At 50.1% G+C, this 53,557-nt stretch carries 39 protein-coding genes, 1 tRNA gene and 1 pseudogene (1 of these 41 running past the window's edge); 26 read left to right on the top strand and 15 right to left on the bottom strand.

The window, feature by feature from the left end; translation table 11 throughout:
• Positions 1 to 135 precede the first annotated feature (135 nt).
• Positions 136 to 1,614, bottom strand: coding sequence for a MocR-like pyridoxine biosynthesis transcription factor PdxR (gene pdxR, locus C1752_RS19095; protein ID WP_110987647.1), 1,479 nt, complete (start codon positions 1,612 to 1,614; stop codon positions 136 to 138).
• Between the two features lie 109 nt (positions 1,615 to 1,723).
• On the opposite strand from pdxR, the gene C1752_RS19090 reads away from it, so the two are divergent.
• On the top strand, positions 1,724 to 2,395 hold the full coding sequence (locus C1752_RS19090; protein ID WP_110987646.1) for a pyridoxamine 5'-phosphate oxidase family protein: 672 nt from the start codon (positions 1,724 to 1,726) through the stop codon (positions 2,393 to 2,395).
• A gap of 245 nt (positions 2,396 to 2,640) precedes the next feature.
• Here C1752_RS19090 and C1752_RS19085 read toward each other — a convergent pair whose 3' ends face one another.
• Positions 2,641 to 3,288: a DUF4241 domain-containing protein gene (locus tag C1752_RS19085; RefSeq protein WP_110987645.1), complete on the bottom strand. Its 648-nt coding sequence runs from the start codon at positions 3,286 to 3,288 to the stop codon at positions 2,641 to 2,643.
• Between the two features lie 223 nt (positions 3,289 to 3,511).
• Between C1752_RS19085 and C1752_RS19080 the strand changes: the two genes are divergently transcribed.
• The 8 genes from C1752_RS19080 (at position 3,512) to C1752_RS19045 (ending at position 10,763) form a co-directional block, all read left to right on the top strand.
• Complete coding sequence (locus C1752_RS19080; RefSeq protein ID WP_110987644.1) at positions 3,512 to 3,850, top strand: transposase; 339 nt, start codon at positions 3,512 to 3,514, stop codon at positions 3,848 to 3,850.
• Positions 3,851 to 4,007: 157 nt separating this feature from the next.
• Positions 4,008 to 4,595, top strand: coding sequence for a TetR/AcrR family transcriptional regulator (locus C1752_RS19075; protein ID WP_110987643.1), 588 nt, complete (start codon positions 4,008 to 4,010; stop codon positions 4,593 to 4,595).
• Complete coding sequence (locus tag C1752_RS19070) at positions 4,570 to 5,871, top strand: HlyD family efflux transporter periplasmic adaptor subunit (RefSeq protein ID WP_110987642.1); 1,302 nt, start codon at positions 4,570 to 4,572, stop codon at positions 5,869 to 5,871. Before C1752_RS19075 ends, C1752_RS19070 begins: the two co-directional genes overlap by 26 nt.
• A gap of 78 nt (positions 5,872 to 5,949) precedes the next feature.
• Entirely contained in the window at positions 5,950 to 7,119 is a 1,170-nt protein-coding gene (devC, locus tag C1752_RS19065; RefSeq protein ID WP_110987641.1) for an ABC transporter permease DevC, read from the top strand.
• A gap of 43 nt (positions 7,120 to 7,162) precedes the next feature.
• Positions 7,163 to 7,885 carry a DUF4336 domain-containing protein gene (locus C1752_RS19060; RefSeq protein WP_110987640.1) on the top strand — a complete coding sequence of 241 codons (723 nt, stop codon included), beginning with the start codon at positions 7,163 to 7,165 and terminating at the stop codon, positions 7,883 to 7,885.
• A 220-nt stretch (positions 7,886 to 8,105) separates the two neighbouring features.
• On the top strand, positions 8,106 to 8,807 hold the full coding sequence (locus C1752_RS19055) for an ATP-binding cassette domain-containing protein (protein ID WP_110987639.1): 702 nt from the start codon (positions 8,106 to 8,108) through the stop codon (positions 8,805 to 8,807).
• Positions 8,808 to 8,907: 100 nt separating this feature from the next.
• Positions 8,908 to 10,131, top strand: coding sequence for a sensor histidine kinase (locus C1752_RS19050; RefSeq protein ID WP_110987638.1), 1,224 nt, complete (start codon positions 8,908 to 8,910; stop codon positions 10,129 to 10,131).
• On the top strand, positions 10,128 to 10,763 hold the full coding sequence (locus C1752_RS19045) for a response regulator transcription factor (RefSeq protein WP_110987637.1): 636 nt from the start codon (positions 10,128 to 10,130) through the stop codon (positions 10,761 to 10,763). The genes C1752_RS19050 and C1752_RS19045 overlap by 4 nt, the downstream gene beginning before the upstream one ends.
• Before the next feature lie 45 nt (positions 10,764 to 10,808).
• On the opposite strand, the gene C1752_RS19040 is transcribed toward C1752_RS19045, so the two are convergent.
• Positions 10,809 to 11,267 (bottom strand): GNAT family N-acetyltransferase, encoded by a 459-nt coding sequence (locus tag C1752_RS19040; RefSeq protein WP_110987636.1) that lies wholly within the window; start codon positions 11,265 to 11,267, stop codon positions 10,809 to 10,811.
• A gap of 283 nt (positions 11,268 to 11,550) precedes the next feature.
• Here C1752_RS19040 and blaOXA point away from each other — a divergent pair, with 283 nt between their 5' ends.
• Both blaOXA and C1752_RS19030 read left to right on the top strand, forming a co-directional pair.
• Entirely contained in the window at positions 11,551 to 12,390 is an 840-nt protein-coding gene (blaOXA, locus tag C1752_RS19035; RefSeq protein ID WP_110987659.1) for a class D beta-lactamase, read from the top strand.
• A gap of 490 nt (positions 12,391 to 12,880) precedes the next feature.
• Positions 12,881 to 13,264, top strand: a pseudogene (locus C1752_RS19030) (transposase); the annotation flags it as partial.
• 66 nt (positions 13,265 to 13,330) lie between these two features.
• On the opposite strand, the gene C1752_RS19025 reads toward C1752_RS19030, so the two are convergent.
• The 4 genes from C1752_RS19025 to C1752_RS19010 all read right to left on the bottom strand — a co-directional run bounded on the left by C1752_RS19025 (position 13,331) and on the right by C1752_RS19010 (position 17,241).
• Positions 13,331 to 13,765, bottom strand: a complete 435-nt coding sequence (locus tag C1752_RS19025; RefSeq protein WP_233501726.1) for a hypothetical protein — start codon at positions 13,763 to 13,765, stop codon at positions 13,331 to 13,333.
• 9 nt (positions 13,766 to 13,774) lie between these two features.
• On the bottom strand, positions 13,775 to 14,740 hold the full coding sequence (gene secF, locus C1752_RS19020; RefSeq protein WP_110987634.1) for a protein translocase subunit SecF: 966 nt from the start codon (positions 14,738 to 14,740) through the stop codon (positions 13,775 to 13,777).
• Positions 14,737 to 16,089 carry a protein translocase subunit SecD gene (gene secD, locus C1752_RS19015; RefSeq protein WP_110987658.1) on the bottom strand — a complete coding sequence of 451 codons (1,353 nt, stop codon included), beginning with the start codon at positions 16,087 to 16,089 and terminating at the stop codon, positions 14,737 to 14,739. Before secD ends, secF begins: the two co-directional genes overlap by 4 nt.
• Positions 16,090 to 16,257: 168 nt before the next feature.
• Complete coding sequence (locus tag C1752_RS19010; RefSeq protein ID WP_110987633.1) at positions 16,258 to 17,241, bottom strand: alpha-ketoacid dehydrogenase subunit beta; 984 nt, start codon at positions 17,239 to 17,241, stop codon at positions 16,258 to 16,260.
• Between the two features lie 247 nt (positions 17,242 to 17,488).
• Here C1752_RS19010 and C1752_RS19005 point away from each other — a divergent pair, with 247 nt between their 5' ends.
• Entirely contained in the window at positions 17,489 to 17,836 is a 348-nt protein-coding gene (locus tag C1752_RS19005) for a hypothetical protein (protein WP_146242379.1), read from the top strand.
• Here C1752_RS19005 and C1752_RS19000 read toward each other — a convergent pair.
• Together C1752_RS19000 and C1752_RS29045 are read right to left on the bottom strand one after the other, a co-directional pair.
• The gene (locus C1752_RS19000; RefSeq protein ID WP_110987631.1) at positions 17,833 to 18,246 is read right to left on the bottom strand and encodes a hypothetical protein; all 414 of its coding nucleotides are present in this window, start codon (positions 18,244 to 18,246) and stop codon (positions 17,833 to 17,835) included. The two genes, C1752_RS19005 and C1752_RS19000, sit on opposite strands and share 4 nt — an antisense overlap.
• A gap of 166 nt (positions 18,247 to 18,412) precedes the next feature.
• Positions 18,413 to 18,559: a hypothetical protein gene (locus tag C1752_RS29045; protein ID WP_199464450.1), complete on the bottom strand. Its 147-nt coding sequence runs from the start codon at positions 18,557 to 18,559 to the stop codon at positions 18,413 to 18,415.
• A 209-nt stretch (positions 18,560 to 18,768) separates the two neighbouring features.
• On the opposite strand from C1752_RS29045, the gene C1752_RS18995 reads away from it, so the two are divergent.
• From C1752_RS18995 to C1752_RS29380, 3 genes are all read left to right on the top strand, one after another.
• Positions 18,769 to 18,841 (top strand) — tRNA-Ala (locus C1752_RS18995).
• Between the two features lie 640 nt (positions 18,842 to 19,481).
• Complete coding sequence (locus tag C1752_RS18990; RefSeq protein ID WP_110987630.1) at positions 19,482 to 26,801, top strand: choice-of-anchor I family protein; 7,320 nt, start codon at positions 19,482 to 19,484, stop codon at positions 26,799 to 26,801.
• A 991-nt stretch (positions 26,802 to 27,792) separates the two neighbouring features.
• Complete coding sequence (locus tag C1752_RS29380) at positions 27,793 to 33,417, top strand: alkaline phosphatase (protein ID WP_110987629.1); 5,625 nt, start codon at positions 27,793 to 27,795, stop codon at positions 33,415 to 33,417.
• Positions 33,418 to 33,736: 319 nt separating this feature from the next.
• Here the strand turns inward: C1752_RS29380 and C1752_RS18980 are convergent, their stop codons facing one another.
• Positions 33,737 to 34,780 carry a hypothetical protein gene (locus tag C1752_RS18980; RefSeq protein ID WP_110987628.1) on the bottom strand — a complete coding sequence of 348 codons (1,044 nt, stop codon included), beginning with the start codon at positions 34,778 to 34,780 and terminating at the stop codon, positions 33,737 to 33,739.
• A gap of 289 nt (positions 34,781 to 35,069) precedes the next feature.
• Complete coding sequence (locus tag C1752_RS18975; RefSeq protein WP_110987627.1) at positions 35,070 to 36,101, bottom strand: chlorophyll a/b binding light-harvesting protein; 1,032 nt, start codon at positions 36,099 to 36,101, stop codon at positions 35,070 to 35,072.
• Positions 36,102 to 36,842: 741 nt separating this feature from the next.
• Between C1752_RS18975 and bioB the strand changes: the two genes are divergently transcribed.
• From bioB to guaA, 4 genes are all read left to right on the top strand, one after another.
• Positions 36,843 to 37,871: a biotin synthase BioB gene (gene bioB, locus C1752_RS18970; protein ID WP_370664158.1), complete on the top strand. Its 1,029-nt coding sequence runs from the start codon at positions 36,843 to 36,845 to the stop codon at positions 37,869 to 37,871.
• Positions 37,852 to 38,460 carry a biotin transporter BioY gene (locus C1752_RS18965; protein WP_233501725.1) on the top strand — a complete coding sequence of 203 codons (609 nt, stop codon included), beginning with the start codon at positions 37,852 to 37,854 and terminating at the stop codon, positions 38,458 to 38,460. The genes bioB and C1752_RS18965 overlap by 20 nt, the downstream gene beginning before the upstream one ends.
• Positions 38,461 to 38,952, top strand: a complete 492-nt coding sequence (gene lspA, locus C1752_RS18960) for a signal peptidase II (protein WP_110987625.1) — start codon at positions 38,461 to 38,463, stop codon at positions 38,950 to 38,952. It abuts the gene before it with no gap.
• Between the two features lie 354 nt (positions 38,953 to 39,306).
• Complete coding sequence (gene guaA / locus C1752_RS18955; protein ID WP_110987624.1) at positions 39,307 to 40,944, top strand: glutamine-hydrolyzing GMP synthase; 1,638 nt, start codon at positions 39,307 to 39,309, stop codon at positions 40,942 to 40,944.
• A gap of 30 nt (positions 40,945 to 40,974) precedes the next feature.
• Here the strand turns inward: guaA and C1752_RS29375 are convergent, their stop codons facing one another.
• Positions 40,975 to 41,244, bottom strand: coding sequence for a thioredoxin domain-containing protein (locus C1752_RS29375; RefSeq protein WP_233501724.1), 270 nt, complete (start codon positions 41,242 to 41,244; stop codon positions 40,975 to 40,977).
• Positions 41,245 to 41,711: 467 nt separating this feature from the next.
• Here C1752_RS29375 and C1752_RS18945 point away from each other — a divergent pair, with 467 nt between their 5' ends.
• The 3 genes from C1752_RS18945 (at position 41,712) to C1752_RS18935 (ending at position 44,843) form a co-directional block, all read left to right on the top strand.
• Positions 41,712 to 43,025 (top strand): aminopeptidase P N-terminal domain-containing protein, encoded by a 1,314-nt coding sequence (locus C1752_RS18945; protein WP_110987656.1) that lies wholly within the window; start codon positions 41,712 to 41,714, stop codon positions 43,023 to 43,025.
• A 113-nt stretch (positions 43,026 to 43,138) separates the two neighbouring features.
• Positions 43,139 to 43,918 (top strand): HpsJ family protein, encoded by a 780-nt coding sequence (locus tag C1752_RS18940; RefSeq protein ID WP_110987623.1) that lies wholly within the window; start codon positions 43,139 to 43,141, stop codon positions 43,916 to 43,918.
• A gap of 145 nt (positions 43,919 to 44,063) precedes the next feature.
• Positions 44,064 to 44,843 carry a DUF502 domain-containing protein gene (locus C1752_RS18935; RefSeq protein WP_199464449.1) on the top strand — a complete coding sequence of 260 codons (780 nt, stop codon included), beginning with the start codon at positions 44,064 to 44,066 and terminating at the stop codon, positions 44,841 to 44,843.
• A 94-nt stretch (positions 44,844 to 44,937) separates the two neighbouring features.
• Here the strand turns inward: C1752_RS18935 and glmM are convergent, their stop codons facing one another.
• Entirely contained in the window at positions 44,938 to 46,365 is a 1,428-nt protein-coding gene (gene glmM, locus C1752_RS18930; RefSeq protein WP_110987621.1) for a phosphoglucosamine mutase, read from the bottom strand.
• Positions 46,366 to 46,637: 272 nt separating this feature from the next.
• Between glmM and mrdA the strand changes: the two genes are divergently transcribed.
• Entirely contained in the window at positions 46,638 to 48,407 is a 1,770-nt protein-coding gene (gene mrdA, locus C1752_RS18925) for a penicillin-binding protein 2 (RefSeq protein WP_110987620.1), read from the top strand.
• An 11-nt stretch (positions 48,408 to 48,418) separates the two neighbouring features.
• Here mrdA and C1752_RS18920 read toward each other — a convergent pair whose 3' ends face one another.
• Positions 48,419 to 49,042 (bottom strand): tetratricopeptide repeat protein, encoded by a 624-nt coding sequence (locus C1752_RS18920; protein WP_110987619.1) that lies wholly within the window; start codon positions 49,040 to 49,042, stop codon positions 48,419 to 48,421.
• A gap of 137 nt (positions 49,043 to 49,179) precedes the next feature.
• Here C1752_RS18920 and C1752_RS18915 point away from each other — a divergent pair, with 137 nt between their 5' ends.
• From C1752_RS18915 to C1752_RS18905, 3 genes are all read left to right on the top strand, one after another.
• Entirely contained in the window at positions 49,180 to 49,725 is a 546-nt protein-coding gene (locus C1752_RS18915; protein ID WP_110987655.1) for a TRAP transporter small permease subunit, read from the top strand.
• 181 nt (positions 49,726 to 49,906) lie between these two features.
• Positions 49,907 to 51,265 carry a TRAP transporter large permease gene (locus C1752_RS18910; RefSeq protein ID WP_199464452.1) on the top strand — a complete coding sequence of 453 codons (1,359 nt, stop codon included), beginning with the start codon at positions 49,907 to 49,909 and terminating at the stop codon, positions 51,263 to 51,265.
• 267 nt (positions 51,266 to 51,532) lie between these two features.
• The gene (locus C1752_RS18905; protein ID WP_233501721.1) at positions 51,533 to 53,065 is read left to right on the top strand and encodes a hypothetical protein; all 1,533 of its coding nucleotides are present in this window, start codon (positions 51,533 to 51,535) and stop codon (positions 53,063 to 53,065) included.
• 45 nt (positions 53,066 to 53,110) lie between these two features.
• Here C1752_RS18905 and C1752_RS18900 read toward each other — a convergent pair whose 3' ends face one another.
• Positions 53,111 to 53,557: the final stretch of a pyridoxal phosphate-dependent decarboxylase family protein gene (locus C1752_RS18900; protein ID WP_110987618.1), read on the bottom strand. The gene runs 768 nt beyond the window's last position; only the last 447 of its 1,215 coding nucleotides appear in the window; its start codon lies off the right edge, out of view; it ends in the stop codon at positions 53,111 to 53,113.

Below are 53,557 nucleotides of genomic sequence, written 5' to 3'. Positions count from 1 at the left end.
TTCTCAGAGGCACAGTTGGGACACGCTGGTAGAGCAGAAGACACGGAAAACGATGGATGACGACGAGTCAACACTCGCATAAGCATAGGAGAACATACATCCCCTTATCGATAGAATATCCTTACCCATTTAGGACTACCCAGACGGTAAATCATTTCCTCTCAAAGTCAAAACCTGAGCCAATCGGCGAATGCCCACCTTAATATCCTCTGCGGACAGTTCTGCATAACCAAAAATAAATTCTCCAGTGTGGTGTGGGTTGAGGTAGTGGCTCTGAGCTGACATTAGGCCTACGCCCACTTGCGCTCCCCGCTCGACCACAGCTTGGTCAGAAAGCGAGGTCTGAAGTTTGATCATCACATGAATACCGGCTTGCTCCCCCATGATCAAAACCCGCTTGCCGAAGTGGTGGTTAAGTGCAGAAACAATCGTCTGTCGTCGCTGATCGTAGAGCGATCGCATCCGCCGAATATGCTGCTCTAGATGGCCACCTTGTATAAAATCTGTGAGAACTTGTTGTTCTAAGAGAGGGAGCTGGCGATCGCAAAGCCACTTGGCCTTTCCAAACAAGGCCACCAAACGCTGGGGCAACACTAAGTAACCGATCCGAAGCGACGGAAACAGCACCTTAGAAAAGGTACCGATGTATAAAACGGACCCGCTATGATCGAGGCCCTGAAGGGCCGGAATCGGACGCTCGCCGTAGCGATATTCACTGTCGTAATCATCTTCAATGATCAGCGCTCCCCGCTGCTGCACCCAGGCCAACAGCTCCAATCGACGCGGCAGCGATAGAATTGCCCCAGTCGGAAACTGATGGGAGGGCGTCACATGCACCAGCTTGATTGCAAGCCCCTGGGGCAGGTCACAAACCCGCAGTCCAGCTTCATCAACAGTAACAGGGATAATCGTTGCGCCCTGAGTCAAGAATAACTGGCGGGCACTTGGGTAGCCTGGATCTTCCATTGCGATCGCATCCCCCGGATCGATCAACAACCGTAGAATCAAATCCAGCGCCTGCTGGGAGCCATTTGTGATCACGATTTGCTCTGGTATGCACTGCACCGCTCGCGCTCGGGCGAGGTACTGGGCAATCTGCTCACGCAGCGGATAGTAGCCCAGTGGATCAATCGTATAATCCAACCAATCTGCTGCTGTACAGCGCTGAGACAGTAACTTCCGCCACAGCTTTCGTGGAAACTGATCAAGCGCAGGCCTACCATAGCGAAAGCTGAAGGGAACTTCTGGCTCGGGTGGGCGCGACAGATCTGTCTCCTCCAGCACTGCGCCATATTGCGAGAGCTGGAGCGGCAGAGCTGGATGTGAGTCTGCTGCAACGGCAGCCTCCGACTGCAGCAAATCGTCAGGAATCTGGGCACAGACGTAGGTCCCAGAACCCACCACAGCTTCCAGGTATCCTTCGCTTAGAAGCTGTTCATAACAGAGGGTGACAGTGGTCCGCGAGATGCCAAGGGATTGGGCTAGAGATCGCGTTGAGGGAATTTTCTGCTTCGGCAATAGCCGGCCGCCCAAGATTGCCCGCCGCAGTTCTCGGTAAAGCTGCTGCTGCAGTGGCTGATCGCCGTCAAGGTGAATAGCTAAATCACTGTACACAACGCTAAATCTCAAAGTGGACTTATATACAATAATAAAATTGGCTCTTGAATCAGTCCAGTTATGCCCTTAGATTGGCAGCAGTTACCCCAAAGTAGAGATCACAACAATGCAGCCAACCTCTCGAACCCAGGTCCGCCGTACTCCCCAGCGGGGTGAATACGATCTTGATGTGATCTATCAGATTTTAGATGAAGCTTTGGTTTGCCATGTCGGATTTGTCTCTGACGGTCAGCCTATTGTGATTCCGACGGCCTACGGTCGAGTGGGCGACCGGCTTTACATACACGGTTCACCAGCGAGTCGAATGTTGCGATCGCTCCAAACCAACCTAGAGATCTGTGTCACTATTACCCTCTTAGACGGCCTCGTTCTCGCACGCTCTGCCTATCACCATTCCATGAACTATCGCTCAGTCGTCATCTTTGGTGCCGCGACCACCGTCACTGATCCTGAAGAAAAGTGGCAGGCCCTCAAAGCCTTCACGGATCATGTCGTCCCCCAACGCTGGTCTGACGTGAGACCCCCCACATCCCAAGAGCTGAAAGGAACGCTCGTCCTTACATTGCCACTAACAGAAGCCTCCGCTAAAATTCGCACTGGCCCACCCCTTGATGATGAAGCCGATTATCAACTTCCGGTATGGGCAGGGGTATTGCCTTTACAGCTCACCACCACTGCACCAAAGCCCGATCCGCGCTTACCGTCCGAAATTACCATCCCCAACGCCATCGAGAATTACACGCGTACTACATCCTGCATTTCTCTCAAACACCTTTAAAAAATAGCTTAAAAAGATTTGCCTGAATAGGTTTCAATGACACAGAAAATACAATAGTGTGTATGATTAGCCTATTAATTTAGAATCAGTCTGTACAGTGCTCTCGACAAAGACTCCCATCGTTGTGATGCATCCAGGATTAGTGCTAGAGGCTTTGAAAGAGCTAGAAAATCATAATATTCAATCAGGAAAATTGGATGTTATTCAGTAGATCAATTATAGAAATATTGACATATGTTGATATCTTAAAATACACAAAAATCAGTGACAATTCTAGATACTTCACCATCCACACTGTATCCGAAATAGCTAGTATAGCTACCATCTCCCCAGCCCGAAGTAAATGCTATTACATTCCCTTGGTGGTCTTCATCTACACAAAGATTTGCCCAACTTGCTGGAGATCTTTTCCAATTCTCTTCTAGTAGTTCTATGAGTTTATACCAAGGAGTCTCTTCCTCTGGTTGAATTAGTTCTTTGTCCAGTAAAATCTGCTCAACCTCAGTATCCATAAAACTTCCAGTAGCTGAGTCAACAGCATAACCCTCATCTTTATGACTGATGGGGACACCGTCAACTAAGCGACTACATTTTGCAATTTCCCATTTAACTGGATAAGTTTCCTGAATAGTTAACATTGCATAAGCAACGCGCTCCTCCTTATATGAACGACTGCAGAAATTAGCAAGACTTAATGTAACTGGGTAATGCCCTGGCTCTACTGATAATTCAAAGGGGGCTTCAGCAAATCGTACTAGGGGATCTGCTGCCATTATTTCTCCTGAGACGACGACCAGATCGCCAACAAAAAAAGGAGAAAAAACAACTTCTTCAGTATCAAGAGCAAGCTTATGCCCTTCTTGAAAGGCAAGCATAAGATCTGGAATCAGCATGATGAATACTACTTCTTGAGACGACTAAATTTTAGGGATAGCAAAGTATCTTCTTCTGCTTTTCGTTGGTGATTAGGCAACATCAGTGAGAGAACATCCCAACACCACTCTATCGTGAAAAGCAATTGAATTAAGGTAAGCCTGGATAGATAAATCCGATTGAAAAGGTGAATCAAAAACAGCGAGAATGCAGTGAAGACATAACATCTAGCAACTTGATCTCATGCCTTTAATCCCAACTGAGTGTTCTTCGCAGCTACACCTTTTTGGCAAGCTAGACAACCGCGAGATCATGGCTGATTTCAATGGAGGTAGCCTTACCAGTGGTGGAGGGCTTCTTCTGATTAAGCAAGTCGATGAACACTTTCAACTGACCCAGTGCTTTGCAAACTGCTTCAGCGATCTGCGTAACCCCAAACGGATTCAGCACTCTTTATCGGATCTCATAGCCCAACGCATCTATGGTATTGCCCAAGGCTGCGAAGATCTGCTAGATCACGATTTTTTGCGCCATGAACCACTGTTCAATATTGCTGTTGGGCGGCTTGACAGTGCCTCTTAAGTCTATCTACCCACTTACTCTTCAGCACCGACAGCATATTCACGAGCGACCCAAATGAGACTCGACCTAGAACAAACTACCTCGACTTATTTATAACGAACATATGTTATAAATAAGTCGAGGTAGTAAAATGCTCTGGTTGTTTACATCGTTGTCCATGCCCAAGGTTGTTGATCACGAGCGTTATCGCAAAGAATTGCTCAACGGATGTGCTGAACTCTTCGCTCAAAAGGGCTACGGTTCGATCACCATGCGGCAGATTGCTGAGGGGTTGAGCGTTTCGACCGGAACGCTGTATCACTACTTCGAAAGCAAGGAGACTATTTTTGTACAGCTCGTTCAGGAGCTGTGTGAACAGGATATCTCTAGCTTCTTGGCCCAAGCGCCTGAAGCAAAAACGCTAGAGGCTCGTCTTCAGGCGATTATGGATTTTGTTTTTATGCATCTGCAGCATTACCAGCAGCAACTATTGCTGTGGGTTGATTTCTTTCAGCAAACCCAGAAAGAAGGCCACGAACAAGTCAATTTTCTGCGTCAGGTCTGGAACCGGAGCCGCGATGCCTTGACGGAATACCTGCAGCTTTCTGATGCTGCGATGGCCGACTTTCTAATGGTATTCATCGATGGCCTGATTGTTCAGTACATCTACAACCGAGAGACCCAAGATGCCAACTGGCTCCAGCACCAAAGTCAACTTATGATCCAAATGATTGTTAGCTATGAACAGTCTTCCGCTCAAGCTTAAGCCGAAGCCCTGGCTACTCGGTACCGTATTTGCAGGCCTTGCCGTCACCGGAGGTATTGTCTCCATCGGTCTCTCTCAAGGGGGATGGATTGCCACTCAGTCTTCAGAATCTATCACAGCTCAGACTTCAGAATTGCCGAGCGTGGCAGCGCTGGGGCGACTGGAGCCAACCGGAGAAATTGTTGAAATTGCAGCTCCGCTGGCGTTGGATGGCGATCGCCTCGCCGATCTGCTCGTGCAGGTCGGGGACACGGTTGAGCCGGGTGATCCGATTGCCGTTTTAGATTCCCATGACCGCCTTGAGGACGAAGTAACCCAAGCCCAAGCGCAGCTTCGCGTCGCTCAGGCAGGACTGGCTCAAGTGCAGGCCGGAGCCAAAACAGGTGCGATTGAGGCCCAAAGAGCCACTGTGATTCAGCAGTCGGCTGAGCTGGCAGGGCAGTCACGGGTTCAGCGGGAAGCGATCTCGCGGGTTGAGGCGCAGTATGAAGGCGATCGCAACGCCCAAACCGCTGAAGTACAGAGGCTTCAAGCCGAGCTCCGCACCGCTGAAACAGAGCTGGTGCGTTACAAATCTCTTTATGAGGCTGGCGCGGTTTCAGCTTCGCTCTTTGATAGCAAGCAGCTCAGTGTGGATACCACCCGCCAAGCTCTAAAACAGGCTCAAGCAGTCCTATCGCGCACCATCACCACGGCCCAGCGCCAACTCAAAGAAGCCCGTGCCGAACTGGCTCGCCTAGGGAGCACGGGTCAAGCCCAGCTTGCGACAGCTCGCTCTCGGTTGGATGAAGTGGCTGAAGTGCGGCCTGTTGATGTTCAGGTGGCTCAAGCCGAAGTGGCAACAGCTCAGGCATCTCTACTCAAAGCGCAGAAGAATCTTTCTAGGGCGACGATCAAGGCTCCCAGGGCAGGGCAGATTCTCAAGATTTACACGCAGCCCGGTGAGCAGTTGAGTACGGAGGGCATTGTTGCCCTAGGCCAAACCGGCCAGATGCTGGCTGTCGCAGAGGTTTACCAAAGCGATATCAGCCGGGTTGAAATGGGGCAGCCAGTCACTGTACGCGGCCAAGGTTTCGACGATGAACTGCAGGGTAAGGTCATTGAGATCGGCCGTCAGATTAGCCGCCAGCAGGTCTTTAGCGGCGATCCGGGCGAGAACTTAGATCGTCGGGTGGTGGAGGTCAAAATTGCCCTTAATTCTAAAGATAGCCAGCGGGTTGCCAACCTCAGCAACCTGCAAGTGCAGGCCATTATTCAAGTCTCAAAGGGGCGTTGAAATGACTTTTGGGATAACGAACGTTCGATTTGAAAAGAAGGCCGTCGTCATCAATAGATCGGTCAACGGGAGGGACTGATGCAGCGACCTAAGTTTCTCAAGAAAACGCCCTTGGCCTGGTTCCAGGTGACGCGGGAGCGGACGCGATTGATGGTTGCGATCGCAGGTATTGCCTTTGCCGATATGTTGATTTTTATTCAGATGGGCTTTGAGGGGGCACTGTACGATGCCGCCATTAAGCCCCACCGCAATCTGCAGGCAGATCTGGTGCTGACCAACCCACAGATGCAGACGTTGTTCTCTGTCAAAGCCTTCCCTCGGGAGCGCCTGTACCAGACGCTAGCCCACCCCGATGTGAAGTCCGTCAACGGCATCTATGTGTCTACGGGCCAATGGAAAAATCCTGACACAAAGCTAGAGCGCGCGATTTTAGTCTGGGGAATTGATCCGGTCGAACCCTCATTTAACTTCCCTGAGGTCAATCAAAATCTTGATAAGATTCAACCGCTCAATCGCGTCCTGTTTGACCAGGCAGGACGGCCTGAATACGGATTCGCTGCTGAGCAATTTGAGCAAACGGGCATCTTCAAAACGGAACTCAACGGCAAGCTAATTGAGGTGGATGGTGTATTCACCAACGGAGCCTCCTTTGCCGCAGACGGCAACGTGATTACAAGCGATTCAACCTTTCTGCAGCTTTTTCCTAATCGCAGTCCCAATCAGATTGAAGTGGGCTTAATTCATCTCAAGTCGGGGGCTGACATTGACCGAGTGCGTGCTCAGTTAGCTGCCGCTTTACCCGATGATGTGCTGATTGGAACCACCGAAGACTTTGCCCAAATCGAACGAGACTACTGGTCCGACGGGACCGGCATTGGTTTTATTTTTGGTCTTGGTGTTGGGGTGGGTTTTATCGTCGGCATTGTCATTGTTTATCAAATTCTCTATTCCGATGTTTCAGAGCACCTGCCAGAATACGCCACGCTCAAGGCGATGGGCTACACCGATAACTATCTGCTGGGTGTGCTGATCCAAGAGGCGCTGCTGCTGGCCTTTCTTGGCTATTTGCCCAGCGTTTTTTTGGCTTTGGGGCTCTATCAGTTGGCCTTTGCCGCGACGATGTTGCCGATTTCGATGACGGTGCAGCGAGCCGTAACGGTGTTGATTATGACGATTTTGATGTGTTCGGCTTCAGGTGCGATCGCAATGCGAAAACTTCGCTCAGCCGACCCTGCTGACATCTTTTGATGTCTTAGTTTTATCCCTTGTACACCATTGGTATCAAGCTATTATGAACCTCATCTCTTTAGCAGACAATCTCTGGACTGCAACTCAGCCGCTGCGATTTCTAGGTCTAGAGGTTGGCACACGCATGGTCGTGGTCCGACTCAACCAGGACGATCTGATTCTGATTTCTCCTATTCGTCTGGAGGAGAGTGATGTTGCAGCAATAGGTGCACTTGGAACCGTTCGGCATTTAATTGCCCCTAATCTGTTCCATCACCTTTTTTTGAAGCAAGCCCAGTCTCTCTTCCCCACCGCAAAGGTCTGGGGTGTCGAAGGCTTAGTGGATAAGTGCCCAGATCTGGAGCTGGATGCCCTTCTCAACCAGATTGGGAATTTTGACGAAGAACTCGATTACTTTCCCTTTGAAGGCTTTGGGACAATCTTGCCAGGGGGAGCTTCCTTGGCCAATGAAACCGTCTTTTTGCATCGGTCGAGTCGGAGTCTCATTCTTACGGATACAGCCTTCAACTTTGACGAGGAAAGTAGCTGGGAAATGCAGCTGGCTGCGCAAGCGTTGGGATTCTACAAAGCGCTCAGACCATCCTATTTAGAGAAGTGGGGTAGTCCAGACAAAGAAAAGGTCGAGGTTTCTGTTCGACACGTCTTGGAATGGGATTTTGATAGCGTCATTCCGGCCCATGGCAATGTTGTAGAGACCGGCGGCAAGGCTCAATTCAAAGCGGGCTACGAGTGGTTTTTAGGACATTCGCTTGATGAGGATGTTTGAGGATTCCAAGAAAGCACTGCATTCGCCCCCCGTCTCCCTCCAGAATTGGGGGAGAGACCGTCCACCCTTCCGTTAAACCATATGGCTGCTCCTTATATTGACTCCAGTCCCAAAGTCCCTCACTGGTGGGAAATTCAGGGAGCCAATTCAGATATCTTGCTCACTTCAAAGCAACCTCTTCGCTTGTGTCGCTGTTCTAAGTTTCTGTGAAAGGAACACTATGTCTGCCATCATTACTGCTCATCAACTCAGCCACCATTTTGGTGAAGGTCAGCTCCAGAAGCAGGTCTTATTTGATATTGATCTAGAGATCAGGGCTGGCGAAATCGTCATCCTCACCGGTCCCTCGGGTTCGGGCAAAACAACACTACTAACGCTGTTGGGTGGCCTGAGAGCCGCTCAAAGCGGTAGCCTCACAATTCTCGGTCAAGAGATTTTGGGGGCTTCAAAGCAGCAGCTTGGTAAGCTTCGCTGCAACATTGGCTATATCTTTCAAGCTCACAATCTGTTGAGCTTTCTGACGGCCAAGCAAAACGTTCGGATGTCTTTGGAGCTGCATGATTCTTTTTTAGAACAGGATTTAGATGCGATCGCATCCAATATGCTCACCGCCGTTGGTTTAGCAGATCGCATCAACTATTATCCCGACGCTCTCTCCGGTGGACAGCGACAGCGGGTTGCGATTGCCCGTGCCCTCGTCAGTCACCCTAAAATTATCCTGGCCGACGAACCCACCGCCGCCCTAGATAAAAAGTCAGGTCGCGATGTCGTAGAGATCATGCAGCGTCTTGCTCAGGAGCAGGGATGCACTATTTTGCTAGTCACCCACGACAACCGCATTTTGGACATTGCCGACCGAATTGTATACATGGAAGATGGATATTTAGTCCCTACACCTGCTTTGGATGTCAGTGCGGCCTAGACACCAGTCCATAACAAAAGGTCACTCAGTTGCATGACGTTTGTCATCGCGATCTTAAGCTAGCTTCGATAAGATCAAGGTCTACAGGAGGGACGCTGCCATGACCCGCAGAGCAACGGAGACTATCTTCACGACATCCCCCTCAATCCCTAAAATTCTGCGGTACCTAGAGTGGCTTTTTTTAAGCATCATCGCCCTCAGGATTCTATTCCCAATTCTATACCCGTCCTTTGCCTACGAAGGCGATATCGGGGACTTACTTGTCTTTGTCGTGTTCGGGCTGTTGGCAATTCTGAGCTTTTGGTTCCCCATTCATCGTCCCCTTTGGCAGCGGCGCATTTATATCTGGGTCGAAATTGGCTGCCTTTTATCGACTCGCCTATGGTCGCACTGGGGCTTAGATCTGTTGCTGTATCTCATCATTGTGAAAAGTTGCTTTCTGCTCAGTCAGCGGGAAGTCATCTTCACGACGATTGCTTCTGGTACTGCGTGGCATATGGTTTTAGTTCAATACTTTGTGACGAGATTTTCGCAACCTATTGAGGTCATGCAAGCTGAGATAGAAGAGTTTTATGCAATTCCTCACCCCCTCGCTATTTTTAATCTTGTCCTCAACAATGTCAGCATTTTCATTACGGCCAGCTCCTTGCTCATATTGCTGGGTTTTACGATCATCTCTGAACGGAAAAGCCGTTATCGAGAAGCAGACTTAGCTCGGGAAGTCGAGATTCTAGCGGCGGATTTAGAGCGCACCCGGATTGCCCGCGATATTCATGATTCCCTCGGACACACTCTTACGTCTCTCGACGTGCAGCTAGAACTAGCGCAACGGCTCTATGAACGAAAGTCTGACCAGGTTCAGCAGGCTCTGAATACCTCGAAAATGTTGGCGGGGCAATCGGTACGGGAGGTCCGTCGTGCCGTGACGACCATGCGAGAGGAAGCGTTTGATCTCAATCTGGCCCTGACTCGCCTGATAGAATCTTTAACCTCTGAGCCATCATCTTTAACAGTCGAGACTAAAATTGATCTACCCAAACTGCCGCTGCAAACCAGTCACCAGCTTTACTGCATCGTCAAAGAAGGATTAGAGAATATCCGCAGACACAGTCAGGCTCAGTTCATTACCCTGCAGGGACAGACTTCATCTACAGGTGTCACTCTCATGTTGGAAGACAATGGCATTGGCTTTGATTTGACTCAGTCAACCGCTGGATTTGGCTTACGAGGCATGCGGGAGCGAGCGCAGTTGATTGGCGGCTCGATACAGGTCAATAGTACGCCTGGAAAGGGAACCTGCCTGCAGGTCACGGTGCCGCAATGATTCGACTCTTGCTGACTGATGATCAGCCGATTTTTCGTCAGGGTCTCGCGTCGCTTCTCTCCCTTGAAGAAGATTTAGAGGTCGTGGGTGAAGCCAATCACGGGCAAGATGCGATCGCACTTACCCATCGTCTTCAGCCTGATGTCGTGCTAATGGATGTGCGGATGCCCATCTGTGATGGCGTCCAGGCCACTCAAGAAATTCATGCCCGCTATCCCTGGATCCGGATTCTGGTTTTGACCACCTTTGATGACGATGAGTATGTGTTTCAGTCGCTGCAGGCGGGAGCATTAGGATATCTGCTCAAAAGTACGCCCGCCCCAGAGGTTGCAGCGGCCATCCGCCATCTGCATCAGGGATACAGTCAGCTTGGCCCTACCATTGCGCCCAAGGTTTTTTCTCACCTCGATCCGCACATGGGTCATGAACAAACAGACTATAACCAGTTTAGTGAGCGAGAACTGGAGATTCTTCGGCTTTTAGGTCAGGGACAAAGCAACCGCGAGATTGCCGCAGCCCTGAATCTGACGGAGGGGACGATCAAAAATCACATGACGAACATCTTTTGTGTGCTGGATGTACGAGATCGCACCCAAGCGGCCCTTTGGGCGCATCAGTATCTGCTGACTTGATGTACACATATACATCGATGATTTGCAATCGCTGTTTACTCCAGCTCAGGCCGTCAAGAGGAGTTCCATGATAGTTTCTCCATCCTCAACTCCCCCTGTAGGACGAAAACCGTTTCTCAAGTAGAAGCCCTCAGGACAACCAGGACCTGGCACATAGGAGGTCGTCAAAGAAGAGAAGCCCTGTGAACGAACATGATCAATGATAAGTTTTAGGGCCGCCGTACCAACCCCCTGCCTTTGACAATTAGCATCCACCATGGATCGCCAAAGCGTTACTTTTGGATTTGCCGGTGGATTAGAGCGCAGGGTTTCGTCATAGAGCATGACAAAGCCAACGGGTGACTCTCCGTTATAGATAGCTCGATACCAGGCTTCTTCGCTGAAGAGTGCCTGGGCTAAGGAGAATGCATTACTGGCGACGAAGTGTTTTTGGGCGTCATTCACAGTCAGGTCAGCCACGCTGCGGACCGTCTCAGCCGTGACCTCACGGAGCGATACATGCATAATTGAACCTTGTATATATCTATGCTGGAAGCTGAAACAGGAAAAGTGTCAATGCACTGGCAGATACCTGCACAGCAACATTCTGGATCTCTTGACCCAACTGCATAATCATCGGTAAACGCGTGTGGATGCTGCAATCGTCCGAACTCAATTAGAAAAGTTTCGAGGTTTTTACAGTCAGATTCGTTCCGTTCTGGGCCTATATGGGCTGTGTTGTCTATTTCATAGTCAGTGTGAGATTAGTATTTAAAATGGCGGTGCAATGGAGCGTAGACAAGACAAGATGAAAAATATCTTTTATGGGCTTAACTGTGTGATCGCAAGCATTTGCATCACACTGTCACCTTTCCTAGATTCGTCCATTCTTGCATCTGCAGCACCCTTGGTGACTCAGCAAAACAAGTTCACACAGCCTGACTTTGCTCAGCATTTCCGAGACTTGGGTGTGAAAGGCTCGATCTTAATCTATGACCTGGAGCGAGACCGCACCTATCAGCACAACCCTGAGCGGAATGTGACCCCCTTTTTACCCGCCTCCACCTTTAAAGTTCTAAACTCGCTGATCGCTCTAGAAACTGGGGTGATTGACAACGAACTCTCAATTTTGACTTGGGACGGAGTAGAACGGAGTATTCCAGCATGGAATCGAGATCTCAATATGCAGACAGCTATTCAGGTATCAGCAGTCTGGTTCTATCAGGTCTTAGCTCGTCGCATTGGCTACGAACGAATGCAGCAGTGGATTGCTAAAGTTGGCTACGGCAACCAAGCCATCGGAGAGGCAGACGATATTGATACCTTCTGGCTAACGGGCGATTTACGGATCACGCCCCACCAGCAAATTCAGTTTCTGCGACGCTTACATAAAAATGAATTGCCCTTCTCAGATGATGCGATCGCAACCGTAAAAAACATCATGATCGTGGAGCGAACCCCAGACTATACAATGCGTGCCAAAACCGGCTGGGCATCCGAATCCCAGATCGGTTGGTATGTTGGCTATGTGGAACAAGATGACAATACTTACTTCTTCGCTACCAATATCAACATTCGCGATGAGGCAGATCTGAGTACTAGAGCCGCAGTGACTCGACAGAGTTTGAAAAGTCTAAAAGTTCTGTAGATGCACCCGATTCCGATATTACTGGACAACTGGTTGCGGGTTTCCAGAACTGCCGATCTGAAATATTGAATAATCTGCCCCAATCAATCATCCTGCAGAACAAAACGAACGATTCAGCCCCCTTGGCTTGCCTAATGTCCCAACAGACTCAACTTCTTGGCATCACAATCTAGATCTCTCGCTGAGATTGCTGGGAACATAAAGCACAAGGGGATCAGCCTAGATGTAAACAGTGCCGGTTCCGTTTGAATAAGCGATTCACCCCCCGTTGATTTAGATGGAATTTCGTAAGGGTAAGGCTTTTAAAAAAATTGGTGTGATCTAAATGGTTGAAAAGCTTGAAAATAATTATTCCTAAAAGCTTTGCTGTGTATAGGTCTCTAGAAGCTTATTACACGTCTCTAGAATCTATGTAAGCTGTGAAGAAAAGCCTCCAATACTCTGGAGGTCGGTGCAACGACCCTCACAGTTACCATTGATGAAGGTTTATATGAAGATTCTGGCAATTGATTTAGGAAAATTAAAGAGCGTTTCCTGCCTCTTTGAGACCGACAGTAATCAAACTCAGTTCTAGGCCATACCTACTCTTCGCTTGGCTTTTTAGCAATTGCTCTATGAAACTCAACCCGACAAAGTTGTCTTCGAGACTGGTACGATTTGTGGTCAAATTCACGACTTGTGTCAGCAACTGGGATATTCGGTGTTGGTGGCCAATCCCAGTGCAGATGCTTGGCAATGGAAGAATGTAAAATGCAAAACCGATAAGGATGATGCTCTCAAATTAGCCAAGCTGACCGCACTTGAACAAATTAAACCTGTCTACATCTCATCACCAGAAACCCGGCAACATAAGCGCCTGATGAAATATCGGAAGGGATTCAATCAATAACAGCCGACTCTATTCGTAAGGCTGTACTTTTGTCAGATATAGCTAAAATCCTTACTGAGGGCGAGATTTGCTCTGACAAACCAGCTTCCAGAGAGGATGGTTGTGACCTTGCTGGCGAATCTTCATTACCCGCTGTCTAAGGCGAGTTCGTTCTTGCTTGGGCAGACCAAAAAGAATATTGCGGCTTTGCCACAGCAATACTGCCAGCGTTGTGCCCAAACAAAGGCCCAGTCCGGCTGTTGCCAAGCCATTGTAGCGAAAAGCAGCCCGGAAGGCGGCCCAGGTAAAGTATTCCAGCCACAGGTCGATGCTAGATCTGAGGCCCATGAAGCTCAAGAGGCCAACGGTTATCCACAGGCAAAATACAAACAACCATCGCCCATAGACCGTCAGTTGATGTAAACGCCCGATTTCTGCCTTCAATTGCGGATCTTGATATGCCATTGGGTCGGTAGGGTGTGTTTTGTCTTTTAAAAGTCTACCCATCACCGACTCTTAGTTCTCTTTTGGGCTGGGTATTGTTGCTTCAAAACTGGCGTTTTGAGGGGCGCGACGTTCACGCCACCAGCCAAGAAGCGTACTGGCGATAAAAATGCTGGAATAGGCTCCTGCTAAGAAACCGACCATCAGAGTTAGGGCAAAGTCTTTAAGAGTTTCGCCACCAAAGAAATAAATGGCCAGTAACGGGAGGGTTGTCGTGAGCGTGGTGTTGATTGAGCGTCCTAGCGTCTGGTTAACCGATAGGTCTACGGCTTCTCCAACATTTCCTTTACTGCCCTTGAGCTTAAAGTTTTCACGAATGCGGTCGTAGATAACCACAGTATCGTTGACTGAGAAGCCAATAATCGTCAGCAGACCAACGATGAATAGGCTGTTGACTTCTAAGCCAGTCACCAAACCCAGAATTGAGAAGGCCCCCATTGTAATTAAGATGTCGTGAAACAGAGCCACGATCGCAAACAGGGCATAGTCAAACTGGAAGCGAATGGTGAGATAGACAATAATGCCGCCAAAGGAGACAAATAGAGCCAATAAACCGGAGGTTAAAAGCTGCTTGCCCAGGGTGGGGCCAACGGTGTCGATCTGAGTCTTCTGATTGTCGAAGGTCCCTAGCTTTTCAACTAAGGCCGTTTGGAGGTCGGTTCGCTTCTCAACGTCTAAGGGCTGAGTTCGAATAGAAACGGCTTGCCTCTCGTTTCCTAGGACCTGAATATTACTGTTCCCGAGGCCCTTGTCTGAAAGCACAGACCGGACCTCTTCTGGGGTGATAGGGGACTGACAATCAGCCTGGGTGCAGTCCCGCTCAAACTGGAGACGGGTGCCGCCCAAAAAATCGAGTCCCAACCGCAGTGGAGCCTGGTACTGTTGCCACGAGAACACCATTGCGGCAATGCCCACGGCGATGGCGACAGCGGAGATAGACCACCACAGAGAACGGCGCTTGGTTAGGTTGAGTTTCATGAGACGACCTTTACCTTTTTCGTGTCAAATAGCTCGGCCTTACGCAGGTTGGGGAAGCTGATGGCTGAGAACATTAGGGTGCGGCTACAGGTAATGGCGGTGAACATGCTCATGCAAACGCCAATGGCGAGCGTAATGGCAAAACCGCGGACGAGGCCAGATCCTAACCAGATCAGCACGCTGCAGGCGATCAGCGTGGTGACATTGCTGTCTAGAATACTTGTGAAGGCGCGATTGAAGCCAGACTCAATAGAGCGATAGAGGGTCCGGCCTGATCTCAGCTCTTCGCGGGTGCGCTCAAAGATTAAAACATTGGCGTCTACGGCCATGCCAATACTCAAAATGAAGCCTGCTATTCCGGGTAGCGTTAAGGTGACGCCGACTAGGACAAAAATAGAAAAGGTTAGCAAGCCATAGACACAGAGGGCGACGTCAGCAATTACACCGGGCAATCGATAGTAGGCGACCATGAAAATCAGCACGAGCAAAAGACCACCGAGACCGGCATAGACGCTGCTGCGAATACTGTCTTTACCGAGGGTGGCTCCCACTGTGCGGTTCTCAACGATCTGTACGGGGACGGGTAAGGCACCACCCCGAAGCTGAACGGCGAGGTCGTTACCTGACTCTGCGGTAAAGCCACCGGTAATTTCAGCGCTACCGCCGGTAATGCCGCTCTCTGCAAATTTGACGTCTACGGTTGGAGAACTCAAAAGACGGCCATCGAGAAAAATGCCCAATGTACGTCCGGTGCCGGCTACGTTTTTGGTGAGTTCAGCAAATTTTTCTCCGCCTGTACCATCGAAGCGAATCACGACGGTCCACGAGTTCGATCCCTGCAGGGGCTGGGCAAAGGCATCGCGCAGATTGTCGCCGGTTAGGGTTGCCGGTTCGTAAAGCTTTGCGATCGCATCTTCACTTGCCTTTAGCTTCTCCTTAATATCTGTCAGGGCTTTCTCGGTCTCGGGCGTCTGCTCAGCAGCCTGTAGCTGTGCCTGCTCGATCAAATGCTCTTCCTGTAGCTGCCGCTCAATCAGAAGCTGGGCTTCAGACCCTTGCTTCTGCTGGCGAAAATCAAGCTGTGCCGTCCCGCCCAGAATTCGCTCTGCATCTTTGGGATCACTCACGCCGGGGAGCTGTACCAGAAGCTGACTGGTGCCGGAGGTTTGAACGAGCGACTCAGAAACGCCGAGTGCATTAATGCGACCTTCCACGACGCGCTGCACGGCCTCTAGTACCCGTGGCGTAATTTCGGGCACTTTCTCATTGGTTTGCACCTGCAGCGTCAGTTGAGAGCCACCCCTCAGGTCAAGTCCCAGCTTGATCGGCACCTGCGTGACCACGAACATCGCGCCGATCACAAGGGCCACAATAAAAGCTAGTAAAAATCGTTGTTTGCCAAGCACCTAAGCCACCTTGTCCGTCCAATGATGAATATATTTCCGGGGTCTAATGATAGCCTAACCATCGACTTCCTTCTAGAACCCAGGAGTCAGCCCAAACTTTCTGGGCGCTCGCTAAACCTGCAGCGCTACTATTTTTTGTACAGCTTCCACAATTTGCTGAGGCTGGACGATGGTGAGGTTTTCTAGCTTGCCGTTATAGGGAGTGGGAATGTCTTGAGAAGATAGACGGAGAACAGGCGCATCTAGTTCATCAAACAGTCGGTCATTGATTGAAGCCGTTAGTTCAGCACCAATGCCACCCGTTCTCATACATTCTTCAACAATAATCACGCGGTGGGTTTTGCGAATTGACTCGCCAATTGTGTCGAAGTCTAGAGGCTTGAGAGAAATCAGATCAATGACTTCAGGGTCATAGCCTTCTGCTGTCAGCGTTTTCACCGCCTGCAGGACATGGTGCCGCATCCGAGAGTAGGTCAAGATCGTCACGTCTTTGCCGGAGCGCACCACTTCTGCCTTATTGAGGGGCAGAACGTACTCTTCGCTGGGCAGCTCTTCTTTAAGGTTGTAAAGCAGCACATGCTCAAAGAATAAAACCGGATTGGGATCTCGAATCGCTGCTTTAAGCAGTCCCTTAGCGTTGTGGGGCGTCGAGCAGGCCACAATTTTTAGACCCGGAACAGCCTGAAAATAGGCTTCAAGGCGTTGGGAGTGTTCAGCTCCTAGCTGCCGTCCGACTCCGCCCGGTCCGCGAATTACCATCGGGATCTTGAAGTTACCGCCGGAGGTATAGCGCAGCATACCGGCGTTGTTAGCGATTTGGTTGAAGGCTAGGAGCAAGAAGCCCATGTTCATGCCTTCGATGATTGGCTTTAGCCCTGTCATGGCGGCACCCACAGCCATGCCGGTGAAGCTGTTTTCAGCGATGGGGGTATCTAGGACACGTAGGGCTCCATATTTGTCGTATAGCCCTTTTGTGACTTTATAGGAGCCGCCGTAATGGCCGACATCCTCGCCCATTACCATGACGGTCGGGTCTTTCCCCATCTCTTCATCAAGTGCTTCGCGCAGCGCATTAAATAACAGAACTTCAGCCATATTGATTGAGAAATCTACTACTGGTTACGGTAACAGAAGAGCGATCTCGTTCCGGGTTGCTGGACGAGTCTTCATTACTCCCTTAACATTATCCCTGGCATTGGTAAATTTGCCGATTCGTAAGTCTCAATCACATTTGTGGGCACACTCATGGTGAAGATGAGTCTAATATACGAGCTGCGAGAGCAGCAAAGTGTTCAAAGAGCTGCGAAAGCAGCAGATGTTCAAATTTTGGGAGCTTAATTTAGTGAGTGCAGGTTCACGCATCATCATTGCCGTCATTGCTTTAGTCTGCGCTGCTGGTTTCTTTCTGACGGCCCTCGAGCCAAACGGGTTGGCCGATTCCTATACTTTTTATGGATTTGCGGTTTTTTGTTTGGTGATTGCGATCTCGTCTCTTTCCCCCAAGAGCCACCCGATTACTCTACGCATGATCGGCACCATTATTTTCTGTGGCTACCTAACCCATGCTGGCGGCAGTCTCACCCACGGTCATCTGGGACGAGCTTTGGTTGGTCTGCTTGTCTGTGGCCTTCCCGCTGGTTACCTGGCTATCCAAGGGAAATATCTACGCTGGGGCGTATTGAAGCGTTAACTTTGCACGGCTTGGTGTAAATACTTTGCCCAGTCGGTTGCGATCGCAACATCCGTAAACGGCACCTGAATCGGCTCTGGCTGCGTCTTCGAAATCAGCTCAATCAAAACCTTGCTGCCCTCTTCAGGGGGCTGCTGCCAATCAACAATCTGATTATCAACACGAAGCTGCACAGCCTCAATTTCAGCAAAGCTACAGCTGATAAGATCCACCGGCCCCTTGCGCGTGGGCTTCCCCCAAGTCAAGGTTTCTCCTGCTTGACCCAGCACAGCATAGATATCGTACTTACTGCGTTCAAACTGCGCTGCCCACGTTTTGTAGGCTTCTACCTTTTGGTACTCTTGCCAGCCAAGCCAGCCCAAGCCGATAAAAACCAGCAGTAGAGCTGACCAAACTAATCCCTCTGTCATAGAAGACAACCTGAAAATATAGTCTTTGACATATTGATTAGGGCATTAGGAAAATTGAAAACGATGTCCGCTGGAGAAGTGCTGTCCTAACTCAGCTGGCGACGGCTATACGTCTGTCCTAGGGGAAAGTCTCCCCCTAGGCTAAGCTCTTCCAGGCTACAGCAGATTAATCAGCCCACGACTGCCCGTAGTCATCGCCCATAAATGGAACAACGCCTGTTGCGGGATAGTGATGTTCTGCTGGCGTAAAAGTCCGCACCATTGCTTCCGTTAGATAGCGAAACGCTTGATTGAGCATTTGCATGAGTTTCATGGCTTGCTTCCTCAGTGACAACATGCAGATGATGCATCACCCGCATCTGGATGCCTCAATCATAGCCAAAAACATCAGTTGTTTTGATGAAGCTTATTAGCTTTTCTTATCTAAATCGTTTACAAAAGCTATTGTTTGTGTTGAGAGGGGCGAGGATTAGACACATTCTTGACGGCATGTCAGCTTTCAAGGCATGATGAATATTCCTTGGGGCTATAGCTCAGTTGGTAGAGCACCTGCATGGCATGCAGGGGGTCAGCGGTTCGAATCCGCTTAGCTCCATTTTTAGATTTCAGCATAAAGACTCTCTATTGCATCCCTCTTGTCTGGTCTAATTGTTCTTGCTAGACAGCTTCGCCGTCAAAATAAGCATGGCTTAGATTTAGGGGCGGCTGCGTTTTGAACATGATTGCTTCAGGCTGCTTGCCCAGAACTTTCAGCTTTGCATTGACTGACTTAAGCCAACTTTAAACGAAAATACTGCTGGCCTTAATCTCTTCTTGTCCTGGTATTTACATATCCTTGGGAATCTAATCAAGGGGATTTCGGCTGCGGTCAAGTCTGAGTGTTAAGCAGCGTAAATCTTGAGCGTTTATTTAGCTGCAGCTCATTAGTTGAAGAACTAACAAATATTTTGAGGTTTTCTAATCAGCCTCCTGGTTGTTTGCCTGCAATCGCTGATTCTCTACTTTCCTGCTTCAGTCTCACTCTGCAGCGTGAGCCTGAAATAAGGTTCTGTGACGGCAGGAGTCTCTTTGCTGGAGTGTTTGGAGCTTCTGATAGCTTGCTCTGTCTCTGACTTGGACGTTGTTGTCTAGTTTTAACTTTTCCCGTTCGGTGCTGAAAAACGGCGTTGGAAAAGCGAATCTGATCGCGCATTCAGTTAATTCAATTTTTCTTTTTCTATAGGTAAAGGTTTTCCATGGCAATTGAACTCAATCAAATTGGTACATTTGCGACGGGTGTCTTCGATGAAAGCGCCGCTGAAATTGTGGCCTTTGACTCAGTTAGTCAAAGACTCTTTGTTGTCAATGGTGATAGTAACGGTATTGATGTTCTTGATCTCTCAGACCCAACCCGTCCGACCCTCATTGACGCGATTGACGTCAGCCTCAGCGGTGGACCTAACAGCGTTGCCGTTGCCAATGGAGTTGTTGCTGTCGCTCTAGAGGATGTCACAGCCACCGAAACTGGAACGGTTGCCTTCTTTGATGCAGCTGACCTAAGCCTCTTGAATGTCGTTGGAGTCGGCGTTTTGCCAGACGCCGTCACCTTTACGCCGAATGGTACCAGGCTAGTAGTGGCGAATGAGGGCGAACCCGTTGGTGATGACGATGATTTGCTGACTTTCGATCCCGAAGGGTCTATAAGTATCATCGATCTAACTGAGGGAGTAGAGGGTGCAACCGTAGCAACGGCTGATTTCTCTGCCTTTAATGGACGCGAGAACGATTTGCGAGGTGACGGTGTTCGCATCTTCCCCGGTCGCACCGTTGCTCAAGATTTAGAGCCTGAATTTATCTCTGTCGCTCCCGATGGCAGCACTGCCTTTGTGACGCTGCAAGAGAACAATGCCATTGCAGTGGTCAATCTTGAAACTGCCGAGTTGGTGGATATTCTACCCCTGGGCGTTACAGACTTTAGTCGAGGATTGCCGCAGCTCGAAACCTTTGATATTCCTGACCTAACAACAGACTCCTTTCAAATCGGAACGGATGCTGATGGCAATCCCATTTTTCTAGGTGGGCTGTCGGGACTCGCCTTCGATGGCGTCAATCCAGAGAACGGTAATCCGCGGTTCTTGGCTATTAATGATCGTGGCCCCGTTAGTGGCACGATTGATACGCCCGATCCTGATTCAAGCAATCGCCCTTTCTTGGTTCCCGATCTTCAGGTCACCGTCCTCACACTCGAGTTAGATGAAGCCTCTGGTCAGGTTTCTGTTGTCGATCGCCTGGGCCTGACCCGTGAGGTAGACGGGGCCCAAGTTCCCATCACAGGACTGCCAAACATTCCAGGATTTTTTGAAGTACCCGTTGATCCGGCTACAGGTGAGCCACTGCCCAACGACCCTTTTGGCCTAGACAGCGAAGGCATTGTCAGAGCCCCGAACGGTAACCTCTTTGTTGCTGACGAACAGGGACCCTCTATCAATGTCTTTTCCTCTGAAGGCGTATTGATTGATCGATTTGTGCCCACTGGCTTTGCCGCCCAAGACGAATCAGGTGCGACCGCCGGAACGTTTGGGACTGAAACACTCCCTGAAGTTTACTTGAACCGTCGCAACAACCGAGGGTTCGAAGGCATCGCTTTTGATGATGAACGCAACATCGTGTACGGCTTTATTCAAACGCCACTTTCTAACCCCGATACTGACACCAGTAACGGATCTAGCATCCTGCGGATTTTAGGCATTGATCCAACGACTGGAGAGCCAGTGGAGGAATTTGTCTACGTTCTGCAAACGCCATCATTGATCACCACAGATTCTGGGATCGACTTTGGTGATGCTGAAGTCGATCGCATTGGCGATGTGGTGTTCGCAGGAAATGGACAATTTTATGTCATTGAACGCGATAACGAAGACATCGATACAGCCCAGCAACGCATTTTTCAGATTGACCTCCAGGGAGCCACAAATATTCTGGGGACCGATTTATCCAACGCAACTGAAGGCACCACAATAGAGCAGCTCTCCCCTGATGAACTTGTCGCAGCAGGCATTCAACCTGTTAACAAGATTCAAGTCACGAATTTACCGTCCCTTGGTTTTAGTCCTAGTGCTCAAGCCGAAGGCTTGGCTCTCCTTGAGGATGGCCGCCTTGCCGTCATTAACGACAACGACTATGAAGGCCCTGGCACATCCACTCAACTGGGGCTAATCAGCTTCGATGAAGCCACCAATGGCTTAGATCCTAGCGATGAAGATGGGGGTATCAATATTGATAATTTTCCGGTTTTTGGATTGTTCCAGCCCGACACCATTGCTTCTTTTGATGCCAATGGTCAGACCTTCTTCATCACAGCTAACGAAGGTGATGGACGAGATAGTTTTGACGATCTCACCGATATTGAGCGTGTCGAAGATTTGACACTCGACCCAGAGGCGTTTCCTGATGCTGCCAATCTCCAGCTCGAAGAGAACTTGGGGCGTCTAGAGGTTTCCAGCGTAGATGGGGACATCGATGGTGATGGCGACTTCGATCAGCTATTTGCCTTTGGCTCCCGTTCTTTTTCTATCCGCGATGCCTTGGGCAATTTAGTGTTTGACAGCGGGGACCAGCTCGAACGGATTACGGCAGAGTTACTTCCAGAAGCCTTCAACTCCGATAATGATGAAAATGGGAGTTTTGATAGCCGTAGCAATGACAGTGGGCCAGAGCCAGAAGGCCTCGCGGTGGGCGTTGTGGGCGATCGCACCTACGCCTTTATCGGTCTAGAGCGGATTGGTGGCATTGTGGTGTTCGATGTCTCTGATCCGGCAAACTCTGAGTTTGTTCAGTACATCAACAATCGTGACTTCACCGTTGATGTGGAGCTACCCGACGGCACACTGAACCCTGCGGCAGGCGATCTTGGCCCTGAGGGATTGCTGTTTATTTCTGCTGAAGACAGTCCCAACGGTTCTCCTTTACTTGTCGTCGGTAACGAAGTCAGCGGGAGTACTACGATTTTCGAGATTGATGATTTAGGCGATGGTGACGGCCTAACCTCTATCTCCACGATTCAGGGAGAGGGCCATGTCTCGACGCTGGTGGATAGCGATGTGACGACGAGTGGTGTTGTGACCGCAGTGGCCTTCAATGGTTTCTACCTGCAAGACCCCACCGGCGACGGCAACGACAACACTTCAGATGGCATTTTTGTGTTCACTGGGTCTACCCCTGACATTGCCGTGGGTGATCAGCTAGAGGTTGCTGGCACCGTGGGCGAATTTATTCCAGGTGGGGCCGATACCGGTAACCTCTCCATTACTCAGATTGCATCTTCTGAGATTACGGTTCTTTCCAGTGGTAATGCTTTGCCAGAAGCTGTGGTGATTAGGCAGAGTGGCCGGTCACCGTCGAATACAACCGTCATTAGTGACGATGAGCTGCCGGTGAATCTACGGGATACAGCCGACGATGCGGCGAATACTTTTGATCCAGAAAATGATGCCATTGATTTCTTTGAAAGTATTGAAGGTCAGCGGGTCACGATTGAAGATGCGGTCACCGTCTCACCGACGCGGGTCTTTGGTGACTTCTCTGCAGAAGCCTTTACGCTTCCTAACCAGGGGGCAACGTCTGACGATCCGCCCAACAGTCGGGGCGGTATTCCCCTCAACTCTGGTCCTGACAATACTGGCGATCAGAATCCAGAGCGGGTTCAGATCCAGTTTGATCCCACAATTTCTGGAGAAGAGATACCACCGGCTTTAAACGTGGGTGATCAGCTTGGAGATGTAACGGGAGTGGTCGGTTACAGCTTCGGTAACTTCGAGGTTAATGTGACAGGACCCGTCAATGTCGTTACCCCCGGTGGCCTGGAGCAGGAAGTCACAACGCTAACGGGGAGCGAGGATCAGCTGACGATTGCCAGCTACAACGTCTTGAATTTGACCAGTACAGCGGCGGTGGAAGATGATGTCACCGATCCCGATGCGCGACAACGATCGCTGCTGGCCGAGCAGATTGTGGCTAATCTTGGTTCACCTGACATTATTGCGCTCCAGGAAATCCAAGATAACGATGGGGCAAGTGGAGGAGATAACATTGCGGTCAGTGACGCTTCTCAGACTCTGCAGGATTTAGTCGATGCGATCGCAACTTCAGGCGGCCCCACCTACGAGTTTTTTGACGTCTTTGCCGACTCCAGCGCCGACGAAAGTACGATTCCACAGGGTGGCGTTCCCGGCGGCAATATCCGCAATGCTTTCCTCTATAACCCCGAACGGGTCTCGCTCGACTCTACCGAAGCTTTGACACCTGCCAATCTAGAATCAGCCGGTGTCAGCAATCCTGACGCCCTCGCTGGTAGCCGCATTCCTCTTGCAGGAACCTTCTCCTTCAATGGTGAGGCCGTCACGGTCATTAATAATCATTTCTCCTCTCGGTTTGGATCGACCCCTATCTTTGGTGGCACTCAGCCCTTTGTGCAAGCTGCTGAAGCAGAGCGGGAAGCTCAATCCCTGGCGATTAACGAGTATGTTGATGCTGCGTTGGCCGCGCAGTCTGATGCCAATATCGTTGTGACGGGTGATCTGAATACCTTTCAGTTCACGAATGACCTTGCTGAGATTCTGCCGGGTACCGGAGATGAGCAGGTTTTGACGAACCTCGTCTCCCAAGCTGAGGCCGGTGGAGATGCCTCAACCTTCATTTTCGATGGCAACAGTCAGGTCCTGGACCACTCGTTTGTCAGCGATTCGCTACTCCCAGAGGCGAAATTTGACATTGTTCACGTTAATAACGACTTTACCCGTGACGATAATGCAATTGAATTTAACGATACGGTGGTCGCCAGTGACCACGAACCTCTTGTGAGTCGCTTGAATATCGGCACTGATGCACCAGCCAGTAACTTCACGCTGCAGATTCTCCATGCATCGGATTTAGAGGGGGGAGTCGATGCCATTGGGCGCGCCCCCAATTTTGCGGCTCTCATTGATAATTTTGAAGATCAGTTTGAGAACTCCATCACGCTTTCGGCAGGCGATAACTATCTCGCCGGTCCCTTCTTTAATGCCGCAGGCGATCAGGCTGCGTTCCGAGATAGCGGCATCTTTAACGACCTCTACAACGGCCTCTTCAACTTGCCGGCGGATGTGGATGGCGATGCGATTGAAGATTTCTACGCTGGTTTGCGCGAAGGCGGTGGCCGAGTCGATATCGCGATCATGAACCTGATAGGTTTCGATGCCTCAGCAATCGGTAACCACGAATTTGACCTCGGTTCGGATACCCTGGCCGATATCATTGCGCCTGATTTCAGAGATCCAGGTCTTGAAGACGATCGCAATGTCGGCGCTCTATTCCCTTACCTCTCAGCAAACCTTGATTTCTCCGGTGATGAAGTGCTTAGTGAGCTGTTCACCAATGAGATCCTGACGAATACAGACTTCCGCACGGGGCCGGAGCAATCCCTTGCAGGGACTGAAGTACCGAAGATTGCTCCCTCGACGATTATTGACGAAGGTGGTGAACAAATCGGCGTCATTGGTGCCACCACCCAGATTCTGGACAGTATTTCTTCACCCACGGGCACAACCGTCATTGGTCCCCAAGAGAACAACATGGTGGCCCTAGCGGAGACCCTACAGCCCGAGGTGGATCGCCTCCGTGACCTGGGCATCAACAAGATCGTCTTGGTCTCTCACCTGCAGCAAATTGCACTGGAGCAGGAGTTAGCGGGTCTTTTAGACGGTGTGGATGTGATTATTGCCGGCGGCTCCGATACGCTCTTGGCCGATGCAACAGATACGCTCCGACCCGGCGATGTAGCTGATGGGGACTATCCCTTTGAGACCACCGATGCCAACGGCAACCCTGTGCTGATCGTCAGTACAGACGGTGAATATAGCTATGTGGGTCGTCTGGTTTTAGAGTTTGATGCTGAAGGTAACGTGATTACCGATAGCGTTGATTCTGAGGTGAGTGGCGCCTATGCCACCACAGATGAGGTGGTCAATGAGGTATACGGGACTGAGGGTGTCGAAGATGCGATGGCCGAAGGCCGGCCTTCGGCCATCGCATCTTCGACAAAAGCCACCGGAGTTCAGCAGCTTACCAATGCCGTCTCGGATGTCGTAGCAGAGCAAGACGGCAACGTCTTTGGTCAAACCGATGTCTTTATCGACGGTCGGCGAGAGAGCGTCCGCACCGAAGAGACCAATATTGGAAACTTGACTGCCGATGCCAACCTTGCAGCGGCACAGGCCTTTGACGAGACCGTTGTTCTTTCTCTTAAGAACGGCGGCGGGATTCGGGCACCCATCGGCGAAATCGACGCCGACGGTAAGGAGTTACCGCCACAGGCTAACCCTGTTTCGGGCAAGGAAGAAGGTCAAATTTCTCAGCTAGATATCGATAATTCTCTCCGCTTCAACAACAGCCTGACGCTGCTGACCTTGACGGCTGATCAGCTACTAGAGGTAGTTGAGCACAGCGTTGCGGCCACTGAAGAAGGCGCTACACCCGGTCAGTTTTCTCAGATTTCTGGGGTTCAATTTAGCTTCGATCCCGATGCTGACCCTGGCGATAGAGTACAGTCTCTTACGATCACAGATGCAGACGGCAACGATATCGACACCGTGGTTCAAGGCGGAGAGCTGGTGGGCGAGACCAGCCGCACTTTCCGCATTGTGACCCTGAATTTCCTTGCCGATGGTGGTGACGGATATCCGTTCCCCACAGGTCCAGAGGCTAATCGTGTTGATCTTCCTGATGTATTGACCGATGCTGGCGCTGCAACCTTCGCCGATCCAGGCACCGAGCAAGATGTGCTTGCTGAGTACTTGGCCACTAACTTCCCGGCGGACGATGATGCGACGACGCCTGCCTTCAGCGACGCAGAAACGGATCCAGCAGAAGACACTCGCATCCAGAACCTCAACTTCCGTGAGGATACGGTGATCGATGCCCCTCAGGTGAATGAGATTACCGGCACCAACTTCAGCGACGTGCTGATCGGAACTGCTGAATCAGATGCCATCGAGGGGCTGAACGGTAACGACGTGATCCGAGGGCTGTTGGGTGATGATTTCCTGTTAGGCAATAATGGCTCCGACAATATTCGAGGAGGAGCAGGCCACGATACTCTATTGGGCGGCAACGGCTTTGACCGACTGGATGGCAGACGCGGTGATGATGTTATCGAGGGCGGTAATGGTAACGATTTTATCCTTGGCGGCAGGGGAGCTGACTTGTTATCAGGAGGCGCAGACCGTGACCAAATTGCAGGCAACCTTGGGGCTGATACGCTGATTGGCGGGTCGGGCCGTGATCTGCTCTCTGGAGGACGTGGCGCTGATCTGTTTGTTCTAGAAGTCGGTCAAGGTCGAGATTTCATTCGTGACTTCGAGATGGGGCAAGATGCTCTGGGGCTATCGGATGGGTTGACCGTTGATCAGCTCGGGGTCTCCATTCAAGGCGGCAATACCCTGATTGTTTTTGAGGAGGAGAATCAGCAACTTGCCGTGTTGAGTAATGTCGCTGCGGAGGTAGAAGATTTGACCTTTCAAACCTTCTCATCCGTAGTTTAATCGTCAACTGCCCTCGAAGCAGTGCTGCGTATTATCTCAATGTCTTTCTGAATTTCTAAGAAGTCTGAATTGATGAAATTTCAATAGTAGTCTTTGTGATTGCTTCTAGTGTCAGCTTGATGAAACTAATTCTTAAACTCTTATTCATCTGGCCTTAGGTAGTTGTTAATTCGCCTGATCAATTAGGTGGATGTCGGTTTTTATGAAAGTATTCCTTTTGACTTGAGTTAAATGAAAATGATCGGCTGTTTTTGCATAGCACTGAATTTAATTTAACTATTACTCCTGATAAAGCATATAGCAATATTATTCTCTGAAAGATTGGCATATTAATTTGTTGCGGAAGGCTACTGGAGAGCAAACATGCTCTCCAGTAGATTGCCTCTAACTTGGTTTTAATAGCCAACCACTTATGAGTTGTTGGTAGAAAAAAAACTGATGTTTAAGCTGAAATCTGAGGTTGAGCTTGAGAGAAATTAGATGAAAAATAAATACTCATTTGTGTACCGAACTAGAAATGTAGTCTATTTCTCCTTCTTGCTGAAATCCGTTATCTTTTTTTAGATGATGGCTTTTTGTATAAATGAAGATACTTAAAAAACAGAATTTATGAAAAATAGTTTTTATGAATACATCTACGTGTCATTATGAATTTAATTTTATCTTAGTGGTTTTTGAACTAGACTTTAACCTGTTTTCGCTGTGATGGTGAGACTATGCTTATTAGGGATATGAGAGTACTTGTATTTTTACGTATCTCTTGATCCTGTTTAATGAGTTTGGATTTTGCGTAGCATTTTTAGCACGTATTTCATGATTGATTCTCTTCTTTGATGCAGTTGATGTAGTTGGGAATTTTTGTTTTAGATATTGTTTTTTCTTCTCTTGAGAGTGCCTTTTCGCAGTTTTTAATGTGATTTTGGAAAGCTGTTGTCCGTTTCGCTTTTAGTAATAAGCCCAGAGTATTAGTTCTCCGATTGAGGTGAAGACTATGACGAGTAATGTCATTTTTATCCATCCAGATGGTGCGGACCCGTCCCACTTTGCAGCCGCCCGTTTTGAATCAGTGGGCCCCGATGGTCGCTTGAATTGGGATGAAGCCCCTGCTGCTGGTGTCTATCTTGGGCATCTGGATGATCAGGTTGTGGCAACGTCTAATGCAGGCGCTGTGGTTCACGCCTACGGCATCAAGGCCGTGGCTCCCAGCTTTGGCTTTGATGAAAATGGTGATGAATACCAGTCTCTAGCTGCCTTACAGGGGCAGAATGTTGCTGGTTCGGCTCCAAATGCAACCGCGCTGGAAGAGGCCATTGTTGCGGGTCGTCCGACAGCCGTCATTAACTCAGGTTTCGTTGCTGAGCCTGGGACGGGTGTTTTTCTGGCTGATGCTGAGAGCCGTAGCGATCGCGAGGGCATCACCGCCCAGGTTTTGGAATCTGGCGTGAACGTAATCATGGCTGCGGGTGAAATTGATTATTTACCCATCGGAACGACTGGTTTCTTCGGCCAAGAAGGGACCCGCACCGATGGTCGTAACTTGATTGAAGAAGCAGAGGCACTGGGTTACACCGTTGTCTACACTCATGAGCAGTTGGAAAGCCTTCCAGCAGATACCGAGCGAGTTTTGGGTGTGTTTGCTGCCGATGATACCTACAACGATGTGCCCGAAGGACAACTCATTGAAGATGGTCTTGTCGATGAAAACGGTGAACTGATTACCTACGGTCAGCCACCCATTAACCCCAATCCGCCCACTGTGGCCGAGATGCTGCAGGCAACACTCAATCTTGATCTCTTTAGTCAAGAAGAAGATGGTTTTTTCATTGTTCTCGAAGAAGAAGGCACAGACAACTTCGGCAACAATAACAATGCCCGCGGCACAATTGATGCCACCTTAAGAGCCGATGCTGCTATTGGGGTAGCCCGAGATTTTATTGAGAACGTCAACTCTAATACCTTTGTCGTCACCGCTGCCGACAGTGCGGGAGGCGCTTTAGAGATTGATGATGTTTCCGGTCCGACGGTGGGAACCACCACCACCCAGCCACAGTTGGACGAAGCAGGAGAAGATAGCGGTATTACAGTTCCGCTGGATGGGACTACTGGCAGTGATACCGCACCCTTTGTCAGTGCTCCTGATGCCAACGGCAACAGCTATGAATTCGGTGTTGCTTGGGCAGGCCTACCGGACTTCGCGGGCAGTATTGTTTCTAAGGCTTACGGGGAAGGGGCTGAGCGCCTACCTGCAACTCTCGATAACACAACCATTTATCGATTAATCTACGAGAGTCTGTTTGATGTTCGTTTAGATGCACCAGAGGGCGTGCCTGATGATCTCGTGCCTCGTGAAGCGCCAGAACCGACGTCCGATACTGGCAATGTGATTTTCATTCATCCGGACGGAACCAGTCCTTCCCACTATGCGGCGGCAAGGCTTGCATCCAAAGGGACTGATGGTCGCCTGAATTGGGATCAGTTGAGTAACGCGGGCGTTTATCTAGGCCATATTGAAGATCGTCTAGTTTCTACATCAAACGCTGGGGCTGTTGTTCACGCCTACGGTGTTAAACCCTTTTCGGGCAGTTTTGGGTTTGATGCGCCGGTTGATGAAGGAGGTCAAGAGATTACTGCGCTCTCTGGTCAGAATGCCACCATTGCCCAAGAGGCCCAGGCCGCAGGAAAAGCAGTCGGTATCATTAACTCTGGCTTTATTGCTGAACCCGGAACCGGCGTCTTTCTGGCTGATGTGGACAATCGGGGCCAAACGGAGGAAATTACCGCTGAAATCTTGGATCAGCGACCAGATGTGATCCTTGGGGCCGGTGAAACCGATTACCTGCCAGTTGGAACCACTGGTGTTTTTGGCGAAGAAGGGACGCGTACTGACGGCCGCAACCTGATTGAAGAAGCTGAAGCAGCAGGTTATACAGTTGTTTTTGACCGCGAGGAACTGCTGGCCGTTGATTCTACTACCACCGATCGCCTGTTAGGCATCTTTGCTGCTGAAGATACCTATAACGACTTTTCTGAGGACGAACTGCGGCGAGATGGATTGGTGGATGAGAATGGCGATTTAATCCTTTACGGTCAGCCGCCCCTAAATCCCAATCCACCTACTGTTGCTGAGATGCTCCAGGTGGCGCTGCCCATTCTAGACCGCGATCCTGATGGTTTCTTCTTAGCTTTGGAAGAAGAAGGAACAGACAACTTTGGTAACGATAACAATGCTGCCGGCACCATTGAAGCAGCCCTGCGTGCGGATGAGGCAATTGGTGTTGCTCTTGATTTTGTTGATAATACTGATCCCAACACCTTGGTGATTACGGCTGCAGATTCTGACGCAGGGGGGCTAGAGGTTGATGATGTGCCTATTGATGGATTTGGACTTGATCCAGAGCTGCCTGATTCTGGGCTAACACTTCGGACTCAAGCCGAATTGGCTGCCTTTGGTGATGAAGCCGACGGCACACTGGTCCAAGTCGATGATGTTGACGGTAGCAATGACGTGCCTGGTTTCAGCACTGATATCTTTGAACCATTTGTGACTGGGGCTCCTGATGCGAACGGCGATACGTTTGAGTTTGGCGTTGCCTGGGCTACTGATTCTGACGTTAACGGAGGGATTGTCTCCAAAACCTATGGTCTAAACGCAGACCTACTGCCAGCCACGACAGACAACACTGATATTTATCGGGTGGCATATCAAACGCTGTTTGGAGTGGCACCCGACGCGCCGAGCTCGGAGTTGGTTGGCTTTGCTTCCCTGCCTGCCGATACCTTTGCTGAAGGGCCACCTGCCGGAAACGATGACGGTGAGGGTAACCCTATTGATGCTAATGGCCGCACCGGTCCTTTTGAAGGGCAGCCTGTCCAGGGCTTTAGTGGTGTTCAGTTTGCTGACAGAGACGGCAGCTTCTGGTTTTTGTCTGACAATGGTTTCGGCGCTCAAGAAAACAGTGCTGATTACCTTCTCAGACTCTATAGGGCTGACCCCAGTTTTGTCGGTTCTGAAGGGGGCGACGGCAGTGTTGAGATTGAAGATTTTATTCAGCTCAGCGATCCCAATGGCCTGATTCCCTTCGATATCCAAAACGGAGACACGACCGAGCGTTTGCTCACCGGGGCTGACTTTGATATTGAATCCTTCGTCATTGGCAGCAATGGTGACATCTACGTCGGTGATGAGTTTGGTCCCTATCTGCTCCACTTTGGTGCGAACGGGACGTTGTTGGATGCCCCGATTCCGACCCCCAATCCAGTAGAACTCAATACGCTTAATAGTCAAGATCCCATTGTGATTGGTCACCGGGGAGCTAGCGGTGTTTTGCCTGAGCATACGCTTGAGGCTTATCGAGTTGCGATCGCACAAGGCGCAGACTTCATCGAACCAGATTTGGTCAGCACCAAAGACGGTGTTCTCATTGCCCGTCATGAACCGATCCTGGACGACACCACCAACGTCGCTGAGGTCTTCGGTTCTGAACGGATGTCTACAAAGTTTCTGGATGGCGTTGAAACAACAGCTTACTTCGCTGAGGATTTTACCCTCGCTGAGATCAAGCAGCTTCGTGCCGTTCAGTCCCGCAATTTCCGCTCTCAAGATTTCAATGATGCCTTCGAAATTCCCACGTTCCAGGAAGTTATTGAGCTAGTTCAAGAAGTTGAGGCTGAGACTGGCCGAGCCGTGGGTATCTACCCTGAAACAAAGCATCCTACCTTCTTTGATCTCCAGGGACTTTCTTTAGAGGAGAAACTCATTGATACACTCCAAGAAACTGGCTTTACTGACCCCAATCGGATCTTTATTCAATCCTTTGAATTTCAGAACCTGATCGAACTTCAAGCGATGCTGGATGCCGAAGATCTTGGTGATATTCCCCTCGTGCAGCTCTATGGAAATGCCACCGATGGCGCAAATCCTGATGAGACGTTCTCGGTGCCTTTTGATATCCGCTTTAATGTGCAGCAGCGCAATAATCTAGTGGAAATCTATGGCCAGGAATTCCTTGATGCTGCTGAAAATCCGCTGTCTGAGGACACGCTCTACAGCGACCTCGATAACCCTGAATTTTTGCAGGTGATCAGTCAACGATACGCTGAAGGTGCAGGTCCATGGAAAAATAACTTCCTGCTCAGAGACGCGCTAGAAACACCTGTCGACGCTGACGGTGATGGCGTCGCTGAAATCACTAGCCAGCTCACAGGCGAAGTGACATCCTTTGTTGATGATGCCCACGATGCAGGTCTGCAGGTTCATCCCTATACCCTGCGCAATGAAGAGCGATTCCTAACTCTGAATGCAGACGGAACGTCCCAGACTCCGGAAGAAGAGATTCAGCAACTGATTGAGATCGGGGTAGACGGTTTCTTCACTGACTTTCCCAATACCGGTGACTTGGTTCGAGATCAGTTGGTGGCGGATCAGGTGCGATCGCCTCAGAATCCAGACGTTCAGTCCGGTGATGCAGTGGCTAACATTAACGGTTCTAGAGGGTTTGAAGGTTTAGCCATTAGCCCCGATCGTCAAACCCTCTACCCACTCTTAGAAGGGACCGTAGAAGGTGATCCCGAAGGCTCGCTTCGCATCTACGATTTTGATGTGGCCTCTAGTGAATACCAAGGCGTTTTGGGCCGCTATCAGCTTGATGACCCTAGCCACGCCATCGGTGACTTCACCGCGATTAACGCCAGCGAATACCTGGTGATTGAGCGCGATGGCAACCAAGGCGAGGAGGCCGCATTCAAGAAAATCTTCAAGGTGAATCTCTCAGATATAGACGAAGAAGGTTTCGTTCGCAAAGAAGAGCTGGTTGATTTACTTGATATTCAAGACCCTAACGATCTCAATGGCGATGGAGAAACCACCTTTGATTTCCCCTTCGTGACGATTGAGGATGTTCTGGTGCTAGATGAGGATACCTTACTGGTCGCCAACGACAACAACTATCCCTTCTCTGTGGGGCGCGGACCTGACATCGACAATAACGAGATTATCCAAATCAAGTTAGAACAGCCTTTAGATATTGATCCGCGAGTGGGTTTAGCAGGGGTTGATAGAGCCGGTATTTCAGGAACTGATGATCGTGATGTGCTAATCGGAACCGCTGATGCTGATTTTATTGAGGGACTGAACGGCGATGATGTGCTTCGTGGTTTAGTCGGTAACGATTTTCTCGAAGGCGGTGCCGGACGCGACAATATTAAAGGGGGTGCGGGTCGTGACACCCTTGATGGTGGCGAGGATCGCGATATTCTCTTCGGAAAACGAGGCAACGATCTGTTGCTAGGTGGCGACGGTCTAGATCGGATCATAGGGGGGCGCGGCGAAGATACGCTCGTTGGAGGTGCCGGTCGTGATGTTTTGACTGGTGGTATTGGAGCTGATGTGTTCGTTCTTGAAGTGGATCAGGGCAGAGACACAATCAGTGACTATCAGGTCGGCGTGGATACCCTCGGATTGGCTGACGAATTAACGGTTGAACAGTTGGGCGTTACTGTCGGAACTGAGAACACGTTTATTCAACTGCTCGAGACAGGACAGAACCTCGCTGTTCTCGATGGGGTGAAGGCCAATCAAGACAAACTCACGTTCGAGAGCTTCTCTACTATTGTTTAGCTGCAGTAAGCGATAGGTGATGCTTTGAGATCGCAAGTTCAGAACTTGCGATCGCATTTTTATCCAGACTTTGCTCGATACTCAACCTTAGGCAGAGCCTTGCCTAGGGTTGTCTCACTCAAAACTAGCACTCTAGAACTTTGCCTGACTCAGGCTAAACACCTTCAATAGCTTTCTACCGCAGAACAAAGCAAACCCCAGCTCAAATTCCCTAATCACTTAGAGGGCTTTAGAGCTGGGGTTTACCCACACGCCCAGGAAATCAACAAGATTTCCTGGGCGTTCATGAGTTCATTTAGTTCATGAACTAAACATAGAGCTACGCAACAGCGCGCTGTGCTCGAATCGCATGCCAAAGATGTCCACCCAGACAGAGGACGCCCAGAATCAACTGGGTCGCCGCGCCGCCACTGCGGTCAGCACCGAACAGCTCAGGAGCATAGGCCACATCACAGTAGTTGACAAACAAAGCAGAACTCAGACCCATTAGCGCCAAAGCCGCCAGACTGTAGGACAAAACCGCTTCACCTGAGTAAGACCAAGGCTTGGCTTCAATCCCAAAAGGTGTACTGAGAATGTGAAAGGTACCCCCAGCTAGCTCAAGAGCGCCAATAAGAAAATGACCACCGACGAGGGTTTCCATATTATCTACGGCTGCCATGCCAATGGGAGTCCAGCCACCATTCGCGATGCCAAAGATATAGCCCAACATGGGTAAGGGGTTGAGGTTCGGTGAAATTTGGTGTACATCACCCACGGTCGGGTCGTAGATGCCGCCGCCGAAACTTGCATTGGCCGCAAAGGCCAGACAGGCAGCACCCAAAAAGAGTAGGTGATGACCCAAAATAAAAGAAAGTTTCTTCGGCTCACCCCAGGTGTATTCGAACTTAGGAGCTAAGGTGTCACCTTCATCATCCGCCAAGACATTGGGGCCTTTGAATGTGTGGTAGAGACCGCCTGCTGCCAATACCGCTGAAAGGGTCAAGTGCAGGACACCAATCACGAAGTAGGGATAGGTATCTAAAATCTCACCGCCAGGTCCAACGCTGACGCCTAGAGCGGCAATGTGGGCCATCAAGTAAGCGCCCTGCTCAGGCAGAGGAACGCCGGGGGTAAAGCCCGCGACTTCTTTAACGAGAATGGCACCGGCCCATAGGGTGATCAGGCCCGCGTGGGCTAGGTGAGCGCCGAGCAGTAGGCCCGATGAATCTAGAAAGCGAATATTTCCGGCCCACCATTCAGTGGTAAATCCGCCGCTGGGGGGAGTGTTTCTTCCCTGTCTGCCGCGGCCTTTGGCCTTACCTTTATTGCCCTTGACGTTGCCCTTGGCGTTGCCTCGGCCTCCGCGTAGAAATGTTGTCACAACTGTGGTCCTCTTTCGTCATACACGACAAATATCAATGTGATGAATCTGCAGCAGCTAAAGATTTAGATATATAGGCTAACCAAGCGTAAACCTTTGTTCTGCAATAGAAACCTTTATTTAAACCTGCTCATCATTCATCGTAGCTCGGTGACATGCAACGGCCTGTAAAAGACAAGGGCGACAGTTAAAGATTGAGCCTGAAGCTGCAACCCACTGTCACCCTCGCAGTTAAGACATGTAGCTAAGTGCTAATGCTTATATTTCCAGGCTGACGCACGTGGAAAAATTACTCGGCTGTAATAGAAGAAAGGGCTTGAGGGACACGGTTAAAGTCAAAGCCACTTGCTCTCAAAGCATGCCACAAATGTCCCTGCAGCATCATGAAAGCCAAGAAGAAGTGGAAGTTACAAACCCAGAAGCGAGCAGTATGGCCACCTACAAATTCGAGCGTATCTGCAAAGTAAGGCGTAACGCTAAGCTTTGCCTCTAGAACAGGTCCGTACAGTTCTACTGGGAAAGCAACATCATTCACGGCTGTGAAGTAAGCTGCATTGAAGCCCATTACCGCTAGACCCGCAAGGGCATAGGACAGTAGACCTTCGCCATTTTGAACGTAAATTCGCTTGGCAAAGCCGAACGGAGGAACAACAATGTGGAAGATACCGCCAGCAATCTCAAGGATTGCCACGAATAGATGGCCGCTCATCACGTCATCAAGGTTATCAACTAAGAAAGGGTTGAATCCAGGAACAGCCCAGCCATACTTAAGGATTCTGACGATATTGAGGCTTGGGCCTACTGTCCTAACTTCACCAATGGTGGGGTCATAGATACCGTAGGTTGCAGCCCAGCCCACGAAAAGCAGACAAGCAACACCAATGAAAATCAGGTGATGGCCGAGAATGAAGCCAGACTTTTTGGTGTCATCCCACTCAAAGTGAAATTTCTGTGCCCGCTCAACATCGGCATCAGAGAGCACAGCTGCTCCTTTTACTGAGTGATAGAGTGCGCCAGCTGCATAGACGGCACATCCTACTAGGTGAATAACACCAATGATGAAGTAGGGATAGGTGTCAACGATGACACCGCCGGATCCAACGCCCCAGCCTAAACGGGCCAACTGAGGAATACAAATGAGGCCTTGCTCATACAAGGGAATATCTGGGTTGTACCGAGACAACTCAAACAAGGTGAAGGCGCCTGCCCAAAAAGCCATCAAAGCAATTTGGCCGATGTGCGCAGCAAGAAACTTGCCGCTTAAATCTTCTACACGGGCATTGCCATTAATCCAGCCGATTTCGGCATTGGAAGTGGTCATTGTTATGATTTCTCCTCGTCATATATATCAGTGCCACAGCAGTGCCACCGCTTCTTAATATTCAGTGCCACCGTTTCTTTATGATATGAAACTGCTTACAAAGTACTACGAGACTAGGCTCTACTTCAAATTTCTTAAGTGCTTTCTAATGATTGAGCCTAGGGCGATACACCATAGCTAAAAACATGCTGAGAGCTAGATAGAACAGCGCTGCTGAAGGACTTGAGACCCATAACGCGAGCAGGTGAACTGCCGATCTTTCAAGACTAGTAGACCCAAACAAATACAAAAATACATAAAGATATGTAAATTAAGTGGATCCATATTTTCTGGCAGATAGCTATTTCGCTTTTGTAAGGAATTGAATGGTTTAGCGATGGTTTAGCTCATGTGTTGTATTTCTGCAGACTGTGTGACTAAGCTATTTGTCCTGCGTTTTGTTCGGAGGTAACTCAATGAGTTCTGCTTTGAATTTGCCCGGATAAATGGGGCTCGTGAGCGAGGCGTTGCAGGTGATGCTCATCTCAAGTTTTATTGCAGGATGCAAAGATTTGCGAAATATTTGAAGGGAGGCTACATTTTTTTTTGCGATCGCAAATTCCCTCAGCAGGCTAATGCTCAAGGTGGAGGTCAGCAGTGATAGAATTCCAACGTCTAGGCATTCTCAAACGAGGTTTTACAGTGGTCCAAACGCCTTTACCACCCTCACGGCACGCGACTGACAACTCGCTGCAGGAGTGGCTGACGTCTCTAGCGGAGCGAGTCATCGACGGAGAGCCTCTTGATCGGGCGACCGCCCTTGAGTTGACGCAAATTGAAGGTCAAGACAACATCTTGGCGCTGTGCGCAGCCGCCAATCAAGTGCGTCAAGCCTGTTGTGGCAACACCGTCGACCTCTGCAGCATTGTTAACGTTAAATCAGGAAGTTGCTCAGAGAACTGCTCCTTTTGCGCTCAATCAGCTCATCATCCCGGCGAGGCATCGCCGATCTACGGGCTGCAGTCAAAGGAAGATATCCTAGAGCAGGCTAAGGCTGCTGAATCTGCGGGTGCCCGTCGCTTTTGTTTGGTTAGCCAAGGCCGTGGTCCCAAATATGCTGGCGCTAGCTCCACTGAATTTGAGCAGATCCTAGACACCGTGCGCACGATTATCTCCGAGACCGACATTAAGCCTTGTTGTGCCCTGGGAGAAGTGACAGCCGACCAGGCACAGTCTCTGCGAGAGGCTGGTGTGACTCGATACAATCACAATCTAGAGAGTTCTGAAGCATTCTTCCCTCAGGTGGCTACTACCCACCGCTGGCAGGATCGCGTTGAGACGATCAAAACCCTCAAAGCTGCTGGGATTCAGGCCTGTACCGGCGGCATAATGGGGCTTGGTGAATCCTGGGAAGACCGCGTTGATCTGGCGCTAGCCCTTAGAGAGCTTGAGGTTGAGTCGGTTCCCTTAAACTTGCTCAACCCACGCAGTGGGACACCCTTGGGCGACAATCAAAGATTAGACCCCTATGACGCCTTGAAAGCGATCGCAATTTTTCGACTGCTGTTACCTCAGCAAATTCTGCGGTATGCTGGCGGCCGAGAATCTGTGATGGGTGAGCTACAGGCACTAGGTCTGCAGGCCGGAATTAACGCCATGTTGGTGGGGCACTATCTCACAACCCTGGGGCAGCCGCCTGAGCAGGATCATGCCTTGTTAAGTCAGTTAGGTCTCGAAGGTGGCGAAGCTCCTATTCCAGGTACCTACTCCGTTGCCCAGCAAATTCCCTAAATCACAGGTGCTTTCCCCTCTTGATGAACTGCTGTGGGCCATAATCGGCTTGCTGCTGACTGTAAGTGGTGTCTTCATTGAAGTCTCTTTATCCATCCCTACCGGTTGGCCTTTGGCCTGGGGGGAGATGCAAGCATACTCCCTGGGTTCAACCCTGCAGGTGGGCGCTGTCTTGCTGATTGGCTGCGTCGGCGGCAAAAACGCAGCTGCTCTCTCTCAAATTGCCTATCTAGCGCTTGGCTTGAGTGGTGCTCAGGTGTTTGCCCAGGGTGGGGGCTTAGGCTACTGGCAAGAACCGACGTTTGGCTATTTGTTGGGCTTCTTGCCTGCGGCTTGGCTGTGCGGGTATATTGCCTTTCGGCAACCTCGACGGTTTGATGCCATCGTATTGAGCTGCTTGGTTGGGCTGTTGGTGATTCACCTATTGGGATTAGTTTATCTAACGGGCTTATCCCTATTCGGTTCCTTGCCTGAAGGTTGGTGGTCTGCTGTTCTCCAGTATTCTTTCACGCCTTTTCCAGGACAGCTTTTGATGATCTGCGCTGTGTCGCTGATCGCCTTTATCTTTCGCCGCCTGTTGTTTTACTAAATGAATTTTAGGAATTTTCTATTTTGGTTGGCCGCGCTCACGAGTTTGGTGCTAGATCGGCTGACAAAAGTCTGGGTTGTGCAAACGTTTGAGCTGACCGTTCCCGCTGATACTTGGCCCCTCTGGCGCAATGTCTTTCATTTCACCTACGTCATCAATACCGGCGCTGCCTTTAGTTTATTTCAGGGCGTAGATTGGCTGCGCTGGCTATCTTTGCTGGTGTGTCTTGTACTGGTGGGGGTCGGTTTACTTAATTCTCGGCTTTTAGTCTGGGAGCAGGCTGGCTATGGTTTTTTATTGGGCGGAGCTGCAGGCAATGGTATTGATCGCTGGGTGACCGGCCATGTGGTGGATTTCCTTGATTTTCGGTTGATTCAGTTCCCCGTCTTCAACGTGGCTGACATTGCGATAAATTTAGGGCTCGCCTGCCTCTTGTTTTCGGCATGGCGGCATGGCGGATCTCATCGCAAAGACAATGCTCCCTCCCCTTAAGGCATCAGCTCTGTCTAGCCGCTTTCAACGTATCGATTCAACGTATCGATCAAGATGCTTCTGTGGCCGAGCTAGTCGAGAAATATAACATCACGCATCTAATTCAGCTAGTAACGGCTACGAATGCGCGGATCAAACGAAAGATTGAGATCCTAGCGGCACCGCACGGCAAGATTCTGGCACCTGAGCCGAGATTGACCTAAACTAATATGAATATTTTCAGCTTGCTTTTCTAAAAACTCAATTTAAAGTTTGCTTATTGCAGTAACTGCTGCTAGGCAATTCCGGCGATAAGAGATCTCACTTGACAAGCTTATTTCTGTCTTTTCTTCGATTTTCCCCTCGCCGCCAAGGATGATATCAGTGCCTTCTCAAACGCAACCCTCACTCACAGATCTAGAAGAAAACTCAGGACCCCACGGTAATAGCAATGTAGATCGTCAAATGATTGCCATCCTTGATTTTGGCTCTCAGTATTCTGAGCTGATTGCTCGCCGTATCCGTGAGACTCAAGTTTATTCTGAGGTGCTTTCCTACCGCACGACGGCAGAGCAGCTTAAGCAGCTTAACCCAAAGGGCATTATTCTATCTGGCGGTCCCAATTCGGTTTATGCAGATCACGCCCCAGTTTGCGATCCAAAGATTTGGGATCTGGGACTTCCCGTTTTAGGGGTCTGCTACGGTATGCAACTGATGGTTCAGCAGCTTGGTGGACGGGTAGAGCCATCGAAAACGGCTGAATACGGTAAAGCCTCTCTTGTCATTGATGATCCAACCGACTTGCTGACCAATGTTGAGTCGGGAGCAACGATGTGGATGAGTCACGGGGATTCAGTTACACAACTACCTGATGATTTTGTAGTGTTGGCTCATACGACCAACACGCCCTGTGCTGCGATCGCAAATCATCAACACAGACTATACGGGGTTCAGTTCCACCCTGAGGTCGTCCACTCTGAAGGCGGACAGGCACTCATCCGAAACTTTGTTTATCACAGTTGTGAATGTGAGCCCACCTGGACGACGGATGCCTTCGTCGAAGAAGCAATCCGGGAAGTGAAAGCTAGAGTGGGTGATAAGCGAGTTTTGCTAGCGCTTTCGGGCGGCGTTGATTCATCAACGCTGGCTTTTCTGTTGCACAAAGCTATTGGCGATCGGTTGACCTGCATGTTTATCGATCAAGGGTTCATGCGTAAGGGCGAACCCGAACGATTGGTAAAGCTGTTTCAAGAACAGTTCCATATTTCTGTTGTTCACGTGCAAGCCCGCGAGCGCTTTTTGGCTCAGCTTGACGGGGTAATGGACCCCGAAGTTAAACGTAAGCGAATCGGTCACGAATTCATTCAAGTCTTTGAAGAAGAATCAAGACGCTTGGGACCGTTTGATTATCTGGCACAGGGAACGCTTTATCCAGACGTTATTGAATCCGCCGACACCAACGTTGACCCGGCGACAGGTGAGCGAGTGGCCGTTAAGATCAAAAGCCACCACAACGTGGGTGGCTTGCCCAAAGACCTCAGATTTAAGCTTGTTGAGCCGCTACGGAAGCTCTTTAAAGACGAAGTTCGTAAAGTAGGTCGTTCGTTAGGACTGCCTGAAGAAATTGTCAATCGGCATCCTTTCCCAGGACCAGGGCTAGCCATCCGAATTATTGGCGAAGTTACAGCAGAGCGCCTCAATATCCTGCGAGATGCTGACTGGGTTGTGCGCCAAGAGATCAACCGCTCTGGCTACTACCACGATTTTTGGCAAGCCTTTGCGGTATTACTGCCCATTCGCAGCGTTGGTGTCATGGGAGACCAGCGAACCTACGCTCACCCCGTTGTACTACGGTTTATTTCCAGTGAAGATGGAATGACAGCGGACTGGTCACGCGCACCCTATGAGCTGCTGGAAACCATCTCCAATCGGATCGTTAATGAGGTGAAGGGCGTCAACCGCGTTGTCTATGACATTACCTCTAAGCCACCGGGGACCATTGAGTGGGAGTAAGCCACGAGGAACGATGTATATACGTATAAATTATCCCAGTACTTTTCGAATCGTTTGCTCCGTTTCCGCATAGGCATCTTCACCAATGTGGTCATAGACTATTGCGCCCTCTCGATTTGCGAGGAATAAGTGGGGCCAGTAACGGTTTTGGTAGGCTTGCCAAGCCAGGTATTGACTGTCTATCGCGACTGGGTAGGTGATTTCGCGTTCTTTGAGTGCGTCTTTGACGTTGTTGATATCGTATTTAAACTGTAGTTCCGGTGTATAGAACCCCAACACGGACGAGTCCCCGATCGGCATGTTTTTGATGTCAGCTTGTTAAATAGAGCAGTGTTCTTCGGCTGTTAATACAGGCAAAAGTCCAGAACTGTACCGCTACAACCTTGCCCTTTGGGCCCGCAACCGTTATGGGCGAAGAGTTGAGCTAATCGCTAATGCCGATGAACTCTGGCATGATGGGTAACCTGAGACACGACTCTACCTTTCGCTGCGAAAGACTGAGGCATGAGGGAAGCTGAAACAGGTCGCTTATGATGCATTCTATGAGGATGCGCCGACGGCACCTGCCAATCCCAATCTAAAGTATGTCAAGAGATGGCGTCGCGGCCAATTCATTGAGGTTGCTTCTAAGGTTGGCCGTGAATTCCCGGCACTTTATCTGTTGTGCTTTGGTTGAAGGTAAGGAAAGACTGAGCGTTGAAGATTTTGCCTCATCGAACCGTAAAATCAAGCAGAATAAAGAAAACAATCTTACCTTCAAGGCCATAATGCAAGCAGAATATCGTCAGCGCCGTCAGCAGTTGATGGCCAAACTCGGCTCTAGTACCGCTATCTTTCGCAGCGCGCCCATGGCCGTTATGCACAGCGATGTTGAGTACAATTTCCGCCAAGATAGCGATTTCTTCTACCTAACGGGGTTCAATGAATCCAATGCGGTGGCGGTCCTCGCTCCCCATCATGAAGAGCATCAATTCGTGCTGTTCGTGCAGCCAAAGGATCCTGAGAAAGAAACCTGGACAGGCTATCGTACGGGGGTGGATGCGGCAAAGGCTGAGTATGGTGCTGATGAGGTTTATCCGATTGCCGAGCTAAATGAGCACTTGCCCCAATATTTGGCGCAGGCCGACCGCATCTACTATCATTTGGGACGCGATCGCAACTTTAATCAAACCATCCTCAATCACTGGCAGCGCTTGCTTTCGAAATATCCCAAAGAAGGCGTTGGCCCCGTTGCCATCGAAGATCCGATCACCATTCTGCCGCCCCTGCGTGTTGTCAAAAGCGATCAGGAACTTGCCACCCTTCGTAAAGCCATTGAAATTTCTGTAGAGGCGCATAATCTAGCCCGAGACATGGCTCAGCCCGGTCGTTACGAATATGAGATCCAAGCCGAAATGGAGCGTCTCTTTCGCCTCAAAGGAGGCGTCGGTCCCGCCTATCCTTCCATTGTCGCTTCGGGCTTTAATGCCTGCATTCTTCACTACACCGAAAACAATCGACAGCTCCAGGACGACGACCTGCTACTCATTGACGCCGGATGCAGTTACGACTACTACAACGCCGACATCACTCGTACCTTCCCCGTGAACGGACGCTTCACTCCTGAACAAAAAATTCTGTATGAATTAGTTTTAGAAGCCCAAATCCAGGCCATCAATCAGGTTCAACCTGGGAATCCGATTAATGCCTACCATGATGCTGCCGTCCGCGTCCTGACAGAAGGCTTAGTGGACTTGGGACTGCTGGTGGGTGACGTTGATAAACTGATCGAAGAAGAAACCTATAAGCCTTTCTATATGCACCGTACGGGACATTGGTTAGGTCTAGATGTCCATGATGCGGGTCCCTATAAGCAAGATAAAGAAAACTGGTTGCCCTTCCAGCCCGGTCAGGTGATTACTGTAGAGCCGGGTCTCTACATTGGTCTTGATATTCAATTAGCCGAAGATCAGCCAGAAGTACCAGAGCGTTGGCGCGGTATTGGCATTCGAATCGAAGATGATGTCCTCGTCACTGCAGCCGGACATGACGTACTGACTAAAGCTGTTCCAAAAGCGGTGGAAACGCTGGAACAGGCCTAAGGATTGCATCGTCTTGAACCCAAAAGAAGGTATGGTGTTGTGGGTATTTAGCCCCCCTGTTAAAGAGTGATCCGCTAATATTGAAAATCTACTAATTTCCCTAGAAAAAACCCATGACTGCCACCGATCAACGTCCGACGCCACCTGCCGCACTGGTTCTTCAGTTTGTCGGTATCATCTTAGTCCTGACCTTTTTCTTGGACTTTGTGATTCGTCTGATTGCGCTGCCTGTCTCTACTGAAGAGATGCAGTACAACTTGCTGAATGAATTGATTGATCGTGGCGTTATGCCTCTCATCGGACTAGCGCTTGTCTACATGGGGTTTTGGCTTAAACGATCGGTGATTCCCTTCAAGAGTAGTGGTGGGCCTTGGAAAGATTCCAATTTTTGGACCTTTGTGTTTGCAAGTCTGTTGGGTTTGCTGTTCTTAATCGTGATTCCCTTCCACTATGCGAAAACGGGTGAATTGTTTACCAAAGGAATGGAGCAGTTCGATCAACGAGTCGCCCAGGATGAATTGAGGGTTCAGCAGGGACAGCGGCAGCTCGAACAGGAAAAACAGCAGTGGCAAGCGATTTCAAAAGATTCTAGTCAAATTGATGCCCTGTTACAAAGTCCTCAGATTCCACCGCAGCAAAAAGCTGCCCTCCAGCAGCTTAAGCAAGATCCGGCAGCCTTAGAGAAAGCGGCTCAGAACACTTTGGTGCAAATTGAAGAGAATCTGAAGCAAGTGAAAACACAGCAGGGTGAACTAGAAAAGCGAAAGGCAGAACAGATTGAGCAAGCGAAAGGTGAGCGATTTATGTCCCGAACTCGCTCTGCTCTGCGGAGTGTTTTGTTAGCTGCTGGGTTCGCAGTCATCGGCTGGACCGGTCTGCGAGACTCTCGTTGAGAGATTTCAAGAACCGATGTTGAAAAAATTGCGCTAATATGAGTGCAAGAGATAATTCTTTACATAAAGCTGAAGCGCCGACTGCTCAACTGATGGCAAATCTTTATCTCCATTAATCTTAGCGGTCAAGGAGCTTGAAGGTTTCGTGGACAGGCGATTAAAAGTGCTCCTGGGGCGGTTCCAGCAGGATCTCAAAACGGACTTGATCGCAGGTTTGCTGGTGGTCATTCCCCTCGCGACAACGATCTGGATATCGGTGACCACCTCTGTTTGGGTCATTCGCTACCTGACGCGAATTCCGAACCGTCTTAATCCCTTCCCAGACGTTAATCCATTTTTGCTGGGCCTTATTGACCTGAGTGTAGGGCTCGTGGTGCCGCTGTTGAGTATTCTGCTCATCGGTTTGATGGCTCGAAATTTTGCGGGGCGATGGCTGTTTGACTGGGCTGAGCGAACGCTTTTAGTCATCCCGCTGGTTAGCAATGTCTACAAGACTCTTAAGCAAATTGTAGAGACGTTGCTTAAGGATTCACCCAGCAAATTTCGCCGCGTCGTATTGGTGGAATATCCTCGCAAAGGCTTGTGGGCAATCGCATTTGTGACTGGGACGATTACAACCCCGATTACCGCAGCGCTGCCTTGTCCGATGGTCAGTCTATTTATTCCGACTGCTCCTAACCCCACCACAGGCTGGTATTCCCTAGTGCCCGAGGCGGAAGTTATTGATATCGATTTAGCGGTCGAGGATGCCTTTAAGCTAGTTATCTCTGGTGGTATTGTCACCCCCGACTGGTCAAAGTTAGTGGCTGACCCCGAAACGAATTTTCAGGATAGCGAATCGACCCTTGCGGAATCTCGTCTCAATTTAAAGAAGCTCTGGACTGCAGGAACCGGAACACAGAAGCAGAAAAAATCTGTGCTGTGAAGCCACCAGCAACCCTGAGGATTCAGCAGCGGAATGGGCCGTGATCTAGGTGAACGCAGAACCCTCTAATTTCTAAGTTCAGGTCAAGCAAGCGCTAATCACCTAGATGCTCTTTGACGACAGTGACGAGATGCTCGGTCCATTGGTTTGTCAATACCTGGGTCGAAGCTTCCACCATCACCCGAATGACCGGCTCAGTCCCGGAGGCTCGCACCAAGACACGTCCTTGATCTCCCATGTCACTGATGGCCCGATCAATGGCTGTCTGGAGCGGCTGACACTCTTCCCAGTGACGCCGGCGTTCTCGATCTTCGACACAGACGTTTTCTAGACGCTGAGGATAGGTCTTGAAGCTATCGTCAAGAAGGGAGACCAAGCAACCACCGGTCTGTTTAACAATGGTCGCTAAATGCAGTGCCGTTAGTAAGCCATCTCCCCCAATCCCATAATGAGGGCAAAGAATATGACCAGACTGTTCACCGCCCAGCATGGCGCCTGTATTCACCATTTCGGCATGAACGTACTGATCACCCACCGCAGATCGGATTAAAGTGCCGCCTTGGGCTTCCCAGGCCCGCTCGAAGCCGAGGTTAGACATGACGGTTGCCACAATCAGATTGTCTGGAAGCTGCTGCTGCTGACGGAGCTGTTGCCCCCAAAGATAGAGAATGTAGTCGCCATCTACGACGCGCCCTTGGGCATCAACGGCAAGGACTCGATCTGCATCGCCATCGAAGGCAAAGCCAATATCGGCCTGGTTTTCAATGACAGCGGCCTGAAGCAGGTCTAAGTGGGTGGAGCCACAGCCCACATTGATGCGGCTGCCATCTGGTCGCTCATGTAGGCAAATTACTTCTGCCTGTAGGCTACGAAAAACGTCGGGCGCAGTTAGAGTTGCAGCTCCCCAAGCAAGGTCTAATACGACTTTTAGGCCTTTGAGATTCTCTTGGATGGGATTGAGCAGGGCTTCAGTATATTTCTGCGTCAGCTCTGGCCGATGGGAGTGCTGTCCCCAAGGGGTCATGCTAGAAAGCTGCTCAATTTGGCTGATCCGCAAATGAGACTCGATCTCTTTCTGTCGCGTTCTTGAAAGCTTTGTACCGTCTGCTCCGAAAAATTTAATGCCGTTGTCGGCTGGGGGATTGTGGCTCGCAGAAATCATAACGCCGCCAAGAGCGTCTGTTGCGTTTGTTAAGTAGGCAACCGCTGGAGTTGGGCATAGCCCTAAGTTCCAGACGTCGATACCCGCAGCCGTTAAGCCTGCTGACAGTGCCATCGCTAGCATGTCGCTAGAGTTGCGGGAGTCTTGACCAATGATGAAAGGATGCTTACCTGCAGTGCCCTGCTGCAGAACTCTTCCAGCCCAAAAGCCAACGTGGAGGGCAAGCGCTGGCGTTAGATCTCGACCGGCTTGGCCTCGAATCCCGTCTGTTCCAAAAAGAGGCGCGCGGGTTTCCGTGCGAGAGGATAAAGACTTACCCGTATCCTTGCCAGATTTCAAGACCTGGGTTGATGCAACCATGATTTCCACACTCCACACAAACCGGACAACGTAATGCTCAGACCATAGCTGTAACCTGTCGCAAAAGCTACAATCGATTTAATCTAAGCGCTTAATGTATTTCACTACCATAAACGTCCGTGATCTTAACACCTAGTATAGGTAAGTTAATACCTACGGTAGGTATAGATTACTGTTAATGACGTAGATTCTGCTATTACTTCCGGGAGTATGGGACTTGAATTCGCAGCCCAAATATTTTCATTCCGTCCTTATCCTTGCCTAGCTAAACCATGCTTTTGCAATCTCCACCCCGTCGCCCTGGCTCTGAACGTGTTGTTGGTGAGGGGCTACGTAGCTTTGTTTTTGTCGGTTTTGTGACCGTCGTTTTATTTGGTGCGCTTGGGTCCCGGCTGGGTGTTCTTCAGCTTGTGCAGGGAGAACGCAATCGTGAACTTGCCAATGAGAATCGGATCAGGCTGATTCCTAAGCGACCTGAGCGGGGTAAAATTCGCGATCGCAAAGGTCGAGACCTCGCCACCAGCGATTTCACCTACTCTGTGTTTGTCTGGCCCTTGGTGCAAGGCGACTCGCAGTGGCCGCGTACCCTTAAGATTCTTTCCAACATTTTGCAGATTCCAGAAACTGAGATTCAAAAGCCTCTCGAAGAAGCGGGCGAAAATTCCCCATCGTTGGTGCGCATTTCCCAAGGGTTAAGCTTTCCTCAGGTGGTTGCCCTTGAAGAGCGCAGCACCGAACTCGTGGGCGTTGAAATAGATAAGGAAGCCATTCGGTTCTATCCCCATGGAGAATTGGCCGCTCAGGTGCTGGGTTATATTGGCGAAATTAATGCTGAAGAATATGCGGAGAAAAAAGATCAGGGATATCGGCTAGGGGACGTGATTGGCAAGTCGGGTCTAGAATCGCAGTATCAAGAGACGTTGCACGGTGTCTGGGGTGGGCAACAGGTTGAAGTCGATGGTGCTGGCGGTATTGTCAGAGTCCTCGGACAAAAGCCGCCACAAGCTGGTGACAGTATCACCCTGACCCTGGATTTAGATGTCCAAAAGGCTGCAGAACAGGCGCTCGGAAATCGACCTGGTGCTGTGGTTGCCCTGGATCCACGAGATGGTTCAGTGCGGGCAATGGTGAGCCATCCGGGGTTTGATCCTAACTGGTTCGTGCAGGGAATTAGTTCAGCAAATTGGAAAACAATCCAGGAGCGCAAGTTCCCGCTGGTGAATCGCGCCACTCGAGCCTTCCCCCCAGCTAGCACCTTCAAGGTGATCACGGCTGTTGCTGGGATGGAGTCGGGTAAGTATGCGCCCAATGCACGGCTCTCAACCTACGCCTCTATCCACGGGGTTGGGTCTTGGAACGGGGCTGGGTTTGGCGTCATTGGTTTTCGTCAGGCATTGCAGTGGAGCAGTAACACTTTCTTTGGTCAAGTTGCGGTAAAGGTGGGGCCAGACGAAATGCTGAAGTGGTCCCAACGATTTGGGATGGGTGAAAAAACGGGGGTTGATTTACCCAGCGAGTCAGCCGGTTTTATCCCTACTCCCACCTGGAAGCGCAAGGTGTTTGAGAATGACTGGTATCCAGCTGATTCGGTGATGGTGTCTATTGGTCAAGGGGCGGTGCAGGCTAGTCCGCTTCAGGCTGCTGCGATGTTTGCTGCGATCGCAAATGATGGCTATCGGGTCAAACCCCATTTTCTTAGGACGGATGCACCGGCTGAGAGCTATCGAACGTCACTAGACCTCAAGTCCAGCACTCTAAAAACGATTCAAGCGGGGTTGCGCGATGTTGTGACTAGTGGGACTGGTAAGGCCCTGAATGTCCCAACGTTACCTCCCTCAGCAGGCAAGAGCGGGACGGGGGAGGATCCTCCCCGACCAACTCATACCTGGTTTGGTGGCTATGCCCCCTTCGATAAACCTGAGCTTGTGGTGGTGGCCTTTGGACAAAATACGGGGGGCGGAGGCGGCTCTACCTGTGGTCCCATTGTGCGTCAAGTGCTTGAAGCCTACTTTAAACACAATCCAGTTAAAAAGAAAACCTGAGTAGTGTCCTGCTATAGCTCAATTTCTCCGTTAAAGATTTGCTGGAGCGTTGCGGCGTTGGGGTAGCCCTTGCTTTCGGCAAGCTGATAGTATTTGTCGCGGCTGGCTTCGTCGCCAGAGTAGTGGTAAGCCACTGAGAGATTTGCATACAGAGTCGGATCGTCAAAGTCATACTTCAAGGCTTTTTCGCCATTTGCGATCGCAACGTCATACTCCTTTTGCAAAATATTTATTACCACCAAACTTCCATAGACTTCTGGGTTATCAGATTTAACCTCTAGTGCCTGATCGTAATACTTGATCGCCTGCTCCAGGTCCCCTGCTTGGCGAGCGATAGACCCTAAACCGACATAGGCATTATCGTTCTTTGGATCAAGTTCGATGGCCTTATTGAAGAAAGTCTTAGCTTCCTCATGATTGTCTTTCTTGAGGGCGATCCAGCCCAAAATGCGATGCCCATCAGCAGACTCAGGATACTCTTCGATATAGGCACGAGCCTCCGGCTCTACCTGCTCATACTTCCCCGTAAACAGATCTTGAGAAATCTGTTCCAACCGCTTTCGATCCTCAATTTGCGCCAGAGCGCCACAGGCAATCATCAGCATCATAACGGCAGCTAACAAGAGTCGTTTCATCTTAATTCTCCTGAGACGTAGAGTTTCTGTTGATCCGGGTTTGACTCTAGACTGCCCTTCAGCAATGGCAAATGGCCATTTCTGTCATAGATCTCCATTTATTTGAGAGGATATTCCTCAGTGGATGGGAGGATACTTTGCGCAAGCTACTGCAGCTATCCCGATGGATCGATCGGGCAAATGACCGTGTTGGTTATTTGGTCACTCTTCTAGTGCCCTTGATGCTCCTGTTGGGCGTCTGGAATGTGGTCGGTCGCTATGTTGGGCGATTGGTGGGACAGAACCTGAGTTCTAATGCCTTCATCGAAGGTCAATGGTATATCTTTTCCCTCATTTTTCTGTTGGGTGCAGCCTATACGCTGCGCCACAACGACCATGTCAGAGTCGATGTGCTCTACAGCAATAGATCTCCCCGCCAGAAAGCTATCGTAAACCTGTTGGGCAGCCTTCTCTTTTTGATCCCTTTTTGTCTGATGGTGATGGGAGCCTCTTGGAGCAGCATTATGGCCTCTTGGGCCAGAGGTGAAATCTCCCCTGATCCCGGCGGGCTGCCTCGCTATCCCATCAAGTCTGCAATTCTAATCTGCTGCACCCTGCTGAGCCTTCAGGGACTGTCTGAGGCAATTAAGAGCTGGGCTATTCTAAACCGCCCTAATGCAGAGGAGCCGCCGCATGGGGATTGAATTGCTAGCCGCAGCCCTTTTTAGCATTGCGGTGCTCCTGTTTGCCTTGCAAGTTCTAGTTCCTCAATGGGATTTGAGAACTGCGATGACCGAAGGCAGGATACTCACCCTCGTTACTCTCGTTGCGGCTGCCGGTCTTTATTACTTCTTTTGGCTAGATCCACAGTGGCTGGGACCGGCCATGTTTGTCGCTGCTTTAGTGCTGCTCGTCCTAGGCTATCCCGTTGCCTTTTCTCTCGGAGGGGTTGCCATCTTATTTGCGCTGCTGGGCAGCAGTTTAGAAGTCTTCGACGATGTGATGTCCTACGTGGTGCCCCTAGGGGATCGGTTGGAGCTGTTTGACTTCAATTTGCTCACTGCCATGCCAGAGCGGATCTTTGGCATGATGTCCAATTACACTCTCTTGGCGATCCCCTACTTCATTTTTATGGGGTCGATGCTAGAGAAATCAGGATTGGCCGAAAAGCTCCTTGAAACCATCGGTATTTTGTTCGGACCGTTAAGAGGCGGTTTAGCCTTAGCCGTGATTTTTGTCGGAGCCATGCTGGCGGCCACCACGGGTGTCGTAGCCGCATCTGTGGTGGCAATGGGGCTGATCTCTCTGCCGATCATGCTGCGCTACGGCTATAACAAGGAGCTAGCGACCGGTGTGATTGTTGCTTCAGGGACTTTAGGACAAATTATTCCACCCAGCGTCGTGCTGGTGGTGCTGGGCGATCAGTTGGGGGTCTCGGTAGGGGATCTTTTTCTGGGGGCTTTACTGCCTGGGCTAATGATTTCTGCAGCCTTTGCGCTCCATGTAATTGTGGTGTCCCTTATAAAGCCTGAGGTGGCACCGGCCCTTCCCGCAGAGGTGCGTAATGTGAAGGGTCTGGACTTGGCTCAGCGAGTTGTGACGGTTATGATTCCGCCCCTCGTTTTGATTCTGCTGGTCTTGGGCAGTATCTTTTTTGGTGTTGCGACCCCCACTGAAGCGGGTGCCTTGGGCGCCCTAGGCGCCGTGCTATTGGCATGGGCCAACGGTCAGTTCACGGCTCCCAAGTTAGTAGAAGTCTCAGACGCTACGCTGCGGATTACCAGCATGGTGATGATGATTCTAGTGGGATCAACAGCCTTTAGTCTTGTTTTTCGAGGACTAGATGGCGATCGCTTTATGTTCGATCTGTTGCTCAATGTGCCGGGAGGGCAGATGGGCTTTTTGCTGGTTAGCATGCTGACAGTTTTTTCCCTAGGCTTTTTCATTGATTTCTTTGAAATTGCTTTCATTGTCATCCCGCTATTTGTCCCAGTGGCCCGATCTCTCGACATTGATTTGATCTGGTATGGCGTCTTGCTAGGCGTCAACCTGCAGACTTCATTTTTGACGCCACCCTTTGGATTCGCTCTCTTTTATCTGCGTGGTGTGGCTCCTCCAGAAATTAAAACATCAGAGATTTATCGGGGTGCCGTTCCCTTTATTCTTCTGCAGCTTTTTGTACTGGTGCTTTTGGTGGCTTTCCCCGGCATTGTAAATATCTTGCCGTCCCTTGCCCAACGCTAATCTCTAGGGTTTTATTGCAGATTATTCGGCGGGTTTTGCTACTGTTTTATTCAGCCCATAAAAATCTTTAAAGGCATGAAATAATCCTGAATCTAAATGGCACTTTTATTGTCCTTCAAAGCAATCCCGTGAATTTTCTGAGGCTCTGACTAGTCCAGAGCGATACGATGATATAAACGAAAGCTCTGTGACCTCGATCACAGCAGTCTGAGCTAAAACGTAGCTACTGTGTTTCTCTCACTGCAATCGTTTTGCCATAGGGTAAAAATGACGAAAGCCAACCAAAAATTGCCTTTAAGACATTTATTTTGTATTTTTTTCTGCTCATGGGCAAGCCAATCAGGACGTCGGGAGCAGCAAGGGTTTGCGTTGCCCTTGGCCCTGGGTCTGGGATTTGTCATGTTGACCTTAGGCGTAACCACTGTGCTTGTCTCACAGGGTGGCTTGAACTCATCTGTACAGCGTCGAAACGGTGGAGCAGGCTTTGCTGTTACGGAGGGAGGGGTTGCTCGAACCCTGGCACAATTCACTCAGCCCAACAACTCTGTTTTGCTGTCTCGGAACTACGACACAATTAATCAAAAGACTGGCAAAACCTATTTAGGGAGGGACGGTATCCCCAACAGTGGCGACGAACGTGGGGATGCGATTGATGAATGGACTGGTTATGACCCCAGCGATTTATCTTGCTTTCGAGTCAAAGGCTGGGGGGCACCCACGCTTGTAACCACAGGCGAAATCGGCAGCGGCAGTTCCTATACGATTCGGGCCTACCGCTTTGATGAAACTCAAGGTATAGGGACTCTCTTAGTTGAGGGGCATCAAGGTGACCAACATTCATCTGTCATGATCAAGCTTTCGGTAAAACCAGATTTAGATGATTTTCCTGGTCTACTGATGCATGTCCCGGAACCCGATACGTCTTGGGAGACGGGAGTACTAGCTCTCAGGGGACGCGAGATCTTAGGCAGCAAAGGTAACGTATATTTTGCTCCTGCTAATTCTCCTGATTCATCATTGACGGATACATCTGCTCCAGAAGACAGCGATCGCCAAAATTACTTAAACGGGATATGGTCAACCTCTGCAAACGATGGTGCGAATGGTGACACTATCTCTGGCGATATTACAGGATGCCAAATGACGGTCACGCTACCCGACGGTATCAAAGGCACTAACTTGGGCACCATTAATTCCAGCACAACGCTGAGAGGGGTGGGTGGGAATTCCCCCACTCTTTATCAGCTCGACAAGATTGATCTGGCCGGTGCCGATACCCTGACCGTCGATACGACAGTTGGCCCTGTTTATATCGATATGACGGCTGACGGAAGCCATCCTCAGCTCAGTATTACCCTCAGAGACACAGCTAAAATTCTCAATGTCCGCACAGATGGGCAAGCTCCCCGTGTCGGAGACTTACGAATCAAGGCTAGAGCGGATAACTTGGTCCGGCTGTATGATCAGAGCTGTATTCAGAATGCCTTTCTGTGGATTTGGCGAGACGAACTACGCCTTATGACTTCGGGACCGGGCTGCCCTAGCGGGAGAAATACGAACTTTGAAGGAGTTGCTTGGGTCGAAGCGATTCTCAGCTCCAAAAACGCAGCGGGTAATCGAAACGTCAACTTTCTTGGCTATACCGGTCAAGAGTACGACACGCTCGTGACTCCAGGGGCCACCTCTGGCATTGCTGTTCCTGAAGATGTATCGAGTCTTTCCGATTTGCTGAAATATACAGATTGGCCTGCTCGCTACCGATTCGGGGACGTACTCAACTGGCAGCGTATCCGGTTGTAACGGACCATCTCTGTTCGCGTGAATTTAGAGATTGGAGACTGTTGGCTAAGAGCTATGACTGAAATTTACAGCTCGAACGGCAAGTAAGATTTTATCAATGTCGGCTAGCGGGTTCGCGGCGACAGAACGTAGCCAATGTGCGCCTTGAACTGTGCATGTTGATAATATTCCAGAAGGCAGACTCGCATAAAAATCTTGCGTCGTTCCCAGAGTCGGTTTAAACAAGGTCACTCCAGTCCTGGGCATGCCCCATAGCTCGAAGTGTTCATCATCAGCAATTTTCTCGGCAAAATGGTTCGCGAGCATCATTGCTCGGTCAATGCGTTCGACCATTCCTCTGCGGCCCCAAGCGATCAGGGTTGCGAGTAGAGGTATTGCTGCAGCGCCTCGTGAACCTTGGAGCCCGATATTGGGTTCAGCCAGGTATCCACTGCTGAGGCTGATTGCAGGCGTGACATATTCAGGGTTACGGAAAAGGATAAGTGCCGAGTC

This window comes from Acaryochloris thomasi RCC1774 (assembly GCF_003231495.1).
Taxonomy (GTDB): Bacteria; Cyanobacteriota; Cyanobacteriia; order Thermosynechococcales; family Thermosynechococcaceae; genus RCC1774.
This window is presented reverse-complemented; position numbering and strand designations above follow the sequence as displayed.

Coding starts and splice junctions, on each gene's coding strand:
- C1752_RS19090 (WP_110987646.1), top strand. CDS start 1,724: ATGCAGCCAACCTCTCGAACCCAGGTCCGCCGTACTCCCCAGCGGGGT.
- C1752_RS19085 (WP_110987645.1), bottom strand. CDS start 3,288: ATGCTGATTCCAGATCTTATGCTTGCCTTTCAAGAAGGGCATAAGCTT.
- C1752_RS19080 (WP_110987644.1), top strand. CDS start 3,512: ATGCCTTTAATCCCAACTGAGTGTTCTTCGCAGCTACACCTTTTTGGC.
- C1752_RS19075 (WP_110987643.1), top strand. CDS start 4,008: ATGCCCAAGGTTGTTGATCACGAGCGTTATCGCAAAGAATTGCTCAAC.
- C1752_RS19070 (WP_110987642.1), top strand. CDS start 4,570: ATGAACAGTCTTCCGCTCAAGCTTAAGCCGAAGCCCTGGCTACTCGGT.
- devC (WP_110987641.1), top strand. CDS start 5,950: ATGCAGCGACCTAAGTTTCTCAAGAAAACGCCCTTGGCCTGGTTCCAG.
- C1752_RS19060 (WP_110987640.1), top strand. CDS start 7,163: ATGAACCTCATCTCTTTAGCAGACAATCTCTGGACTGCAACTCAGCCG.
- C1752_RS19055 (WP_110987639.1), top strand. CDS start 8,106: ATGTCTGCCATCATTACTGCTCATCAACTCAGCCACCATTTTGGTGAA.
- C1752_RS19050 (WP_110987638.1), top strand. CDS start 8,908: ATGACCCGCAGAGCAACGGAGACTATCTTCACGACATCCCCCTCAATC.
- C1752_RS19045 (WP_110987637.1), top strand. CDS start 10,128: ATGATTCGACTCTTGCTGACTGATGATCAGCCGATTTTTCGTCAGGGT.
- C1752_RS19040 (WP_110987636.1), bottom strand. CDS start 11,267: ATGCATGTATCGCTCCGTGAGGTCACGGCTGAGACGGTCCGCAGCGTG.
- blaOXA (WP_110987659.1), top strand. CDS start 11,551: ATGAAAAATATCTTTTATGGGCTTAACTGTGTGATCGCAAGCATTTGC.
- C1752_RS19025 (WP_233501726.1), bottom strand. CDS start 13,765: ATGGGTAGACTTTTAAAAGACAAAACACACCCTACCGACCCAATGGCA.
- secF (WP_110987634.1), bottom strand. CDS start 14,740: ATGAAACTCAACCTAACCAAGCGCCGTTCTCTGTGGTGGTCTATCTCC.
- secD (WP_110987658.1), bottom strand. CDS start 16,089: ATGTTCGTGGTCACGCAGGTGCCGATCAAGCTGGGACTTGACCTGAGG.
- C1752_RS19010 (WP_110987633.1), bottom strand. CDS start 17,241: ATGGCTGAAGTTCTGTTATTTAATGCGCTGCGCGAAGCACTTGATGAA.
- C1752_RS19000 (WP_110987631.1), bottom strand. CDS start 18,246: ATGACAGAGGGATTAGTTTGGTCAGCTCTACTGCTGGTTTTTATCGGC.
- C1752_RS29045 (WP_199464450.1), bottom strand. CDS start 18,559: ATGAAACTCATGCAAATGCTCAATCAAGCGTTTCGCTATCTAACGGAA.
- C1752_RS18990 (WP_110987630.1), top strand. CDS start 19,482: ATGGCAATTGAACTCAATCAAATTGGTACATTTGCGACGGGTGTCTTC.
- C1752_RS29380 (WP_110987629.1), top strand. CDS start 27,793: ATGACGAGTAATGTCATTTTTATCCATCCAGATGGTGCGGACCCGTCC.
- C1752_RS18975 (WP_110987627.1), bottom strand. CDS start 36,101: ATGACCACTTCCAATGCCGAAATCGGCTGGATTAATGGCAATGCCCGT.
- lspA (WP_110987625.1), top strand. CDS start 38,461: ATGAATTTTAGGAATTTTCTATTTTGGTTGGCCGCGCTCACGAGTTTG.
- guaA (WP_110987624.1), top strand. CDS start 39,307: ATGATATCAGTGCCTTCTCAAACGCAACCCTCACTCACAGATCTAGAA.
- C1752_RS29375 (WP_233501724.1), bottom strand. CDS start 41,244: ATGCCGATCGGGGACTCGTCCGTGTTGGGGTTCTATACACCGGAACTA.
- C1752_RS18945 (WP_110987656.1), top strand. CDS start 41,712: ATGCAAGCAGAATATCGTCAGCGCCGTCAGCAGTTGATGGCCAAACTC.
- C1752_RS18940 (WP_110987623.1), top strand. CDS start 43,139: ATGACTGCCACCGATCAACGTCCGACGCCACCTGCCGCACTGGTTCTT.
- glmM (WP_110987621.1), bottom strand. CDS start 46,365: ATGGTTGCATCAACCCAGGTCTTGAAATCTGGCAAGGATACGGGTAAG.
- mrdA (WP_110987620.1), top strand. CDS start 46,638: ATGCTTTTGCAATCTCCACCCCGTCGCCCTGGCTCTGAACGTGTTGTT.
- C1752_RS18920 (WP_110987619.1), bottom strand. CDS start 49,042: ATGAAACGACTCTTGTTAGCTGCCGTTATGATGCTGATGATTGCCTGT.
- C1752_RS18910 (WP_199464452.1), top strand. CDS start 49,907: ATGTTTGTCGCTGCTTTAGTGCTGCTCGTCCTAGGCTATCCCGTTGCC.
- C1752_RS18905 (WP_233501721.1), top strand. CDS start 51,533: ATGACGAAAGCCAACCAAAAATTGCCTTTAAGACATTTATTTTGTATT.